General features: G+C 38.8%; 44 protein-coding genes (2 of these 44 running past the window's edge). 33 read left to right on the top strand and 11 right to left on the bottom strand.

Features of this window, described 5'->3' with window-relative positions; genetic code table 11:
• The 6 genes from R2S57_RS01080 to pgi all read right to left on the bottom strand — a co-directional run.
• Positions 1-2,244, bottom strand: partial view of a two-component regulator propeller domain-containing protein gene (locus tag R2S57_RS01080; RefSeq protein ID WP_316843270.1) — the 5' portion only. 642 nt of this gene lie to the left of the window's left edge; only the first 2,244 of its 2,886 coding nucleotides appear in the window; its start codon is at positions 2,242-2,244; the stop codon falls past the left edge of the window.
• Between the two features lie 227 nt (positions 2,245-2,471).
• Positions 2,472-2,924, bottom strand: a complete 453-nt coding sequence (locus R2S57_RS01085) for a ubiquinol-cytochrome c reductase iron-sulfur subunit (protein WP_316843271.1) — start codon at positions 2,922-2,924, stop codon at positions 2,472-2,474.
• Positions 2,925-2,963: 39 nt separating this feature from the next.
• Positions 2,964-3,911 carry a DUF5777 family beta-barrel protein gene (locus R2S57_RS01090; protein WP_316843272.1) on the bottom strand — a complete coding sequence of 316 codons (948 nt, stop codon included), beginning with the start codon at positions 3,909-3,911 and terminating at the stop codon, positions 2,964-2,966.
• A gap of 5 nt (positions 3,912-3,916) precedes the next feature.
• Positions 3,917-4,459 carry a YceI family protein gene (locus tag R2S57_RS01095; protein WP_316843273.1) on the bottom strand — a complete coding sequence of 181 codons (543 nt, stop codon included), beginning with the start codon at positions 4,457-4,459 and terminating at the stop codon, positions 3,917-3,919.
• Positions 4,460-4,527: 68 nt separating this feature from the next.
• The gene (locus tag R2S57_RS01100; protein ID WP_316843274.1) at positions 4,528-4,896 is read right to left on the bottom strand and encodes a hypothetical protein; all 369 of its coding nucleotides are present in this window, start codon (positions 4,894-4,896) and stop codon (positions 4,528-4,530) included.
• A gap of 816 nt (positions 4,897-5,712) precedes the next feature.
• Positions 5,713-7,359, bottom strand: a complete 1,647-nt coding sequence (pgi, locus tag R2S57_RS01105) for a glucose-6-phosphate isomerase (RefSeq protein ID WP_316843275.1) — start codon at positions 7,357-7,359, stop codon at positions 5,713-5,715.
• Between the two features lie 389 nt (positions 7,360-7,748).
• Here pgi and R2S57_RS01110 point away from each other — a divergent pair, with 389 nt between their 5' ends.
• Together R2S57_RS01110 and R2S57_RS01115 are read left to right on the top strand one after the other, a co-directional pair.
• Positions 7,749-8,252, top strand: coding sequence for a hypothetical protein (locus tag R2S57_RS01110; RefSeq protein ID WP_316843276.1), 504 nt, complete (start codon positions 7,749-7,751; stop codon positions 8,250-8,252).
• 149 nt (positions 8,253-8,401) lie between these two features.
• Positions 8,402-9,706 carry an amidohydrolase gene (locus R2S57_RS01115; RefSeq protein WP_316843277.1) on the top strand — a complete coding sequence of 435 codons (1,305 nt, stop codon included), beginning with the start codon at positions 8,402-8,404 and terminating at the stop codon, positions 9,704-9,706.
• Positions 9,707-9,723: 17 nt separating this feature from the next.
• Here R2S57_RS01115 and R2S57_RS01120 read toward each other — a convergent pair whose 3' ends face one another.
• A complete protein-coding gene (locus tag R2S57_RS01120; RefSeq protein ID WP_316843278.1) occupies positions 9,724-12,549 on the bottom strand; it encodes a TonB-dependent receptor in 2,826 nt (941 codons plus the stop codon).
• A gap of 13 nt (positions 12,550-12,562) precedes the next feature.
• Complete coding sequence (locus R2S57_RS01125) at positions 12,563-13,819, bottom strand: 6-bladed beta-propeller (RefSeq protein WP_316843279.1); 1,257 nt, start codon at positions 13,817-13,819, stop codon at positions 12,563-12,565.
• A 427-nt stretch (positions 13,820-14,246) separates the two neighbouring features.
• On the opposite strand from R2S57_RS01125, the gene prfB reads away from it, so the two are divergent.
• The 3 genes from prfB to R2S57_RS01140 all read left to right on the top strand — a co-directional run bounded on the left by prfB (position 14,247) and on the right by R2S57_RS01140 (position 17,280).
• Positions 14,247-15,321, top strand: a protein-coding gene (gene prfB / locus R2S57_RS01130; protein ID WP_316843280.1) for a peptide chain release factor 2 whose coding sequence is annotated in 2 segments (ribosomal slippage) — positions 14,247-14,306 and positions 14,308-15,321 — 1,074 coding nt in all. Because the reading frame shifts where the segments join, the coding sequence is not laid out codon by codon here.
• 46 nt (positions 15,322-15,367) lie between these two features.
• A complete protein-coding gene (locus tag R2S57_RS01135; RefSeq protein ID WP_316843281.1) occupies positions 15,368-16,246 on the top strand; it encodes an alpha/beta hydrolase in 879 nt (292 codons plus the stop codon).
• Positions 16,247-16,641: 395 nt separating this feature from the next.
• On the top strand, positions 16,642-17,280 hold the full coding sequence (locus tag R2S57_RS01140; RefSeq protein WP_316843282.1) for a DUF6266 family protein: 639 nt from the start codon (positions 16,642-16,644) through the stop codon (positions 17,278-17,280).
• A 64-nt stretch (positions 17,281-17,344) separates the two neighbouring features.
• Here the strand turns inward: R2S57_RS01140 and R2S57_RS01145 are convergent, their stop codons facing one another.
• Both R2S57_RS01145 and R2S57_RS01150 read right to left on the bottom strand, forming a co-directional pair.
• Positions 17,345-18,454 (bottom strand): glycoside hydrolase family 18 protein, encoded by a 1,110-nt coding sequence (locus tag R2S57_RS01145; RefSeq protein ID WP_316843283.1) that lies wholly within the window; start codon positions 18,452-18,454, stop codon positions 17,345-17,347.
• Between the two features lie 10 nt (positions 18,455-18,464).
• Complete coding sequence (locus tag R2S57_RS01150) at positions 18,465-19,334, bottom strand: transglutaminase-like domain-containing protein (protein ID WP_316843284.1); 870 nt, start codon at positions 19,332-19,334, stop codon at positions 18,465-18,467.
• Positions 19,335-19,378: 44 nt separating this feature from the next.
• Here R2S57_RS01150 and R2S57_RS01155 point away from each other — a divergent pair, with 44 nt between their 5' ends.
• The 7 genes from R2S57_RS01155 to R2S57_RS01185 all read left to right on the top strand — a co-directional run bounded on the left by R2S57_RS01155 (position 19,379) and on the right by R2S57_RS01185 (position 29,730).
• Positions 19,379-20,161, top strand: coding sequence for a class I SAM-dependent methyltransferase (locus R2S57_RS01155; protein ID WP_316843285.1), 783 nt, complete (start codon positions 19,379-19,381; stop codon positions 20,159-20,161).
• A gap of 4 nt (positions 20,162-20,165) precedes the next feature.
• Positions 20,166-20,837, top strand: coding sequence for a DUF1345 domain-containing protein (locus R2S57_RS01160; RefSeq protein ID WP_316843286.1), 672 nt, complete (start codon positions 20,166-20,168; stop codon positions 20,835-20,837).
• Between the two features lie 890 nt (positions 20,838-21,727).
• On the top strand, positions 21,728-22,096 hold the full coding sequence (locus R2S57_RS01165; RefSeq protein ID WP_316843287.1) for a BlaI/MecI/CopY family transcriptional regulator: 369 nt from the start codon (positions 21,728-21,730) through the stop codon (positions 22,094-22,096).
• Complete coding sequence (locus R2S57_RS01170; RefSeq protein ID WP_316843288.1) at positions 22,093-23,652, top strand: N-acetylmuramoyl-L-alanine amidase; 1,560 nt, start codon at positions 22,093-22,095, stop codon at positions 23,650-23,652. Before R2S57_RS01165 ends, R2S57_RS01170 begins: the two co-directional genes overlap by 4 nt.
• Positions 23,653-23,664: 12 nt before the next feature.
• On the top strand, positions 23,665-25,056 hold the full coding sequence (locus R2S57_RS01175) for a M56 family metallopeptidase (RefSeq protein ID WP_316843289.1): 1,392 nt from the start codon (positions 23,665-23,667) through the stop codon (positions 25,054-25,056).
• 16 nt (positions 25,057-25,072) lie between these two features.
• Positions 25,073-27,346 carry a M56 family metallopeptidase gene (locus tag R2S57_RS01180; protein WP_316843290.1) on the top strand — a complete coding sequence of 758 codons (2,274 nt, stop codon included), beginning with the start codon at positions 25,073-25,075 and terminating at the stop codon, positions 27,344-27,346.
• Between the two features lie 5 nt (positions 27,347-27,351).
• Entirely contained in the window at positions 27,352-29,730 is a 2,379-nt protein-coding gene (locus tag R2S57_RS01185; protein WP_316843291.1) for an outer membrane beta-barrel family protein, read from the top strand.
• Positions 29,731-30,441: 711 nt separating this feature from the next.
• Here R2S57_RS01185 and R2S57_RS01190 read toward each other — a convergent pair.
• Positions 30,442-31,572, bottom strand: a complete 1,131-nt coding sequence (locus R2S57_RS01190) for a BamA/TamA family outer membrane protein (protein WP_316843292.1) — start codon at positions 31,570-31,572, stop codon at positions 30,442-30,444.
• 548 nt (positions 31,573-32,120) lie between these two features.
• On the opposite strand from R2S57_RS01190, the gene R2S57_RS01195 reads away from it, so the two are divergent.
• The 21 genes from R2S57_RS01195 to R2S57_RS01295 all read left to right on the top strand — a co-directional run.
• Positions 32,121-33,101, top strand: a complete 981-nt coding sequence (locus tag R2S57_RS01195; protein WP_055903284.1) for a deoxyhypusine synthase family protein — start codon at positions 32,121-32,123, stop codon at positions 33,099-33,101.
• Positions 33,102-33,356: 255 nt separating this feature from the next.
• Positions 33,357-34,652, top strand: a complete 1,296-nt coding sequence (locus R2S57_RS01200; protein WP_316843293.1) for a c-type cytochrome — start codon at positions 33,357-33,359, stop codon at positions 34,650-34,652.
• A gap of 48 nt (positions 34,653-34,700) precedes the next feature.
• Positions 34,701-37,736 (top strand): TAT-variant-translocated molybdopterin oxidoreductase, encoded by a 3,036-nt coding sequence (locus tag R2S57_RS01205; protein WP_316843294.1) that lies wholly within the window; start codon positions 34,701-34,703, stop codon positions 37,734-37,736.
• A gap of 26 nt (positions 37,737-37,762) precedes the next feature.
• Complete coding sequence (gene nrfD / locus R2S57_RS01210; RefSeq protein WP_316843295.1) at positions 37,763-39,235, top strand: NrfD/PsrC family molybdoenzyme membrane anchor subunit; 1,473 nt, start codon at positions 37,763-37,765, stop codon at positions 39,233-39,235.
• A 2-nt stretch (positions 39,236-39,237) separates the two neighbouring features.
• Complete coding sequence (locus R2S57_RS01215; RefSeq protein WP_316843296.1) at positions 39,238-39,774, top strand: DUF3341 domain-containing protein; 537 nt, start codon at positions 39,238-39,240, stop codon at positions 39,772-39,774.
• Complete coding sequence (locus tag R2S57_RS01220) at positions 39,746-40,351, top strand: cytochrome c (protein ID WP_316843297.1); 606 nt, start codon at positions 39,746-39,748, stop codon at positions 40,349-40,351. Before R2S57_RS01215 ends, R2S57_RS01220 begins: the two co-directional genes overlap by 29 nt.
• A 16-nt stretch (positions 40,352-40,367) precedes the next feature.
• Positions 40,368-41,591 carry a quinol:cytochrome C oxidoreductase gene (locus tag R2S57_RS01225; RefSeq protein WP_316843298.1) on the top strand — a complete coding sequence of 408 codons (1,224 nt, stop codon included), beginning with the start codon at positions 40,368-40,370 and terminating at the stop codon, positions 41,589-41,591.
• A gap of 69 nt (positions 41,592-41,660) precedes the next feature.
• Entirely contained in the window at positions 41,661-42,890 is a 1,230-nt protein-coding gene (locus tag R2S57_RS01230) for a cytochrome c oxidase subunit II (protein WP_316843299.1), read from the top strand.
• 116 nt (positions 42,891-43,006) lie between these two features.
• Positions 43,007-44,794, top strand: a complete 1,788-nt coding sequence (locus R2S57_RS01235; RefSeq protein WP_316843300.1) for a cbb3-type cytochrome c oxidase subunit I — start codon at positions 43,007-43,009, stop codon at positions 44,792-44,794.
• 83 nt (positions 44,795-44,877) lie between these two features.
• Entirely contained in the window at positions 44,878-45,936 is a 1,059-nt protein-coding gene (locus tag R2S57_RS01240; protein ID WP_316843301.1) for a COX15/CtaA family protein, read from the top strand.
• A gap of 12 nt (positions 45,937-45,948) precedes the next feature.
• On the top strand, positions 45,949-46,857 hold the full coding sequence (cyoE, locus tag R2S57_RS01245) for a heme o synthase (protein ID WP_316843302.1): 909 nt from the start codon (positions 45,949-45,951) through the stop codon (positions 46,855-46,857).
• A 15-nt stretch (positions 46,858-46,872) separates the two neighbouring features.
• A complete protein-coding gene (locus tag R2S57_RS01250; RefSeq protein WP_316843303.1) occupies positions 46,873-47,439 on the top strand; it encodes a cytochrome c oxidase subunit 3 in 567 nt (188 codons plus the stop codon).
• Between the two features lie 31 nt (positions 47,440-47,470).
• Positions 47,471-48,178 carry a cytochrome c oxidase subunit 3 gene (locus R2S57_RS01255; protein WP_316843304.1) on the top strand — a complete coding sequence of 236 codons (708 nt, stop codon included), beginning with the start codon at positions 47,471-47,473 and terminating at the stop codon, positions 48,176-48,178.
• A 25-nt stretch (positions 48,179-48,203) separates the two neighbouring features.
• A complete protein-coding gene (locus R2S57_RS01260; protein WP_316843305.1) occupies positions 48,204-48,557 on the top strand; it encodes a cytochrome C oxidase subunit IV family protein in 354 nt (117 codons plus the stop codon).
• On the top strand, positions 48,557-49,252 hold the full coding sequence (locus R2S57_RS01265) for an SCO family protein (RefSeq protein ID WP_316843306.1): 696 nt from the start codon (positions 48,557-48,559) through the stop codon (positions 49,250-49,252). The genes R2S57_RS01260 and R2S57_RS01265 overlap by 1 nt, the downstream gene beginning before the upstream one ends.
• 87 nt (positions 49,253-49,339) lie before the next feature.
• Positions 49,340-49,882 (top strand): DUF420 domain-containing protein, encoded by a 543-nt coding sequence (locus R2S57_RS01270; RefSeq protein WP_316843307.1) that lies wholly within the window; start codon positions 49,340-49,342, stop codon positions 49,880-49,882.
• A 180-nt stretch (positions 49,883-50,062) separates the two neighbouring features.
• On the top strand, positions 50,063-50,662 hold the full coding sequence (locus R2S57_RS01275; protein ID WP_316843308.1) for an RNA polymerase sigma-70 factor: 600 nt from the start codon (positions 50,063-50,065) through the stop codon (positions 50,660-50,662).
• A gap of 61 nt (positions 50,663-50,723) precedes the next feature.
• On the top strand, positions 50,724-51,884 hold the full coding sequence (locus R2S57_RS01280; RefSeq protein WP_316843309.1) for a FecR family protein: 1,161 nt from the start codon (positions 50,724-50,726) through the stop codon (positions 51,882-51,884).
• 350 nt (positions 51,885-52,234) lie between these two features.
• On the top strand, positions 52,235-55,861 hold the full coding sequence (locus tag R2S57_RS01285) for a SusC/RagA family TonB-linked outer membrane protein (RefSeq protein ID WP_316843310.1): 3,627 nt from the start codon (positions 52,235-52,237) through the stop codon (positions 55,859-55,861).
• 11 nt (positions 55,862-55,872) lie between these two features.
• On the top strand, positions 55,873-57,345 hold the full coding sequence (locus tag R2S57_RS01290) for a RagB/SusD family nutrient uptake outer membrane protein (protein WP_316843311.1): 1,473 nt from the start codon (positions 55,873-55,875) through the stop codon (positions 57,343-57,345).
• A gap of 10 nt (positions 57,346-57,355) precedes the next feature.
• Positions 57,356-57,671, top strand: partial view of a substrate import-associated zinc metallohydrolase lipoprotein gene (locus tag R2S57_RS01295; protein ID WP_316843312.1) — the 5' end (the start) only. It continues 1,061 nt past the right edge of the window; only the first 316 of its 1,377 coding nucleotides appear in the window; its start codon is at positions 57,356-57,358; its stop codon lies off the right edge, out of view.

A 57,671-nucleotide genomic window follows, 5' to 3' on the forward strand; every position in this document is an offset into this window, starting at 1 on the left:
CTGAAGCCTCATCTGGTTGAACCACCAAAAAGTTGCAGCGGTTATGATAATGGCGATAGTTGTCCAAAACCATAACGCCCTGTAGAAAGGCGTTTTGATAAAAAAGACGAGTTTCAAGGTTTGTCTGCTAATTTGGTTGTTAATATCAACCGCCCTGATAAATATAGTATGGTTGCCACTGTTCAACTGGATATTCAGTGTATTCCCATCTAAGTTGCTCCAGCCATTTTTGCTGTTTACCGCGTATTGTATGGCCTTAAAATGGCCGCTAAGTTCTATTCCTGCAAACTGCAGTGTAATGTTGTTCTGGTTACTTTCTAAAGTATAGTTTTTAGCAATCGGTTTGCTTTCCTGATTGATTTTAACATCTGTTAATTCGGGAGAAATCTCAAATTTTGGATTTTGATAAGCTGCCGGGATGATAGAAATACCATTTTCGGTTGCTGCATAAACGGTATCGTTTTTTGCAATCAGATCATTAACCGTATTTGAGGATAAACCATCTGTTTTGGAGATGTTCGATATCTTATAATGAATTTGATTTCGATTGATGTTATAGGCTAAAATGGAAATTCCCTTTTTACTACCGATCCATATTTTGTTCCCATTTGCAAGCATACAGGTAATGTTTTCGGGCAAACTTGCCTCATCTTTGATAACCGAAATCACTTTGTCGTTTTTGAAAATAACCAAGCTGCCATTTGGTGAGCTCGCCCATAAGGTATTGTCATTAGCCTTGATTAAAACCGATAATTTTTCATTAAAATTCGGCAGGTTTAAAGGAATAAAGGTAGAGGTATTGGCATTTAGGTTGTATCTGTATAGTCCTTTAGAACCCAGGTTGTAAATCGTATTGTTGTCGGTTTTAACCAGACTCAATGCCCTGTTATATTCGCTGTTTAGCGAACGTGTTTTTTGCGTTTTTAGGTTCAATTCCAGCAATCCCGATATTGTGCCCAGTATAATCGTACTATCATTTAACAATGTAGCCGTTTTAAGCGATGCCGACATGTTTTTGTAGGTCAAAGCTATTTTGCTTTTGCCAAAATTGATGCTGTAGCCCATATCGCTGATCAATACCGTCTTATTTTTGATATTGATGATCTTTCTTATCCAAGCAGGATAATTATTACCAACGATTTCGAACTTTTGTTTTTGCCCATTTTTGATTTTTAAAACCTGCCCGTAATAGTTTCCTGCAAATAATTCATTTTTGTCGTTTATGGAGAGGCTTAAAAAATTGGGTTTAATATAATCTTCGGGTGTGATTATTTTTTTGATTTCATTTGTACTATAGTAGGCTAAGCCTTTATCTAAAGTGCCGATCCATATATTTTTGAATTGATCTACATAAGCACAGTTTGCATTTGCCTTGTAGGTTAATTTGTTGGCAAGTTTAAGGCTGTTTTTGTTATAAAAGTAAACGTTGCCTGTTGAGCTGGTAATGATCAGATAAGCTCCTGAGAGCTTGTACCAAAATATTTTTTCGGGTACAATAAGCGAATCCAATTTATACCTGAGCGGATTTAGGCCTATATCAGATACCTTGTAAACCTTATTCCCGGTAGTAAACTGAAAAAACTCGGTATAGTTAAAAAAACTGGTGCTAAAAACTAAAGGTGATCTAATTAGAATACTATCTACTAGTTTATTTTTTGATAAAAGATAGGTTCTGCTGTAAAAAGCATGTTTATCGTTGCTGATTGCACAAAAAGAACTTACTTCTTTATCTTTAACCAATAATTTGTTTTCTATGATGGGGTTATAGGTATAACTTGCTATTTTTTTGTTTTTAAAAGTAACAGCGCCATTACGGTTATAAAATTTAACCCCACCACTTTTTAATTTATGGAGTACAAATAATGTTTTGGAAAGGATGTTGAGGTATTTATGGTTTTTGATGGTGATGAAACAACCTTTAACATCATCAAAATAAGCTGGGGGCTGTACATAGCTATTTACCCAGATGGTACCATCATCATCGCATTGTATCTGTAACACATCATTAGAGGGCAATCCATTTTTCGCAGAGAAATTTTGGAAGTATTTGCCATCAAACCTCGAAACGCCATTATCTGTTGCGATCCATAAAAAGCCTTTATGATCTTCAACAATATCGTAAACATGGTTGCTCGGTAAACCTTCGTTGGTGGTAAACTGATTTAATTTTACAGGCAATTGGGCCTGTACGGTAACAAACAGGTTAAGGCACAGTAGAAGTATGAAGAGCGCTTTATTGATCACGGGATTATTTGGTTATATAAATGTAATCAAAAAAGTAGGAAGATAAATTCGAAGTCTCTAATGGCTTGTGTGTTGAGACACTTCAGAAGTCTGTGCGGTTATAAACCTGCTTTTGGGAATAATTCCGTGATTTCCGTGGCAAAAAAAATATAAAAGGAGACCAAACAAGGGAAAAATAAAAAAGCAGCACCCATCACGGTACTGCTTCACCCTTAAAAACAAAAATTTTAAGCTGTTGCGGTTAATGTATTTCCCGAAACCGTAAGCGGATAAACTTTTAATGCATTAGTGGTTCCACCATCATTAGGCTGGGCCAAAATGCTGCCTGAAGTGGTATATCTCGAACTATGCAAGCCACATTGAATGTAATTACTGGCCTGAATAAAGCTCAATGCCCCACCCTGATGTGGACAAACCGCCTGCGTAGCTGCAAAAGAGGTAGTCGCATTTCCAGCCGCAGTACGGATAAAAAGGATGCTGCTTACTACCATTGATGCCCCTACGGTTAACAATTGGGTGCTCAGATCTACACTTGCAGTTGTGCCAGAGGGAACACTACCACCACCTGGCTTGGTGGGCTCAGGCGAATCACTTTTTTTGCCACAGGCCGAAAAGCAGGCTCCTGTGCATACCAGGGCCATACCGAGGCCTAAAGATTTGATAAATTCGTTACGTTCCATAATAATTGTTTTGTTGGTTATGATTTGGTTGAATTTGATCTACTTTGCTTTCTTTTTATCAAAAGAAAATCTTCTTGCAATACTAAAACCCCAACGGTATTGCCCCTTTAACCAGGAAGTATTGGTATCGGTAATAAATTGTGATTCCTGTATGGCTGTGGCGTTGGTGAAATTAAGATGGAAAATGTGCCCACCAGTTTCAAACTCCAGTCCGGCACCCAGGGTATTGTAATATTGATTGCCTGAAGTATTTTCGAGATAAGCCTTTTTATCTTTATCCCTGAACGGAATGGTATAGTCGGCTACAAAAGCCATACGTTTAGTAATTTTAATACGCCCTCCAACCGATATGGCGAGCATATCGTTCTGGTCGCCAAAAACAGTAAAATTTCGGTGTACGTACGATGGCATCACCAAAACCGAGAAATTCGAATTAAATTTGCGGGCAATTACAGCTTGCACCACATAGCTCAAACGGTCTTGAAATTCGCCAAATGCATTAGCTGCGGCAGGGTCGGTTGAAGCTTTTGTTGCCGAAACAGTAGTGCTGCCAAATAAAGTTACCGCAACAGGTATTTTATCATCGGCGGTTTGTTCCAACAGGCGGTATTTTAAGTTTCCTTCGTAAAGTTGTGTAACTACCCCGGCTCCCTTTGCCCTAGATAAACCTACAGAAAGCCTGTCGCTGATCCCGTATTCAAAACCAATGCGAATATCTGTCGATTGGTCAAGTCCGAAAAAGTTTTTGGTACCTCCGGCACTGCCGGCAATATCACCAAAGCGGTGATCCACCCTGAAATCCAATTCGTTCTTATAAATGGTTTCGTTGGTTTGTATGTTAATGAGTTTGGTAGCTTTAAAGGTGGCCTTTACATTACCTTTTTCTACAGGCATCTGTAAGGCATTTTCTAGCGAATCCTGCCCAAAAGCCAGAGATGGCAAGCCAATTAGGAATAGGTATAAAAGAGATTTTAGATGATATTTCATAAGGTTTATTTTTTAGGTTGATAAATAGCAGTCATTTTTATGAGTATAGTTTCTGCAATCTGTTTGAAAACAATCGTTGGGACTTTGATATTATGATCGACAAGTTTTACATTGAAGGATGAGGTGGCCTTAGCTTCATCACCCGTAATTACCAGCGATCCTTTTGCCTGATATTCTTTGGTAACCCCATGGATCTGCAGATTTCCTTTTACAGTAATGGGGTAGGTGCCAGGTTTCGAAAAGTCGATTTGTTCCACAATTTTCCCTTTAAAATCTGACGTAGGATATTTATCGCTTTCGATATAATTCTCATTGAAATGTTCCTGCATCAATTTTTTCTTAAACTCGTAAGAAGTATTATTGATCTTGAAAATGATATCATTGGTTTTGGTATTGATGGCTGAAGCCCCTGATTTGCTTTGCGCATCGATATCTTCTACAGGTGTTGAAGAGAAAAATGAAGAAGTTACATTTTTGCTTACCCATATCTGCGCTTTTAGGCCTGTGCATAATAACAAGGCCATGAATGTGAAAAGTAGTTTTTGCATCGGTGAAATAATTTAAGTGATTAGATAAATGTTTTTTGCAGAGCTTAATCTTCTTCGGTTTGAAAGCATTATTCAGGCATACCTTTATCAAACCATGCTTGTAGCAATTCTCTTTCGCTTACGGTAAGCGTGCTGCCTTTAGGCATGGTTTTGGTCACTAAAATGCTGTTGGCCACACGTGCATCACTTTTTATAGAGGCCAAACCTGTAAATTCCCATATCACTTTAAGTGAACCGTTAGGACCGTGGCAATTGTTACATTTCGTTTGAAACAGCGCACCTGCAAAATTGGTGTAGGTTACGTTTGCAGTAGTTACTGGTGTAGGGCCGGTAGTGATCGGACTGTCAGGCTTTATTTCCTCCGCTTGTTTTTTGGAGCAGGCAAAAAGTAATGTGCCAAACATGGCCAGTAAAAAGATGGAATTTTGTTTTTTCATAGGTGTTTATTTAAAATGAGTATTGGAGGTAGATTTTTTCTTGATTAGCTCATTTGATGGCGTAGGTGTATTAGAATTTTGGGTGATAAGCAATGAATTGTATTTTGCTTTTGTTGATATGCACAACATGATTAGAAATGCGGCGAATAAAATCACAATAACCTGTTTTTTTGAGGTCATATCCGGATAGTTTTAGGGTTTATGTTCTGTTTATTTAAAAATCCTTGCTTATTTTATGTAGGCAGTACTTTTAAATAACTTTTCTCTCGAAATCTTAATCATTACGTAAGCTTTTCCTGATTGGTTGCTCGCTAATAAAAAAAACATAAATCATCCCGATATTAAATCGCGGCAAATTCATAAACCAATAGTTAAACCATCAGGTTGGTGCGGTACAGGTATTCAATACGATAGCGTAAGCAGCTATGTTTTTAGTTTATGGATTACAATTGAGCTATTGGAGTGGCTAATATGTGAGGGGAGACCTCCACTCTTTTCTTGATTTGATTCTTTCCTACTAAGGACTTTAGAATTTTCATTGTTTTTCATCTTTCAATATTTAAAATTATAGCATAACCATTGCCCTTCCATAAAGGCAATTAAACTGTGTAAATAAATGTGGGATGAATATTAGTAGGGATAAATACTGTTGTTAATGTACAGTTTTTTATGACAAGACAACGATAATTATCAGACAAAAGTAATAAAGCTGCCTTTGCGAATTGGCAGCTTTATTTGTAGGTATAGGTTAATTTTTATGCCAGAGATGGATTTAAACAAAAAAAGCGAGTATTAACTCGCTTTTTTAAGATGTTTTTATCTCCAGGCCTTATACTGGTTGATTAAACCATTTGTTGAACTATCATGGCTCGAAACTTTGTCATTGCCAGATAACTCTGGAAGAATCTTTTTGGCCAGTTGTTTGCCCAGTTCTACTCCCCATTGATCGAAACTGAAGATGTTCCAGATCACGCCCTGTACAAATATTTTGTGTTCATACATGGCTACCAAACTGCCTAAAGTATATGGTGTTACTTTTTTGAGTAATATGGAGTTTGTTGGACGGTTGCCTTCGAATACTTTAAATGGTGCAATCTTTTTGATCTCTGCATCAGATTTACCTTCTTTTTTCAATTCGGCAGTTACTTCTTCTTCCGTTTTACCGTTCATTAAAGCTTCTGTTTGTGCAAAGAAGTTAGATAGTAAAATGGGATGATGATCGCCCAGTGGGTTTAAGCTTTGCGCTGGCGCAATAAAATCGGCAGGAATAATCCTGGTGCCCTGGTGGATCAGTTGGTAAAAAGCATGCTGACCGTTTGTGCCTGGTTCGCCCCAGATAATCGGCCCGGTTTCGTAATCAACCTCGTTACCGTTCCTGTCTACATGTTTACCGTTACTTTCCATATCGCCCTGTTGGAAATACGCCGCGAAACGGTGCATATATTGGTCGTAAGGTAAAATAACCTGTGTTTCTGCATTGTAGAAATTAATATACCAAACGCCTAATAAACCTAAAATTACAGGTAGGTTGTTTTCAAATTCGGCTGTTTTAAAATGATTATCGGTTGCATGTGCACCGGCCAACAATTGTTTAAAATTGTCAAAACCGATACTTAATGAGATGGATAAACCGATGGCGCTCCATAACGAATAACGGCCGCCAACCCAATCCCAAAACTCGAACATATTTTCGGTATCAATACCGAAAGCAGAAACATCTTTGGCATTTGTTGATAGTGCGGCAAAATGTTTGGCAATATCACCTTCTTTTCCACCTTTTTCTAAAAACCACGAACGGGCAGAGTGCGCGTTGGTCATGGTTTCCTGTGTGGTAAATGTTTTTGAAGCCACTAAGAATAAAGTAGTTTCGGCATCTAAACCTGCTAATGTTTCGGCGATGTGGGTGCCATCAATATTAGAAACAAAGTGGATGTTTAAATGATTTTTATAGTGTTTTAAAGCTTCAGTAACCATTACCGGTCCTAAATCAGAGCCACCAATACCAATATTTACGATATCTGTAATGGCTTTGCCTGTATAACCTTTCCATTCGCCGCTGATAATGCTGTTGCTAAATTTTTCCATTTTAGCCAGTACCGCGTTAACTTCAGGCATCACATCTTTGCCATCCACCAAAATTGGCGTATTGCTGAGGTTACGCAAAGCAATGTGGAGTACCGAACGGTCTTCCGTTTCGTTAATCTTATCGCCGTTATACATCGATTTTATGGCTTCATCCAGTTTACACTCGCGCGCCAATTGGATTAACAGGGCCAAAGTTTCATCGCTGATTCGGTTTTTACTGTAGTCTAATAAAATATCCTCAAAAAAAACAGAAAACTTATTGAAACGATCTGCATCTTCAGCAAAAAGATCTTTAATGCTTTTTTGATTAATATCTATAAAATGATCGGCTAAATACTTGTAGGCCTCAGTTTCTGTGAAATTTACTTTAGGTAACATAATCTTTGTTTTTTTGTAAAAGTAATAAAGCAAAAATTTAAAACGGTCTTTTTAATGTTCAAAATCATTAAGGAGATATTATATTTTCTTTACGCGTATAAAATATACTAAAATTGACCGTTTGGTCTAGGGAAGCAAGTTATATATTATAAACATCCTTATGATAGGCGACCATTTTTTTCTTTTCTGACCATATAAGCAATATAAGGGCATGTGAGCTTTAATGAACTGATATGGCTGATATGGTGAAGTTTATTTGTTGACATTTAAAACCTAAGAATTGATGGAACTAAAGAACATAGAATTTTTAATGTCGGTTAAACCGCGTAACTTTAATAGAAGGATCTGTTATTTAGCCCTCTATTGTTTTAAACATTAATCCGAGCACTATGTTAGAAAACTTAAATGAAATGGTACGCGAAAACGTACAGGAAAGCGTGGTAAACAATGCTGCTATTCCGAACGAACACAATGAGGCAGTAATACAGGCTGCTTCAGGATCTATTTTCGACACCCTAAAAGATAAATTGTCATCAGGCAATATTGGCGCTTTAACCGATATTTTTAACGGAAACAAAGCCGAAGGTACCGAGGTGGCAACGCAGGCTTCGGGTAGTTTTATGGATAAACTAAGTGGACTGGGTATTAATGCCGATACTGCAAAATCTTTGGCCTCGAGTATCATCCCCGGGCTGATTGCCAAATTTACCCAAAAAACAAATGATCCGAACGACAGCTCCTTTAATTTGAAGGATGTATTGGGAAGTTTAGGAGGCGATGATGGCAAGTTTGACATGAGCGATGTTATCGGCATGTTTAACGGCGGGCAAAACGCACAGTCTGGCCAAACTGGTGAGGGTGGGATGATGGATAAACTGAAGGGGATGTTTTAATGATATTTTTAAGAAGATTTGTCAGCTTTAACAGCAAATTGGCCATTAAAGTTGACAAATCTAAAAATTACCAGTGCATAGCAGGGCACAATTTCATCTCTCCCTAAAATTGCTTAGCTTAGGGCAACTAAACCTAAACAGTTCATTTTATGAAGAAAACATACCTGCTTGGCCTTTCCTTATTGGCATTAAATGCATTTGCGCAAAAATCAGATTTAAGGCCATTGGTTTCAAAAAAAGCCGATGCCATCGAACAAAAAGTGATTACCTGGCGCCGCGATTTCCATGAACACCCCGAACTTGGCAATACAGAAGTAAGAACAGCAGGTATCATTGCAAAACACCTAACATCATTAGGTATAAAAGTAACCACAGGCGTAGCTAAAACTGGAGTTGTGGGGGTTTTAAAAGGCGGTAAGCCTGGGCCGGTGGTGGCTTTGCGTGCCGATATGGATGGCTTACCCGTTACCGAAAGGGTAGATGTGCCATTTGCATCAAAAGTAAAAACACAGTATAACGGACAGGAAGTTGGGGTAATGCATGCCTGCGGACACGATAGTCATGTGGCCATTTTAATGGGCGTGGCGGAAGTGTTGGCTTCTATGCAGAAAGATATTCAAGGGACCGTGAAATTTATATTTCAACCGGCTGAAGAGGGGGTACCTGAAGGAGACGAAGGTGGAGCGGCTTTAATGATCAAAGAAGGGGTGTTGGAGAATCCGAAAGTAGACGTAATTTTTGGACTGCACATCAATTCTCAAACCGAAGTTGGCGATGTCACTTATCGCCCTGGTGGTACCATGGCTGCTGTAAACGATATGAAGATTACCGTTACCGGCAGGCAGGCACATGGTGCTTACCCATGGAGCAGTATCGATCCGGTGGTGATTTCGGCACAGATTATCAATAACCTGCAAACCATTGTAAGCAGGAATTTGAATGTGACCGAAAATCCGGGAGTGGTGACCATTGGCGCCATTAACGGCGGCGTACGGTCGAACATTATCCCCGAAAAGGTAGAGATGCTGGGTACGGTACGTAACTTTAGCAAGGAAGATGAAGCCATGTTTATCGAAAGAATTAAAACCATCGTAACCAAAACAGCCGAAGCGGGTGGTGCAAAGGCCGAAGTTAAAATCCCTTATAGCAATCATTATCCGGTTACCTTTAACAACATTGCATTAACTGAAAAAATGCTGCCAAGTATGCAATCAACCGCAGGTAAGGATCACGTAAAATTAAAACCACCGGTTACCGGTGCGGAAGATTTCTCTTTCTTCCAGGAAAAAGTACCCGGCTTATTTGTGTTTTTAGGGGGAATGCCAAAAGGTAAAGACCCTTTAAAAGCCCCATCACACCATACACCAGATTTTTATCTTGATGAAAGTGGTTTCGTATTGGGGGTGAAGTTACTGGCTAACCTGACTTTAGATTATATGTCGATGAAGAAATAAGATGATGCTAAATCATCTTATTTCTTTACTGGCTTTTTGCCAAACTGCCTTGGAAAGTATGATACTGTTGCCATAAAATATTGCTGCAATACACTTTGCGTGCCTACGGTAAAACTATTGGCACCACCGTAATTGATAATGTTGGTGTTTTGATGCAATAAATCCATAGCTGAGAATTTAAACTCGATATTGTTCCCTTTCAAAAAGCGGTAAGTGGCATTTGCATTCCAGATGGTAAAGTTAATATTGGCCGCACTGTTCGATTTGCTCGAATTAAAACTGACATTGCTGCTTAGCGTAAATTTCTTGGTGATGTTGTAAATGCTGCTTAAGGTGCTGGCTAAATTTAACCCGCTATACTTGGTATCGAAAGCTTCTTGTTCCGATCGATAAGTATTAAATCCCTGTCCTATTTCGGTGGCAAATTTATCCTTATAGGTATAGTTTAAACTGAGCTTCGCGTTGGTATTAAAGGTGTTCGAAAAACTGAATACATCATTCAGGTAACTGGCATTCTTGGCTATATTGAACCCACCGTTTAGGCTGAGCTGCAGTTCTGAGGTTTTTAGTTTAAATGTTTTTCTTAAATAACCGCTTCCATTTAAATACTTGTTGCCATTGGCGTTGGTTAAATAAATGGTTCGCTTGTTTTGGCTATCGATAAAAATACTGTCAACAATACCATCCTCAATAATACCTGCCGAAACATTAAGGTTATAATTTAAGGTATTTTTGCTCTTCTGATCGGAATGGTTGAGGTTAAAATTAACAGACCTGTCTTTAGCTTCCCTCAATTTAATATTGCCTACCTGAATATTATATACGTTTGTACTATCGGTTAATGGGGCCAGTTGCTCCAGGGCCGGGATGTTGATATTGGTTTGAAAAGATAAAGACATTGATCTATAAAAATCGCCATATTGGTAATTGCTATAATTGATGTTAACTTCGGGTATAAAGGTATTGTAAGCCCGGTTAATATTCTGCCGCGCCTGGTCTGACCGGTTATCCTGAAAAATAAAACGGTGTTTTGCCGAAAGCTCAAACCTTAAATTTTTGTCAAACCTGTTTGATAAACTTTTACGAAAAGATTTAGTAAACGTTAAACCAGGGGTTTCATCCACCACATTTGTTTTGGTATTATTGCTTAAATAGCTGTTTGTAGCATAAACATTTCCCTTTAAATCTTCTACCCTGTTGTGTTCAGTATTGTTGTTCAATTCTAATTTGTTGCTTAAAGATAAGTCGAAGCCTGCAAGATTTTTATAACCGAACAACAGCTGTTTTAAATTGGGCAATTGTAACAATAAAGACTGATTGAAAGCTTCCCGTTGATTATCATATCTTCTATCGTAATCTGTATTGGAAGCCGGGTTTACAAATGACCTGAAGGTGGTTAAATTCGATCTTTGGTTATCATTATCATTTATCGATAAGTGATAATTTGCGGTAAGGCCACTAAAAATATGTTCCCTCCTGGTCATGTAATTGGGCGTTAAACCATACTCAATGCCAAGATTAAAGCCCTTGTTGTTGAAATTGTTCTGCGATTTACCATTATTGGTACTGGTGAGCATATTTTGGCCACTAAAAGCACTTCTCTCGGTATTGCTGTTTGTGCTGCCGTTATTTGAAGACATCGATTGATTGATGTTAAACCGATGGTTCTTATTCGCATATTCGAAACTCGAATTGAAGTTTTGACTGGTTGATGCCGAATTTTCAGCAGTGGTGTTGGTTTCGGATATTTTATCAGTGGCATTGATCGAAGTGGTGGTTTGTGCATCATATGCATTCTCAAAGTTTCTGTCCTGGATAAAATAATTGGCATTTAAGGCGCTTTTTTTATTGTATTCGGGCTTTTCGATAAAATTATAGGTAAAACTGACACCACCAATATTCGGTTGGTTTATACCCGATTGCCTAAAATCGGGCTGATACTCTACATTGGTATTCAATCCTTTAAACGTACTGTTGGCCGTGAGGGTTCTCATGTTACTGGCTGTTTTGTTGATATTATTGCTGGCCCCAATAATGCCCAGCTGCATTTTGGGCGAAAACATATTGAAACTCGCATCTGTTTCGTATTTTTTGGTGGTGCCGTAACCCACACCGATTTTGCCAAAGTAACCGATGTCTTTACCTTTTTTGAGTTTTAAATTTACGGTCAAAGTACTATCGAGCGGGTTTTTTTCATTCCTTTCCCGGTAAACCTGTACCTTATCTAAAGCATTTTTAGCAATGTTTTGGGTGGCCATTTTAAAATCGCCACCAAAGAACTGTTTCCCGTTTACCAGTAAACTTTTTACCTCTCGGCCATTAACGGTAATCTGCCCATCGCCCCATAAGGTTACATTGGGTATTTTACGCAACAAATCTTCTACAACGGCATTGCTATCTAATTTAAAAGCTGCGGCATTAAACTCCAGGGTATCGCCATTCATGGTGATTGGTGCTACTCTGATTTCTACATCCTGTAAGTTATTGTCTTTTGTGGCAATAATCAATGTTTTTAAATCAAGGGGAATTTTTCCATCGGCAATGGTGAAACTTTTGCGTAACAATTGGTAGCCAACATGACTGATCTCTACGTACATTTTAGCATTAAGGGGCAAGTTTTTAAAATTAAACTCACCATAATTATTGCTCAGTTGATAGCTCACCAAGGTACTATCGCCTTTAAATAGCGATACGGTTGCTGATTTTAAATTATAATTGTGTGTCGTGTCTCTAATTATACCCTTTACAGCTCCAATTTGTGTAGGATTGGCTTGTTGGGCTTTGGCATTATAAATACTGAACAAGAATAAAAGTAGGGTGAGATAGCGTTGAAGATGGCGCATTGAGCTGGTTAGATTAGTTTTGTTTAGGCTTGAGTTTGATCAGAACGGGATTACTCTTTTTGTTTTGCGTTTTAAAATAGGCTTCCAGGCTGGGTGGATATTTGGTGGTTTTGCCTTCACTCTGTTCTTTAAAGGTAAACATGGCCAAAGAAGAATAATTGGTGTAGAAATAGCCGTTTTCGTACAATTGGAAGCCGCGGTTAATGAAATCGTAAAAATCGCCATTGGCGTCTGTTACCGGTAAAAAATAGGAAAGGGCATCGGGTTCCAAATCCTGTACCGAGGTGAGTTCGCTTGTTTTGAAGTTGTAAATCAAGGCCTTTTTCATCGACCTATCCCAACCATAGCTGTGCAGTTTGAAATATAGGTTATCGCCAACCAGTAAAGTGTTGCTTATGGCATAAAATACCTTTGGGTTGTTCCTAAGATACTCACCTCTTTTTTTAACGTAAACCGGATTGGTGGTAAAATCGTTCGGGAGCGAATTGGCTGCCGGAAATATGATGTGGTAGGCAAGTGAAACGCTAGCAGGCCTGACTTTAAAAATATCGTAAGAATGGTAATTTAAGTAAAACACCTCGTTGGGGCTAGATTGATAAAAACGTGGCCCCGAACCCCAAAACTCATCGCTATCATACCGGCTTGTGTTATAAGGGAAATAACCTATAGAATCTTTATTTTTATTGATGATTCCCAGTTCATAATAGGTACTGTCTTTACCCTTCTTTTTTAAAAAATCAGGTCGGACAATGGTATTTGGATCTGCGAATTTTAAATCACGTGTGCTGTAGCGGTTGGGATAATCTTTCTCCATTATTTTTTTGACCAGCTTGCCTGCTAAATCGAAATAAAAAATGCGTGGTCCGGTAAAAACGACGATATAATTGGTGTTGTTTTCTTTTTCGATAAAAAAACTATAAAACTCTGTTTTGTTTTTATCATCCTTTTCGGGTTGCATGTTGTTCGCATTGATCTTTGTTTTGTACTTCCCGTCTTTTTCAAAAATTAGAATAGACTTGGTATCATAGTCGAAAATGATATATTTATCTTCTATAATTTTAAAATGATTAATGTTCCCAAAAAGACTTTCTTTAGTGGTTTCGAGGGGGATAAATTCTACTTCGCTAAAAATCTGTGAAACAGCAGCGCCATGTGCTGCCTGAGGATCGATACGTAGGGTGAGCATTTCAGTGCTATCTATTTTGCCTTGCTGCGCCCATGCTGCAGTACAGGAAAACAAATACGCTAAAACGAGAGCGCGCATTTTCATTGATATTGGTTAGAGGTTAATATTAGTATAAATCTATCCGATCGCGCTGTAATTATACCATCTGGTAATCACCTGATTTAATTTCCGCTGATCTGATTATTCTGCTGGGAAATTAATGAATTAAATGATTAGTTGATCATTAATTTTAATTTTTTTAACAAAAATTAACGGGAATAATGTTGGAATGGGATTGTCTAAATCGATTAATTGACTTTTGACTTCCGACTACTAGATCGGTTAACTGACATTGAGCGCTAAACCCTAAGCGTAAGACTGATTAATCGATTAACTCACTCCAAGCTCCCAGCTCCAAACTCCCAGCTAAGAAGGTTAATTGTTGAAATTGGTTAACTGATCGCCAAACCCGCAACGCTAAACTTCCGGGCGATCGCAAGGAAAAGCTTTCTTTATTACTATATTTGTGGCTATGACCAAAGAAAATATTCAGGATTTAAGGGACAGAGTAACGTCGCTGAGGAGGTATCTTTGACGTTGATGAGCTACTTTACGCTATTCGCGAAGAAGAAAAATTAACAATGGCGCCCGATTTCTGGGACGATCCAAAAAAAGCGGAAAAAATTCTTGCCGAAATCAGTGCTAAGAAAAAATGGACTGATGGCTTTAACCAAACCCATAATGCGGTTGAGGATGCGGTGGTAATGTTTGAGTTTTTTCAATCGGGAGATGCTTCCGAAAAAGAACTTCAAGACCAGTTCGAAATAAGCAAAACTGCTGTAGAGGAACTGGAGCTTAAAAACATGCTTCGCAGCAAGGAAGACCAGCTTTCTGCCGTATTACAGATTACCGCAGGAGCCGGTGGAACCGAAAGTTGCGATTGGGCCTACATGCTCATGCGCATGTATATGATGTGGGGCGAAAAAAACGGGTATAAAATTACCGAACAGGATAGTCAGGAAGGGGAGATTGCAGGGATAAAATCGGTAACGCTCCAATTTGACGGCGATTTTTCTTACGGTTATCTTAAAGGCGAAAATGGTGTACACCGCCTGGTGCGGATCTCACCATTCGACTCGAATGCCCGCAGGCATACTTCTTTTGCCTCGGTATATGTTTATCCCTTGGTTGATGATACCATACAGATTGACATTAACCCGGCCGATATAGAATTCGAGACTTTTAGGGCTGGTGGCGCTGGAGGACAGAATGTAAACAAGGTAGAAACTGCCGTGCGTTTATACCACAAACCATCAGGCATTATTATTAAAAACCAGGAGTCGCGATCGCAGTTACAGAACAAAGAAAATGCCATACGTTTATTAAAATCGCAATTATACGAAATTGAGGAACGCAAGCGTAATGAGGCCACCGCGCTGGTAGAGGGATCGAAAAAGAAAATAGAATGGGGTTCCCAGATCAGGAGTTATGTGCTGGATGACAGAAGGGTAAAAGATCACCGTACCAATTATCAAACCTCCAATCCAGACGCCGTTTTAAATGGCGATATCAACGATTTTTTGAAAGCGTATTTAATGGAGTTTTAAAATTTAAAATATGGTAAAGTCATCCATCATTATAATCCTGTTGCTTATGGGAATCAATTACACCCATGCACAAGAAATTGTGCCCCTATATATTGGCGAAATTCCAGGTGCTAAAGTTACACCTGCCGATTATGTAGAAAATACTGAAGTCCGTTCCAATGGAACCCTGAGTGTGACCAAAGTATCGGTGCCTACCTTTACAGTTTTCGAAGCGCCAAAAGATATCGCCACAGGTACAGCGGTAATCATTTGTCCGGGAGGTGGCTATGCCGCCTTAGCATTTAGTCATGAAGGAACGGATGTTGCCAAAAGGTTCAATGCCATTGGGGTTACGGCTTTCGTTTTAAAATACCGTTTGCCAAGTGATCAGATTATGGTGGATAAAACCTACGGGCCATTACAGGATGCACAACAGGCCATCTATCTGATCAGAAAGAACGCGAAAAAATATGGCATCAAAGCCAATAAAATCGGGATTATGGGTTTTTCGGCCGGTGGCCACTTTGCATCAACCCTCGTTACCCATTATAACGATCTTAAAATCGCTGATCCCGAAAAGATAGATTTAAAACCGAATTTCGCCGCATTAATTTACCCGGTAATCAGTTTCGAAGAATCAGTGCATACCGGTACCATGAAAAATTTATTGGGGCCAAATCCCCCCGATAGCCTAAAACATTATTTCTCGGCCAATAAAAACGTAACCAAAAAAACACCACCAACTTTTTTTGTACATGCTAAAGACGACAAAACCGTTCCTTACGAAAACAGTGTTTTAATGAACGATGCGCTAAAGCAGCACAAAGTAGATACCGATATTTACCTTTATGAGCAAGGCGGTCATGGTTTTGGTTTGATTAATAGTACTTCCGATGTAGATTGGTTTAACCTGCTGGCTGACTGGCTGAAGAAAGAGAAATTTTAATAGCTACGGTGGTGACTGGTTTTTACGCACAAAACGTATTGGTTGAAACAGTTACTTAGCATGTTAAATATAGCTTAGCCCATACCTGTAACCAGTATTAAGCTTTCAAAAATGATTAATCCCCGATCGCACGAAACGCGGTTGGGGATTTTTGTTTCCTGGCGCAAGGTTTCTGCATTACTCATTTCATAAAACAGATTAAAGGCTTAGACGGAGATTAGTCGGACATCGTTCGGACATCAGACGGAGATATGACAATTGCACCCGAACAAAATCCGTACAAGATCTGTATTTAATACTTTGTAACTGTTGTATTAGTTTAGGTTTATGCTTATATTAGTTTTAGTAAAAACATATTGTCCCTGATGTTTTTTGAGCATTAAATTTTTAAAAACATGGCAATATTAAATGATGGTATTAATGGTGGCTTTCGGGGTAAAGTTGGCAGTGTGGCTGGTTATTATTCAAACGGCAAATGGGTAATCAGATCTTTACCCAAAAAAAACAAACAGAGAAGTAAGGCTAGTGCAAATCAAGAACCATATAGACGCGGATTTACCGCTGTACAACATTTTTTAAGGCCATTACTGCCCGTTATTAGGGTAGGTTTCGGCATCGCCGCACGTTCTAAAAATATGTCGGCACATAATGCGGCAAAATCCTATCTCATGTTAAACGCGCTCAATGAAGATCAGCAACTTGATTATGCGAAGGTTTTATTAACTTATGGAGATCTTGCCGGAGCTGTACACGCCACTGTTAACAGCGACGATACCGGTCTGCATTTTACCTGGGCGAATAACGAAGAAGATTTAAACGCAGTTTACAACGATCAGGTGATGTTGGCCGTATATCATGAGGCGGATGGTTTTGCGCATTTTACACTCAGCGGCGCCCGACGGCAAGCTGGCTACGAACTAATGGAACTTCCTAAAAACAAACAGTTAAAGCCATACCATGCCTGGATCTCTTTTATTTCCGACGATCGGAAGCGTATAGCGATGAGTACTTATGTGGGTGTAATCAATCACTAAGCGCTGTAAAATGGCGAAAATGGAGTAAGGATTAGTGTAGTCTGTTGACCTTGGTTTAATAAGCTTAAATTCCTTTTATCGTTTTGTCAATCACATCCAATAGCCCATCGGTATAGGCATCATCTGTTAATTCCCAAAACATGATACCATTTAATTTCTGATCGATCACATATTGGGTTTTTAACGAAATAGATTTGGGGTCATCAAAAGTAGCGAGGTATTTGCTTTGTGGGTTATAATAATATGGAGCCTTGGCTACATCATCCCAGTAATAACTGTATCCGTTTTCGGTAGAGAACTGTTTTTTAAAGTTTTTGAAGGAAGTGCCGCTGATAAATTTGGTCGGTTGGTATAAACCCTGGTTGGCATCAGTGGTATTTCCGAAAACGCGGGCATAAAATGCAGCACCCAGCGCTATTTTATCTGCAGGTACACCCAAACCGATTAAAGCTTTAACCGCATAATCGCAAGATAATTCTTGCTGCGGGGTGCCATATAATGGCGAGTGGTGACCACTGGTGGTGGCATAACCGCTCACCAGATCATAACTCATTACATTTACCCGGTTTACCAAAGGCATCACTTTGTCCCATTCGAAACAAGAATCGATACAGTTTTTGGTGCCACCAGCCGCAAAACTGATTTCTGCTTTTTTGCCCAGCTTTTTACGGAGTTCTTTAATCAATAAAGTGAAATTATGTTTGTCGTCAACGGTGTAGCGATGTCCGGGGAAGCCCACTACCGCAGGGTATTCCCAATCCATATCGATACCATCCGCATGGAAAAAATCGAGTATTGCTTTGGTGGTTTTGGCAAATGTTTTCCGGCCCTCTGCCCGGCTAAATACCTCAGAACAGTCTTTGCAGCCACTCCAGCCGCCCATGGCAATCATCACCTTTAAATCGGGGTTGCGTTTTTTCAGATCCACCATCTTGGTGATCAATGCAGAATCTTTGGCCGATCTGATATTTAAACTGTCGCCCTTTAGGTGTCCAAAACTATAAATCAGGTGACTCAGTTTTTCGATCGGGAAGCTATCGATCACCGAATTTTGCCCGCTATAATAGGCAATAACATTAGGTTTTACCGTTTTTTGGGCTTTTAACTGCATGCTGAAAAATAGTATCAACACGGCAACAAGGTAGAATGGAACAGGGCGGAGGTTGTTATACACGGGATGGAGTTTAAGGCTTGTTTTCTGCAAGGATATCCTGCAGTTCGTTTAGTTCGGCAACTTTTTCTGTAGCTCCGGCGTTTTCATAAGCAGAAATCAGGTTTCTGATTACACGGCGGATAATGTCGGTATTGCTGCAAGGTCGGTAGTATTCGGGCAAAGCTTCTAAATTAAGCTGGCGCAGAAATTGGTCAACATCATGTTTGCCAAAGATATTGCCCCGGTTAAAAGCATTGATGTAGAAAAGTACCCCATACTCAGTTCCTTCCTGTTTACTATCGTCTATATAACCGAGAATAAAGTGCTGCGGTAAATTGATCCCATAAACAGGAAGATCTAACTTTTGCGCGAGGGTAGAATAGATAATGGCCAGCGAAATCTGGTTGCCCTTTTTACTATCTAAAACCTGGTTGAGGTAAGAGTTTTGTGGATCGTGGTGGTTTTTGGTGTTGCCACCAAAGCCGTATTGCTGATATAAAACGTGATTGATCAGTTTCACTTTTTCTACTGAGCTCATTTCATACTGAAGGCCAAGCCAGATATCTCTCTTGATCTCTTCAATCTGGTTGATTACTTTCTGTTCGTCTAAATCGGGATATTGATAACGGTTGATAATTAATGCACCCTGCAATAAATCGAAGGCGCCACTTAAATACCATAAATTTAAATCTTCCTTAACCGTTTTAAACTGAATCTGGTGAACAATACTCTCAATACGTTCCTGTAACAGGCCATCGAAAGACTGTTCCCAGGCATTTTCTAAAAAATGGACAACCTCACCGCCATATTCAAGCAGTTTTTTCTCTACATGTTGGTACACTTCCTGATCCGGATCGTCCAATAATTTTACTAAAGCACTTATCTCTGCGTTATTTTCCATAAAACATACATACGTTTGCGGTGTTTAATTACTTTTGCAATATTATGTTATTTCAATTTATTACCGATTACCTTAAACACCGTTTAACAGCAAAAAGCCGACATGGAACGCATTCGCCATTCGTGTACAAGCTAGCTGATGAGGTAATTTACGATTTTACCGACAAATCTGAATACAAAAACATAGAAGAACAGCGAAAAAAACTTTTTAATGACGATTCTATAATCACCGTTACAGACCTTGGAGCGGGTTCTCATCTCAATAAAAACCGTACAAAGAAGGTCAGTCAGATTGCCAAAAATGCATTAAAAAGTCCGCGCCTGGCCCAGCTGATTTACCGTTTGGCGAAACATACGCAACCTAAAAGTGCGATCGAATTGGGTACCTGCCTTGGTATTACCACCGCTTATCTGGCTAAAACAGATCCTGAAGCAGAAATTATTACCATAGAAGGCTGTCCGCAAACAGCCGAAGTGGCGAGGAAGAACTTTGAGGAACTGGATTTGAATAATATTGAACTTCATGTAGGCAATTTCGACCTCATTTTGCCAGATATTATTGCCAAACAGCCCAGTTTGGATTTCGTTTATATTGATGGCAACCACCGTAAAGACGCTACCCTGAATTATTTTAAATGGTGCCTGCCAAAAGTTAATGAAGACACCTTATTAATTTTTGACGATATTTATTGGAGCGAAGGCATGAAAGAAGCCTGGGCCGAAATTAAAAACCATCCCGATGTTACCGTAACGGTAGATCTGTTTTGGATCGGTTTGGTTTATTTTAAAAAAGGACAGGCAAAAGAACACTTCAAGCTTAAATTCTAAAATAATGGAAGTAGAACCGAAATTAGAAGGTATACAGAAACGATCAGCATTATTTATCCTGTTGATCAGCCTGTTTTCGGGGATTGCAGTTTATTTAGTTTCACTTTTTATCGAAATGAGTGTGCTCACGCACATCATGTTGGGATGGGATGTATTCTGTTTAATCCTGATTACCCTCCATTGGTATATGTTTTTCCATACTTCTGCTGCCGAAACACACCTCAAAGCTAAAATGCAGGATGAAACCCGTGGCGAAATTTTTGCCATTGTAGTGGTTTCCACTTTTGCTGGTTTGCTGGCTGTAATTTTGTTGCTGATTAATAAAGATATCGAACCTTTAGATTTAGTAGTGGCCATTGCGGGGATGTTTTTATCCTGGTTTTTGGTGCATACTACGTTTAGCATGCGTTATGCACATCTTTATTATGGCGATAATAAAAAAAGCGATAAGGATAAAAAAGGTTCAGGACTGGAATTCCCCGGTGATGATGAACCAGATTTTATCGATTTTGCCTATTTCTCCTTTGTGCTCGGCATGACCTTCCAGGTTTCTGATGTAGAAATTTCAGACCGGAAGATCAGAAGACTTTCCCTTTTGCACAGTTTAATTGCCTTTATCTTTAATACCGTAATTGTGGCATTAACCATCAATGCGTTGGCGGGTTTAAGTAAATAACAAATCGTCATCTGATGTTGGTCTGGATTTTCAATCCGGACCTGAATAATATTTTACAAGATTACAAATCCCGACTAACAACGAATAAATTGGATGCCAGTTTTTTTTGGAAATTAGCATGTCAACTCTTTTGGCGGTTTCCAGTCCCGCTCCCGCTTCTGCCGATGAAGAATCGGCATTTCGCTTCGATCGGGTTTAGAAACAGCGGATAAATGCATTTGGCTCCAATCTATTGTTGGTCTGGATTTCAATCCGGACCTGAATAATATTTTACAAGGATTACAAATTCTTAGCTCTGGAGTCGGTTAATCACCAAACGTTCCTAGGGAACGAAACGCCAATTGTGCAATTGGCTACCCATGAGTCGTCCCTCTGGGACGGTCTGTGGGTAAATCGTCCCAGAGGGACGCTTCATGGGTAGAAAAAAAAGTCGTTTTTTTCGTTCCATAGGAACGTTTCGTGTTTTATGGGCCAATGGTAACAAGCTCTTGTTCAATAAAACCCATGAGTCTTCCCTCTGGGACGGTCTGTGGGTAAATCGTCCCAGAGGGACGCTTCCTAGGTAGAAAAAAAAGTCGTTTTTTTCGTTCCATAGGAACGTTTCGTGTTTTACGGACCAATGGTAACAAGCTCTTGTTCAATAAACCCCCGCCTGTACGGGCAGGTGACAGCAGCGGTAGCCCTGTCCTGATTTTTCATCGGGATCATGAGGGCTAAAGCGAATGGCAGGACTATTTTAGCCAAGGGTTACAGTCCTTTCGTTTCCAAATAAAAAATCAACACTGATTTTATTTAATTGTAAATCAGCGTTTTAATATTTTAAACTGATTTTTCAGTAATATAACTTGTTTTATAGTTGTAAAACTGAAAAGTAAGTTATAGATTTGGGTATGGAAGAATTAACCAAAGCAGAAGAACGCATTATGCAGGTTTTATGGAAACTGCAAAAGGCATTTGTGAAAGATATTATCGACGAGCTGGAAGAAGAACCTAAACCACCTTACAATACCATCTCCTCCATTGTGAGGCTTTTAGAAAAAAAAGGTTATGTGAACTATAAAGCCTATGGGAAAACCTACGAGTATTTTCCGGCCATTACCAAAGATGAATATGCCAAAACAACTTTCTCCAAACTGTTTTCTGGCTATTTTGATAATTCTCCAACCAGCCTTTTATCGTTCATGGTAAAAGAAGAAAAACTAAGTGAAAAGGATATAGAAGAAATTAAAAAGATCATTAATCAAGATGCAACACCATGATTTTAATCTATTTGTTAAAGGTTTCGGCCTGCACGCTGATCTTCTTTGCGGCTTATCAGTTGCTACTGGCTAAACTCACGTTTTTCAACCTAAACCGTGCTTATTTATTGCTGATGTTGGTGCTGAGTTTCAGTATTCCGGCCGTAACCATCGAAAATCGGTACGAGGTTGTCGTCGCAGCTCAAGAAATTCCATCGAAAATAGTTTATAGTAATGATGGCGTTATAGAACAGGATGGTTTGGAAGGAGGCAATGTGGTAAATAATACCATTCATTGGAATGAAGTATTCATGTATGGCTATTGTTTGATTTTAGCCGCCCTTGTTATCAGGATGCTTCTGATGATGGCGAATATCCGGATGCAACTGCGTAAACATACCATAAATCAGGATGGGGCTGTGATTCTGGTGGATGGAAAATCGACGATTAAAAACTGTTCTTTTTTTAACCGGATTATTATTGACTCCTCTTTGGAGCGAGCAAAAAGACAGCTGGTGATCAAACACGAATCGGTACACGTAAAGCAGTTGCATGCCTTCGACAAACTTTTGGTGAATCTGATCACCGCAATTCTTTGGTTTAACCCGGTGATCTATTTCTGGCGGAATGCCATCGATCATAACCACGAGTTTCTGGCCGATCGCGAAACAGCTAAAGTTGCCGATAAAAAGGAATATGCTTCTTTGCTTTTAAACCTGGCTATGCCAGCTCAAAATTTAGTCGTTAACAGTTTTAGTAAACTCCCACTAAAAAATAGAATCATGATGTTGTACAAAGAACCCAATGTAAAGTTGCAAAAACTTGCCTATTTAGCTATAATTCCTGTTTTGTTGATCTGCTGTATGGCTTTTGTAAACCGAGAAGAAATTATTGTGGCGAAAAAAGCTCCTGTAAATCAGGCTTCTGCCGATGCGCCTAAAAAGCCAAATGTATATGCCATGAATTACTTAAACGGTAATATTAATGTTAATCCAAATGCTAGGCCAGCTTTTAAAGAAGTAGAACCTACATTGATTATTGATGCCGGCCATGGCGGAAAGGACGGTGCTATAAGTGCTTTAGACGGACAAAAAGAAAAGGACCTGAACTTAAGGGCTGTAAATATTTTGAAAATAGAGGCCGCGAAAAGGGGGATAAAAGTAATATTAACACGAAATACAGATGAATACATCTCACTGAGAGACCGTTTGCCAAAACAGGAGGCTACCGCATTTATATCCATCCACCATAATGCAACACTTGCCAATGCAGCTGCACCATTCGGGGGCATTGAAGTATATGTATCTAAACTGAACGGAAATATTAGAAGTGCTGAAGACCTTGGCGCGGGAATTTTAGGTCAATTGAAACAGTTAAAGGGGCTTGAGGTAAAAGATTCGTTGAAAGATGCAAACCTGTTATTGCTCCGTGAATCTAAAATACCTGCTGTTTTAATTGAGCTTGGAAACATCTCGAACCGTAAAACGCTCGATTATATCAATCAGGAAAAAAATATCCGCAGGATCAGCAACCTGATTTTAGATGGATTTGTCGCTTTTTCTAAACGTGGTTGCTAAATAATTACAATTATGGAATGGTTAACCTATCTGCTCAAAGTTACTGCCTGTACGGTATTGTTCCTCGGATTTTATCTGCTGGTTTTAAGAAAACTGACCTTCTTTAAAATCAACCGCTTTTACTTGCTGGCTGCGCTGTTGCTGAGTTTTGTTATCCCCGTTTTACAGATTTCGATAACACAGGAAACAATTGCCATTCCGTCGGTACAGGCAAAAGAAACAGGTAATCCTATGCCACAGGTTTTAAACCTACAGCAACACCGTGCTTTGACAGAGGTGAGTGCAACAGTTATTCAATGGCAGGATGTTTTATGGTATGGTTACCTATTTATTGTTGTTGTTTTGACCAGCTTTGCGCTGTCTAAACTATACCACATCGTAAAATATTTAGATAGGGCTGATAAAATCTGGAATGGATTGAAAATCATTTATAAAACAGATGGTTTTACCAACTGCTCATTTTTCAATTATATTTTTATTAACCGGAGCGACTTTTCTGATGAAGAGGAGCAGATCATCGTCGCGCATGAGGCGGGGCATGCCTCACAATACCATTCGTTTGATAAAATTCTTTTGCTTTTTCTTAAAGCAATATTGTGGTTCAATCCGGTCGTGTATCTTTTTGAGAAAGCATTAGAAGAGCAGCATGAGTATGAGGTTGATGAATATGTTGCGAATCAACTGCCTGTTCAGGCTTATGCAAATATGCTATTGAATATGGCGGTTAAGGCGGGTAAACAGGAAAAACTCTTGGTAAACAGTTTCGCTAAAAACCCTATAAAAGCAAGAATTAAAATGTTGTTCAATCATAAATCCAACAAAATGAAAAAGATTATTTATTTAACTATTGTTCCTGTTTTAGCAGTGTTGCTGTGGAGTTTCTCTTTTAAATATGAAATACCTGTACAGGTTACAGCGAAAGCAGATAAGTTACTTTTGGTAGAAGATGCGAATATTGGTAAAAACCCAATAGAAGTTATTAATGGGAAGGAATATGCTTCAAGTATGAGTCCCAAAAGTGTAAAATCATCAGGCCTTTCTAAGGATAAGGTAACACTAAGTGCCGTACCAAACAAAATCGAATATGCAAACCAACAAGAGATCGAAAATGTCAGAAAACAAAAAGGACTGTTGGATGATGACATTTTTGTAAGGCAAGCCAAGAAAGATAATAACGGAAAATCCTATGAGCTTATTAGAATAAAACTGACTACTTGCTCTGGAAGCGTTGATATTCCTGTTGGTGGAAAAATTTTGTTTATCGTGGACAGTAAGAAATACAATGAGGATGAATTTAAAAAACTAGATGTGGAGAAAATAAGAAAATATAAAAGTTTGTCTATAAATAATGGTGAAGAAGTGATGAAAGAGCACTATGATGCTGTTATTCGACTAAATAATTGATCATTATAACCTTCGTATGGAACTATTAAGCTACTTATTAAAAGTGACCGCTTGTACGGTGCTGTTCTTCGGGTTTTATCTGCTGGTTTTAAGAAAGCTGACCTTCTTTAAAATCAACCGCTTTTACTTGCTGGCTACACTGTTGCTGAGTTTTATGATCCCAGCTTTGCAGTTTGACGTGAAACGCGAGCTGCCCCTGTTGGAAACAGAGCTTGAGGGTATGCCCGATTTAAAACCGGTTAACCCTGCGCCCGTGCAACTTATTCAGCCCATTGTGGTTGAATACCAGTCAGAGGTAACAGCTAAAACCGATTGGATTGGCTTAATACCTTATGCTTATGGCGGTATCGCTTTGCTTTTATTGTTCACATGCCTTTGGCGCTTGTTCGTTTTGCTTAAACATACAGGGAGTTACACCAAAAATGGTAACGGTTTGAAGCTGATCGATAAAGCAAAAGGTTTTACCAACTGTTCCTTTTTTAACTATGTTTTCATAAACGGAAATGCTTTAAGCAGTACAGATCTGGCGGTTTTGCTCAAACATGAAGAAGTACATGCGAAGCAATACCATTCTATCGATAAAATACTGCTGATGATTGCTAAAGCTGTTTTATGGTTTAACCCGATTGTTTACCTGTACGATAAAGCTTTAGAACAGGTGCATGAATACGAAGCTGATGAAATTACTTCAGCCAGCTTTGGTCATCAGGCTTATGCCAATCTCTTATTACAGCTGGCGATCAGCAAAAGTGATATGCCACTGATCCACAATTTTGTGAAGAGCCCGATTAAAGACCGGATTAAAATGTTGTTCCACGCTAAATCTAAGAACATGAAAAAATTAACGTACCTATTGGCCATCCCTGTTGTGCTAGGACTGGTTTGGCTATTTGCTGTTCAGGTGGTGTATGCGCAAGCCCAAAATGCTGGTAAAACCGAAGATCAATCTTCAGGGGCTTCAATGAATAAACCGATTAAGGGTAAGGTGCTTAAAATGAAGAAGCTGATCACGGGAAACGGCTTCGAACTATTCTCAGATGGGAAAACTTATTCGGTTGATGCAAACGGCTTTAAAGAAAAGGTTAAAGTTGGTGATGAGCTTATTGCTTACGTATCAGGCAACATGATCAGTTTTAAAAAGACGGATAAAGATGGTAAGGTAATCGAAAGTTCTGACGGACCTATCTATATTCCAACAAAAGTTACCACAGCCAATGGTACATTAATTTATGAGCGGAAAATAGAAAATTATGCCTTTTTGTATGAAGCCAATAAAGCGCGTTCTGCTTCCTCTAAAATTAAATCTATACAAAAAGATGTGAATGGTAAGATTGAAAAGATCGTTCTGAATGATGGTCTTTTTACCATCAACTTAAACCTTGCCGCTCAAAATATAAGAAACAGCGACTTTAAAGTGGGTGATCGGGTATTGGTAAAGTTTATTGGCGAAAAATTGGTATCGAAGAGTACGTATACTACCGATAAATTGATTGTATTGTATTCTGAACCTAAAAAATACCTGATCAAAAATGAAGCGCTTTATAACCGGTTTTATTTTAACGATGGGAAACAGAAAGTGGCTGCGGTAAAAAATGAACCAGTAAAGGTTTCCGGACCGGTAGAACCTAAAATTATCTCCTTTTCTAAGTTAACTGGCGATGTACAGCATAAAATTTCTTATATGGAAAATGCTGTTATTGATATTAGTAACAACAGACTAGAAGCTATGTATGTCGAGTTGGATAAACTTAATGGTAAAATGATTGCAAAAAATGCATCTCTTAAAGATCTAAAAGAAAATATTACATTAAAATCAAGCTTAATTATATTTGACCTAAAAAAAGGTGGTTATAATTTTAATGTTGGCAAGGGTTTAACCCAAACAAATAATGGTATTGAAAAATTGATTAATTCCATTGCTCATGATGATATTGCCGACAATCCGAGTAGTAGCATTAAACGCTCAAATAAACATGATGCTGAACTTCAGAAAATAAGAGATTCTTTATCAAAAGCAGACAATAAGGTAAAAGCAGATGTAGCTTATAGCGCCCGGGATTCTGTAAAGATGAGCAGTGACAAATCAATCGTTACACTTTATGGGAAAGTAAAATTAGACTATAAAAATTTTACCATATCAGCCGATGAAGCTACCTACAACAAGAACACGGAAAAAATAACGGCTAAAAACCTGAGCTTTCGTAATAAAGTAACCGGAATAACGATGGCTGGTTCTTATGGTGAGTTCGATATTAATGGTAAAGCCGAAGTTTGGCAGGGCAATAAATAGTTTGGATGATAAGAACATTAAGCTTTCTTGTTTTATTTTTTATCATCATCAATTGCAACGCTCAATTCAAACTTTCGGGGAAGGTAACCGATCAGGGGTATAAAACTTTGCCATCTGTTACCGTTAAATTATCTGGCCCTCAAAATCGAATAAATTATACGCAAACAGATAGCTTGGGGAATTACCATTTCAACAATTTACAGGCTGGAAAATATACCCTTACTTATTCCATACTCAATTATAAAGCGGAGAACAAGCTGTTGAGCTTAACTGCCGATACCATAATCAATATTGAGCTGCAGGGGAGTCTAAATAACCTCGCAGATGTGCAGATCCATGCTAGAAAAGTTCTAATCGAGAAAAAGATCGATCGTACGGTTTTTAATGTAGAGAACAGTATTGCTGCTATCGGAACAGATGCATTGGAACTGCTGTCGAAAGTGCCTGGTGTGCGGGTGCTGAACGATCAGGTTTCGTTGGTGGGCAAAGGTGGCGTTAATGTGATGATCAACGATAAATTGGTGCCTTTATCAGCAGATGAGCTGTCGAACTATTTAAAATCGATCTCGTCGGATAATATTGCCAAGATTGAAGTGATTACCAATCCGCCGGCAAAATACGATGCACAGGGAAATAATGGCCTCATCAATATCGTACTCAAAAAAGTTGTTGCCGAAGGATTTAAAGGCTCCCTGAACACTTCTTTTACACAGGCCAGCCATCCAACAGCAGCTGCAGGCGGAAATTTAAGTTACCGGAAAAATAAGCTAACACTTTCTTCAAACTTTAACATCCGGAAAGGATCGCTTGTGCTCTTTGAACAAAGTGATGTTTTTTATCCCAACCAAACCTGGAATATTGTAAATAAGGATAGGAATTTTAGAACGGTACCCAGCGGACAGATCGGAATGGATTATCAGGTCTCGCCAAAAACGATCTTGGGTTTGTCGTACAAAGGTGGACTGACTAATTTTCATTCGGAAGAAAATATTAAGACCACTGTTTATAACAAAACAGGAAACTTAGATTCGGTACTGAATTCGGATGCCCATGCCAAAATCAGGTCCCATTATCATTCGGCCAATATTTATCTAAAACAAACTTTAGATACCAGTGGGAAACAGTTGACGGTTAACGGCGATTGGTTTAAATATGGAGATGATAAAGACCGGTTTTTTAACAATACCAGTTATTTTCAAAATGGAATGGTGATCCCCAATTCTTTTGCCGAATATCTCTCTACAAGCAAACAAAATATAGATTTATATACCTTAAAAGCTGATGTAGATCTGCCCTATAAAACCTTTAAGTTATCTTTTGGCACAAAGCTGAGTTTTATCCATAACCAGAGTGATCTTGCTTTTTACAATGTACACAATACGGTTTACGAATTAGACCCAGCGCAAAGCAATCTTTTTAATTACCAGGAAAATACACAGGCCCTCTTCGTTAATTATAATAAAAGTTTGAAACGCTGGGATTTTCAGGCCGGACTGCGGGGAGAGTACACACAGATGAATGGCGTATCGGTTAACGAACAAAACCGGAGCGAATATTTCAGGCTTTTTCCTACGCTTTACCTCAGTTACCGTGCAAATGGTAAAAGTACTTTTGCTTTAAATTATGGCCGTCGGATCAACCGACCTGCTTACCGCAAATTAAATCCTTTCCGATGGTACAGTAACCAATATGCTTATACCGAAGGAAATCCTTTTTTACAGCCATCGTATAACGATAACATCGAGATCTCGCACATCTTAAATAATATCTTCACCACTACGTTATCTTTTAATCATACTACAAACGGCTTTAATGATGTTAATTTTATTGATGTAAATAACAATATCCAGGCGGCTAAGCCTGTAAACTTTATTACAGGATACCATTATCAGTTCAGCAATGCCGTTACGCTTACTGTTTTGAAATGGTGGGAGAGTATCAATCAGGCTGATGTTTATTATACCGTATCCCATTCGGGCATCACGCAAACTCAAAGTAACCTGAACGGATTTGGGGCTTATTTTTCTACCTTAAATCAGTTTGTTTTTAACCCCTCGAAAACCATTTTAGGTGAGGCCAGTTTTTGGTATCAATTCCCCTCGGTTGATGGGTTAAACCTAAATAAAAATCAATACAACCTCGATCTGGGCATCAAAACGCTATTGCATAATAAAAAAATGCAACTGGCCCTTACCGCTACCGATGTTTTAAAAACAAACCGATATCGGTTTAATAGTTTGGTAAACAATATCAGGCAAGAATATAATAACTATTACGATAGCCAACAGCTGCGGATTACTTTCCGCTATAATTTTGGCAATGAAAAAATTAAACAACAAGATAGGAAGCCTGGAAATGAAGAAGAGCGGAAGCGAAACAATTAAATGATGGAAGATGTAATATGGATGATGGAAGAGGGGTTACCTGTTAATATATCAGATGATTTTGTGTTCTGTGCTAATACATTCTAAATTTAAAAGAAATGGGAGTAGATGAAGGATTAAAAATCCTTAGTTCAGAGGACGGGATTGCAAATCCCGTCCAGCGGATGATGATGGAAGATGTGATATGGAGGATGGAATAGGGGTTACCTGTTCATATATCAAATGGTTTAGGTGAAAAGGTGCGGATAATTTCTAAATTTAGCGGAAATGGAATTAGATAAAAGGATTACAAATCCTTAGTTCAGAAGACGGGATTGCAAATCCCGACCAGCGGAATGATGTAAGATGTGATATGGATGATGGAAGTATATAATACGTTTCTGAATTTATCTGATCGTCCTGCTGAACTTGTTTCAGCATCTATTTTATCAAGGAGATTCTTCACTGCGTTCAGAATGACAAACCTAATAGGAAATTCGTAAGGGATGCTTTGTGTTTCTTCGATAATGATTATTTGTAATGATCTGTGGCTAATGTCTTTCGATTCCATCGGATGCCTATCGGATCAAGATGACACATTGAAGGGGTGATATATTAAGGTGTTTTCCGTGCTTTCTGTGTTTCCGTGGCAATAATTTGATCTGAATGAATCTGTGGGAAAGATTATTCACTGCGTTCAGAATGACAAACTAAAGATGCCTTTTCCACCCCCTAAAACGCTTCGGCTAAACTGATGTAAAACCCTGCCTGGCGTTTTTCATTTGGTAATTTTTCGCCTATTCCATAATCCAGGCGAACACTTAAACCTTTGGCCGGATCAAAAAAGTAGCGCCCACCAACACCAAAGTTCGGTTTTAAACCATCGCCATTAAACTGGCCGTTGCCAAATACTTTACCCGTACCTGCAAAAGCCACAATGCCAAAACGGTTCATAAAACGGTAACGGAGTTCGGCCTGTGCAGCCATTAGGTTTTCATCGCGGTAGCGGCCACTGTAGTAACCACGCATCATCTGGTCGTTGCCCAATTGCTGTAAGAGGTAAAATGGTGTATTGTTACTCTGTATGGTGTAAAAAATGCCCTGCACGCCTAAAACCACTTTTGGTGCCAAACTAAAGAAACCACGAAGATCAAGCTTAATCTGCGATCCGTTAAAACTTTCGCCACCAAAAAAATCAGGTGCGTATTGATAGGTTGCCCTGCCAAAGAAACCTTTTGTTGGGTAATTATTGCTATTTCGGGTATCATAACTTTGCGATGCCCCGATCCAGGCTACAGAGCCACCGTCTTTATCTAAAATGCCTGGGTTGGTGGTAAAAATACCTCCAGCTTCCTTGTCGATAAAGTGGTAATTTTCAAAACCTAGTGATACGCCAGTATAAGCTTTTGGTAAAGTATTCATTTCGGCATCGAAAAGTGTTTTAAACACTTTTTGGTCTAATTTGTCTTCATCTGTTTTTTTAGCGTCGTTACCAATACCATAAAAATTAAAAGGCTGGTTTTTAAAACGGATATCGCCAATAAAATGATATTTGTTCCCTTTGGTCCAGGCATCACCTTTGAGCATAAAATTTGCGGTCTTTTTTGTAGAGTAGGTGGTATTCAAAGCGAAATTGGAACTGCGGTTCAGCGTATCCTTACGGTCTATATAAAATGAGTAAATGGCACCAACACCAAATTCGAAACCTGTTTCCTGGCTATAGCCAAAAGCAGGCAAGGGTAAAAAACTGGCTTTACGGGTAGTATCCTTTTCGTTTGAGAGCATTTTTTTGATCAGTTTCATCTGTGCAAACGAACTTCCTGAAATGAGCGCGAGTAAAATAATCAGATAATATTTTTTCATTACAGCAAAGAAAAGGAAATTTAGTTATAGTTCATTTGTTCAATAGTCATTTGTTCATTGGTCAATGGTTCATTAGTTCAATAGTCATTCGTTCATTGGTGCCTGCCAACTGCCAATTGCAAACTGTTTTGTTGGTTAATTGGTTAATTGTTTAAATCGGTTAACTGGCTCTAGATGCCAAACTCCCAACTCGGATGTTCATTAGTTCAATAGTCATTCGTTCATTGGTGCCTGCCAATTGCAAACTGTCAACTGTATAAGGTTTTGGAAAGCAGGGACAGCGAGGTACGAGCCGCGGACTTGTAGCAGAAAGCCGGACTGACATTAAAAAGAGCGATGGCATTGCTTTCCAAAAAAAGATCCTTCGACTACGCTCAGGATGACAATTGCGTGATAAATCAACCTTATGATTTTAGTCGACTTTGCACTAGAGACTATGGACTTCGGAATAATTTTACGCTAAACGCCCGGTCCCAGGCGCTAAACGCTTTTACGTTTTCACCTTTCGGCCTAAATACCTATTTTTGCCGCAAACAATACAAAACGAAATGAGCAATACTAGAGGACCAATATCTCAGTTTATGGAGCGTAATTACCTCCATTTTAATGCTGCGGCAATGATGGATGCGGCTAAAGGATACGAAACGCATTTAGATGAAGGTGGTAAAATGATGATCACACTTGCTGGTGCAATGAGTACTGCAGAATTGGGAATTTCACTTGCAGAGATGATCCGCCAGGATAAAGTGGCTATTATTTCTTGTACCGGTGCCAACCTGGAGGAAGATATTATGAACCTGGTTGCGCACTCACATTATAAACGCGTTCCAAATTACCGCGATTTAAGTCCGCAGGATGAGTGGGACCTTTTAGAAAACCATTACAACCGCGTTACCGATACCTGTATCCCTGAAGAAGAGGCTTTCCGCCGTTTGCAAAAACACATCCAAAAAATCTGGATGGATGCTGAAGCAGCCGGTGAGCGTTACTTCCCGCATGAGTTTATGTACAAAATGCTGTTGAGCGGCGATTTAGAGCAATACTATGAGATAGATCCTAAAAACTCATGGATGCTTGCTGCGGCTGAGAAGAATTTGCCAATCGTGGTTCCGGGATGGGAAGATTCTACCATGGGTAATATCTTCGCGTCGTATGTAATGAAAAAAGAACTTACCGCAACTACTGTAAAAGGTGGAATTGAATATATGGGCTGGTTGGCCGATTGGTATATTGCAAACAGTGGTGGTAAAGGAATCGGTTTCTTCCAGATTGGTGGAGGTATTGCCGGCGATTTTCCGATCTGTGTAGTGCCGATGTTGTATCAGGATATGGAAATGGAGAACATTCCTTTCTGGAGTTATTTCTGCCAAATCTCAGATTCGACCACTTCTTACGGTTCGTATTCTGGTGCGGTACCAAACGAAAAGATTACCTGGGGTAAACTGGATATCAATACACCCAAATTTATCGTAGAAAGTGATGCAACAATCGTTGCGCCGCTAATGTTTGCCTGGATATTAAAACAATAATCGTAACATTTTAATAAACCAAATTGGTTTCTGGTATGCCCATTTGAGATTTCGTATCAAAAATGGGCATTTTTATGGCCTGAGTGGCTTGAAACGACATTTGTTTAGAATGATTATAAATTGTATTTCCAGTCACTATTATGTCATGGGATTTATTAATAAGTTATACTTTTGTTCAAGTTTTGATGGGGCTACCTGGGCTCAAGCATCAATTTCACAACAAAAAGTAAATTAAATAAGTATAAAGTGTTCATTATGAGAGATATCTCGATGATTTTAAAAAGCGTTTGGAAGTCGTTATTCGTATTTTCAGCAATTTCCGTAATAGCGGTTTCTACCGTAAATGCGCAGGATGCTAAAGAAGGAAGGACGCTTTTCAAAGCAAAATGTTCTTCGTGCCATGCGTTAGATCACAAAGTTATTGGTCCGGCATTAGAAGGAGTAAGCGATCGTCACCCTGAAGCGTTCCTATTGAAATGGATTCCGAACAACGCAGCAATGATTGCTGCCGGAGATCCTGCAGCTGTTAAGTTATTTAACGATAACGGTAAAGTAGCAATGACTACCTTCCCTGAGTTAGATGATGCGAAAGTAAAAGATATCTTAGCTTACATTAAAGAAGGTGAGCCTAAAGCAACTCCTGCAGAAGGTGGAGCTGTTGCCGCAAAAGATGAGTCTACTTCAGGTTTATCAATTGCAGGTATCGTAGCTATCGTTGTATTGGCGGTTGTGATCTTGGTGATCTTAGGTCGTGCTTCTAAGTTGTTAGAGCGTTTGATCCTGCAGAAACAAGGTATCGAGATTGAAGAAGAAGTGCCATTAAAAGTTGGTGTGCGCAAGATGTTCAAAAACAAGAAATTTGTGATGTTCTTTATCTTGTGTTTAATCATTGCTTTAGGCTCCTGGGGTTGGATGGGCATGTGGAATACTGGTGTTCATACCGGTTATCAACCCGTACAGCCGATTAAATTCTCGCACGAGTTGCACGCTGGTATCAATCAGATTGATTGTCAGTATTGCCACAACGGAGCATTTAAATCTAAAAACGCCACTATTCCATCATTAAATGTTTGTATGAACTGCCATAAAGCTGTTCAGGCAAGAGATAAATATGATGGTGAGATTTCTCCGGAGATCAAAAAAATCTATAGTGCTTTAGGTTACGATCCTGAAACGCAGAAATACGACGAAAGTAAATCAAAACCAATGGAGTGGGTACGTGTACACAATCTTCCTGATTTTGCTTACTTCAACCACTCTCAACACGTAGTTGTTGCAGAAGATGCCATTCGTAAAGCAAAAGGATTACAACCAAATGAGCCTGTATGTTTCGCTTGTCACGGTCCGGTTAATACCATGGAAGAAATTTATCAATATTCTCCGTTAACCATGAAATGGTGTATTAACTGCCATAAAGAAACAGATATTTCTGGTCAGAAAAACAATGCTTTCTACGCTAAGGTTATCGAAGCGCACGAGAAAATTAAAAAAGGCGAGAAAATCACACCAGCGTTATTGGGTGGTTTAGAGTGTGGTAAATGCCACTATTAATAGATTAGAGTTTAGTAAGAACGTTCGATAAACAGTAATATAGCTTAAATGGAAAGCAATAAAAAATACTGGAAAGGCTTAGAGGAGTATAACAATACACCCGATTTTGTTAAGAATAACAAAAACGAATTCGCCGAGCCACTTCCAATAGAAGATGTTTTAAATGAAGCAGGGTTAAGTACCGTTACCCCACGCCGCGACTTTTTAAAGGCGTTAGGTTTTGGTTTAGGTGCCGTTACATTAGCTGCCTGCCAAAGTACACCGTTAAAAAAATCTATCCCTTATTTGGTAAAACCTGAAGAAGTTACTCCAGGTATTCCTAACTATTATACATCTAGCTTTAACGGCCAGAGTATTTTGGTTAAAACAAGGGAAGGTCGCCCAATTAAAATTGAACCAAACCCAAATGCGGGTCAGTTTAACTGCGGTACCGATGCCAGAGCGCAAGCTTCAGTTTTAGATTTATATGATGTATCTAAACTAAAAGCGCCTGCTATGGTAAAAGGCGGACAAGCGGAAGAAACCACCTGGGCAAAAATCGACAGCTTTGTAAAAGGCGAGTTGGCAAAAGCACAGGCCGGTGGAAAGAAAATCCGTATTGTTGCATCAACAGTAAACAGCCCGTCGACTAATGCCGTTATTGCACAGTTTGTGACCAAATATCCTGCTGCTAAACTGGTTCAGTATGATGCGGTTTCTTATACTGGTATTATCCAGGCCAATCAAAACAGTTTCGGTAAAGCCGTTTTACCAAAATACAACTTTGATAAGGCTGATTTAATTGTAAGTTTCAGTGCCGATTTCTTAGGTACCTGGATTAGTGGTGAGGAATTTACTTCTCAATATACTGCTAACCGTAACTACAAATCGTTAGAAAATAAAAAAATGAGCCGCCACATTCAGTTCGAAAGTGGAATGAGCTTAACAGGTACCAATGCCGATACCCGTGTTCCGGTTAAATTATCGGAAGAAGGACCTGCATTAATTGCTTTATACAATGCAATTACCGGTGGTGCTTTACCTGGTGGAACATTGGGTAACAACACCACTGCCGATAAAGTAATTAAACTGGTAGCTAAAGAATTATTGCAAGCTAAAGGTAAAGGCCTTGTAGTTTGTGGTTCGAACGATGTTTCTACTCAGATTTTGGTGAATGCCATTAACGCCGCTATCGGAAGTTATGGTACTACCATCGATTTAGATAATCCTTGCTATTTATATGCTGGTAACGATGCCGAATTTAACGGTTTAGTTGCTGAAATGAGCCGTGGCGAAGTTGGTGCTGTTTTATTCTTAAACAGTAATCCGGTTTACGATGCTGCAAATGCAAAAGCATTTACGGATGCATTGGCTAAGGTTCCTGCAAAAATTTCATTCTCTGATCGTGCTGATGAAACTGCAACACTTTGTGATGCCATTGCCATTAACCATAACTATTTAGAATCGTGGGGTGATGCAAATGCATACGAAGGATATTATTCTATCGTTCAGCCAACCATCAACCCTGTTTTCAATAGCCGTCAGGCTGAAGAGAGTTTATTAACATGGGCTGATGCTCCGGTTAAAGACTACTATCAGTTTGTACGCAGCAACTGGGAAGCTAAAATGTTACCAGCTGTAGGTTTGAAATGGGAAGAAGTGTTGGATAAAGGTGTAGTTACTGCAACAGCTAAAACGGCTGGCGCATATAGCTTTACCTTATCTTTAGGTGCTGTGGCTACTTCAATTGCAAACAGCAGCAAAGCACTAACAAAAGATGTAGAATTACAGGTTTACGAAAACATCCCGATGCGTGATGGTAAAAATGCAAACAATGCATTCTTACAGGAGTTACCTGATCCGGTTTCGAAAGTAACCTGGGATAACTTTGTTGCTCTTGCACCTAAATACGCTGAGAAATTAAAAGTTAAAGAATTCGATGTTGTTACGGTTAAAGGTAGCAACGGATATTCAGTAGATCTTCCGGTATTGATCCAGCCAGGACAAGCACAAGGAACTGCATCTATCGCATTGGGTTATGGCCGTACCAAAGTTGGTAAAGCCGGTAACGATGTGGGTAAAAATGCCTTCCCTTTTGTTTCTTTTGCAAATGGAACTTTCCAATATGCCACTACAGTAACGATTACCCCAACAGGTGCTACTTACGAATTGGCACAAACACAAACTCACCACTCTTTCGAAGGCCGTAACGTAATCCGTGAAGCTACTTTTAAAGAATACCTTAAAGATCCAGCTGCTGGAACGGGTAAAGGTGAAGGACATAAAGATTACGATCTTTGGGATCAATACGAAAAACCAGGTAACAACTGGGTAATGGCAATCGATTTGAATGCTTGTACAGGTTGTGGTTCTTGTATTGTTGCCTGTAACGTAGAAAATAACATTCCTGTTGTAGGTCGTGATGAGGTTCGCCGTCGTCGTGAGATGCACTGGATCCGTATCGATCGTTACTATAGCTATGAAACACCAACAGGTGATGTAACCAGAGAAAAAGAAATTGCTAAGTTAGAAGATTTAGATCACGTTTCTGTGGTTCACCAGCCAATGTTGTGCCAACACTGTGATCACGCACCTTGCGAAACGGTTTGTCCGGTATTGGCAACTGTTCACTCAAGTGATGGTTTAAACCACATGGCTTATAACCGTTGCGTAGGTACACGTTACTGTGCAAATAACTGTCCGTACAAAGTACGTCGTTTCAACTGGTTCAACTACTGGAACGATTCACGTTTCGATAACTATTTAAATAACGAGTTTACCCAATTGGTTTTAAACCCTGATGTAACTACACGTTCGAGAGGGGTAATGGAAAAATGCTCAATGTGTATCCAACGTATACAAGGTGGCAAATTACAGGCTAAAATGGAGAAACGCCCATTGAAAGATGGCGATATTAAAATGGCTTGTCAGGAAGCTTGTTCAGCAAATGCAATTGTATTTGGTGATGCAAACGATCCAAATTCAGAGGTTTCAAAAGCATTACGTTCTGAGCGTATCTACTACGTATTAGAAGAAATCAATGTGAAACCGGGTATCGGATACATGACAAAAATTAGAAATACAGATACAACAGTACAAGCGTAAGCTTTAGTATAAAGAAAATACAAATTATGTCAGGACATAACGAATCAATACTTAGAGAACCATTAATTACCGGAGATAACATCACGTATGCAAAAATTACGGATGATATTTTAGGCCCGGTAGAGAACAAGCCGAATAAGGCTTGGTGGATTGGTTTCACCTTTGCTTCATTAGGTGCTTTACTTTGGGTGGTAGCGGTAAGCTATACCTTCTGGAACGGTATCGGATCATGGGGATTAAATAAAACAGTAGGTTGGGCATGGGATATCACCGGTTTCGTATGGTGGGTAGGTATCGGTCACGCTGGAACACTAATTTCAGCAGTACTTTTACTTTTCCGTCAGAACTGGCGTAACTCGATCAACCGTTCTGCAGAGGCCATGACGATCTTTGCGGTAATTTGTGCGGCAACTTATGTTGTATCGCACATGGGCCGTCCTTGGTTAGCCTATTGGGTTTTACCTTTACCGAATCAGTTCGGATCAATCTGGGTAAACTTTAACTCACCATTGGTATGGGATATGTTTGCAATCTCGACTTATTTCTCTGTATCATTATTATTCTGGTACACAGGTTTATTACCAGATATTGCAACCATCCGCGACCGTGCAGTAGGTACACGCAGAAAAATCTATTCTATCTTCTCTTTCGGGTGGAGTGGAAGTGTTAAAACATGGCAACGTTTCGAAGCGGTGTCGTTAATCTTAGCAGGTATTTCTACACCACTGGTACTTTCGGTACACACAATTGTATCCATGGACTTTGCAACATCGGTAATCCCGGGATGGCACACCACCATCTTCCCTCCATACTTCGTGGCAGGGGCGATCTTCTCAGGTTTTGCGATGGTATTAACCTTATTATTGGTTGCACGTAAAGTATTGGGTTTAGAAAACTACATCACCATGTTCCACATCGAGTCGATGAATAAAATCATCATCTTAACCGGATCAATCGTAGGTGTGGCTTATTTAACTGAGTTCTTCATCGCCTGGTATTCGGGTTCAGAATACGAGCAGTATGCATTTATCAACAGATCAACCGGTCCTTACTGGTGGGCATATTGGATGATGATGACCTGTAACGTAATCTCACCACAGTTATTATGGTTCAAAAAAATCCGTTTAAGCATCCGTGCTACCTGGATCTTATCAATCGTAGTAAACGTGGGTATGTGGTTCGAGCGTTTCGTAATTATCGTTACTTCATTACACCGTGATTATATTCCATCAAGTTGGGCAATGTTTTATCCAACATGGGTTGATGTGAGTGTATTCGTAGGTTCAATCGGTTTGTTCTTTACTTTATTCTTATTGTTCTTAAGGGTATTGCCATCAATCGCTATCGCAGAGGTTAAATTATTATTAAAAACTGCAAGTGAGCAAGCGAAAATGAAACAGATTAAAGAAGGACATGAGAATAAAGAATACGTTGCTGAATACGTAGAGTCTTTAGAGAAATTTGATAGTGTTAAACAAGAAGATTACGCAAAAATATAACAATGAGTGATATCAAATATATTTTAGGCAGCTTTGGCGATCCTGACGAAATGATGCATGGCATCGATAAACTTCAGGAGAATAACATCAGTATCCATGATGTATATACCCCAATGCCTATACACGGAATAGAAGCCAAATTAGGAATTAAAAGATCTAGAATCGATATCGCAGCATTTTGCTTTGGTATTACCGGTACTTGCTGTGCATTCGCTTTGATTTATTTCTGCGCAGTAATCGATTGGAGAGTAAACATCGGTGGTAAACCATCATTTGCATTGCCGGATTTTATTCCGATAATGTTCGAGCTTACAGTATTATTCTGTGCTTTCGGTATGGTGTTAACTTATTATGCATCTACACACTTATTTCCAGGAAGAGCACCACGCGTGATGGATTTAAGAGCTACAGATGACCGCTTTGTGATTGCAGTTGATGCAAAAGACAATGTAGAACATACTGTAATTGATGGATTATTAAAAGATGCAGGTGCTTTAGAAATAAAGTATAATGAAAGGAAGTACATTAGCTATGAATAAGAATAAATTTGTTTACACGGCGTTTTTAGCTATCGCTTTTGCAGCTACCTTTTCAGCTTGTAAAGATAAACGCAGTACTGGCTTAGAATATGCCAGAAACATGTATGATCCGATTGCTTACAATCCGGATCAGCCAAATAAGAATTTTAAAGATGGTAAAACTGCACAGTTGCCACCTGCACATACTAAACCGGTAGGTTTTAAAGAGTATGATGAGTTTCCCAATACAAAAGAAGGATACGAAGCTGCAGGCGTGAGCATGGTGAACCCTTTACCAGTTGATACTGTTAATTTGGCCCAGGGACAACATTTGTTCAAAGTTTTCTGTAGCCCTTGCCACGGAGAAAAAGGCGATGGACAAGGACACCTGGTTAAAATTGAGAAATTTAATGGTGTACCTTCTTACTTCTCAGGAAGTTCGTCGAGAGGTGGAGATATGAAAGCACTTACTGCTGGTAAAATCTACCACACCATTACATACGGTGTAAATAATATGGGCTCGCATGCTTCACAAATCTCGCCAACAGACCGTTGGAAAGTGGTGATGTATGTTCAGGAATTACAAAAACAACAATAAGTAAAGCAGAATATAAATGGGAACTCACAATATTAATTTTAGTGAACAGTTTGAGTTTACAGGAAAAGTAAAAACATTAAGCATAGTTGGTATCGCTTTAGGTGCCGCAGCTATTCTTTATGGTTTCTTAGCTGGTGATAAAGTGATGCACGAGCGTACTTTTGCCAACCTGTTGCTTATGGCATATTACTTTGCATGCGTTTGTATGTCTGGTACATTTTTCCTCGCTGTTCAATATGTAGCTCAAGCAGGTTGGTCTGCATCAATTTTACGTGTACCACAAGCGATGGCAAAAACATTGCCTATAGCAGCTGTCATACTTGTTGTCGTAATTTCAGCAGGTTTGTACACGCACAACTTATATCACCACTGGCACGCTGATGGATTAACGGATCCGAATAGCCCCAATTACGATTCACTAATTGCTGGTAAATCAGTGTTCTTGAATGTACCTTTCTTTTTAGGGCGTCAGGTCGTGTTTTTAGGTGTTTATAGTATCTTTTCGATCATGTTCGTTAAGTTTTCTTATAACGAAGATTTAGCAGGTGGTTTAAATTCTTACAGAAAGAGCTTTAAAAATGCTTGTATCTTCCTGGTAATTTACGGTTTTACTACGCCAATTTTTGCCTTCGATACCATCATGTCGTTAGAAGCACACTGGTTCTCAACCATGTTCGGTTGGTACAACTTCGCAGCAATGTGGGTAAGCAGTTTAGCTACTATCGCTATCATCATTATCTTATTAAGAAGAGCGGGTTATATGCAATGGGTTAACAACAGCCACTTGCACAACTTAGGTCAGTTTATCTTTGGTTTCTCTATCTTCTGGACTTATGTATGGTTTGCTCAATTCTTATTGATCTACTATGCAAACATGCCAGAAGAGACTGTATATTTCTACAAACGTTTCGAATATTACAAGTTCTGGTTTTTCTTAAACCTAGCGATGAACTTCTTAGCGCCAGTATTATTGTTAATGGACAGAGATAACAAAAGAACAGACGCAAAATTATTATTCGTTGCTATCGTGGTATTGTTAGGTCACTGGGTAGATTACTACCAAATGATTATGCCAGGTGCGGTAGAAGACGGTCATAATGGTTTTGGAATTGTTGAAATTGGTACTGCAATAGGTTTTGTAGGATTGTTTACCTTTACGGTGTTAACATCGTTGAGCAAAAAACCTTTAATTGCAAAGAATCACCCATTATTACAAGAAAGTTTGCATCATCAACTATAGTGGTGATAAGATAGAGCAAATATTTAATTATTATTATAATTAGCAGTACAGCGTACTACTTTTAAGAAAATGAGTTTAAGAAAGTTTATAACGAATAAAACGACCGCAGCTTTAGCAGTATTGATTACTGTTTTTGCAAACACTAGCGTATTTGCGCAAGATGCAGCAGGTGCTGCCGCGGCACCGAAAGTTGATATGGGCGAGGTTTATAAATCGGTAATATTTTATATTCTGGTTTTCCTTGCCGTATGCTTATTCATTGCGATTATTGGTAAAGCAATAAGAGTTTACGAATTAAGCCGCGAAGCCCAAGGTAAACCTGCAGGTATTAACTGGAACAGAATACACGCGAGTTTATTCGCCCTGTTTTTAGTGTTGGGTTTATATGGTGTATATTGGGAATACACGGTGCATGGCGCCATGTTGCTTCCAGCTGCAGCATCAGAACACGGAAAGAAAATTGATGAGATGTTTAACTTAACATTAATCATCACTACAATCGTATTTGTGGCAACACACATCTTGTTATTCGGATTTTCTTATATCTACAAATACTCTGCTAAAAGAAAAGCTTATTATTACCCACACAACAATACCATCGAAAAAATCTGGACAATCGTTCCGGCTTTGGTATTAACCGTATTGGTATTGATGGGTTTCTTAACCTGGAGATCAATCTTCTTCAAGGTTGAAGATCCAAACCACAAGCCATTGCAGATTGAAGTAACTTCAGAGCAGTTTAAATGGTCTATCCGTTATCCTGGAGCTGATGGTGTAGTGGGTAACAAAAACTACAAATTAACTACTGCTACCAATCCATTGGGTATTGATTTTAAAGATCTGAATTCCCGTGATGATGAGATGGCTGATGAAATGGTTCTTCCTGTAGGAAAACCAGTGAAGCTGATCTTAACCAGTAAAGATGTAATTCACAGTTTTTATATGCCTCACTTTAGGGTGCAATTAAATACTGTACCGGGTATGAGGACTATTTTTGAGTTTACGCCTACTAAAACTACTGCTGAAATGCAGCAAGAAACCAACGATCCTAACTTTAAGTACCTTTTCTTATGTGCTAAAATTTGTGGAGCCGGTCACTACAACATGCAAAAAGTGGTACGTGTAGTTTCTGAAGCTGAGTACAAAACTTGGATTGCTGAGCAGAAAACATACTTAAATGATGATTTAAGAAAACAATTTAATTTGCCAGTGGCACCTGCGCCTGTAAAATCAGTAGCAGATTCAGCAGCTAAAGATTCAACAGCTGCGAAAACTAACCAAATGGCTTTAAATAAATAATATTAAGCAGGAGCGAACGAATTATGTCAACAATAGCATTACACGACGAACACAATCACGATCACGCTGATCATGGGCATCATAAAGAGACTTTGATTTCAAAGTACATCTTTAGTATGGATCATAAAATGATTGCCAAGCAATTTTTAATTACCGGTATTATTATGGCGGTAATAGCAATGGGCTTATCCATTTTATTCCGTATCCAATTGGCCTGGCCAAACCAGAATTTCCCTTTCTTAGAAACATTTTTAGGTAAATGGGCTGAAGGTGGCCGTATCAAGGCCGATTTTTATCTGGCACTGGTAACCATTCACGGTACCATCATGGTATTTTTTGTATTAACAGCAGGATTAAGTGGTACTTTTAGTAACTTACTGATCCCACTTCAGATTGGTGCAAGAGATATGGCCTCGCCATTCTTGAACATGCTTTCATACTGGTTTTTCTTTACTGCCTGTGTGGTCATGATGTCATCATTCTTTATCCAAACAGGACCTGCATCTGGCGGTTGGACGGTTTATCCGCCATTATCGGTAGTTGCTAAAGCGATGCCAGGATCAGGATTGGGTATGACTTTATGGTTAATCAGTATGGTACTTTTCGTAGCTTCATCTTTAATGGGTGGTATCAACTATGTAAGTACAATCTTAAACATGCGTACTAAAGGTATGGACCTTTGGAAAATGCCATTAACCATCTGGGCTTTCTTTTTGACTGCTATTTTAGGTATCTTATCTTTCCCTGTTCTTGTAGCTGGGGTAGTTTTAATGGTATTCGACCGTAGTTTTGGAACAAGTTTCTATTTATCAGATATCGTAATGGGTACTGATATTTTGCCAAACGAAGGTGGTTCTCCAATTTTATGGCAACACTTATTCTGGTTCTTAGGTCACCCTGAGGTATACATCGTAATTATGCCGGCATTGGGTATCTCGTCTGAGGTAATCTCTGTAAACTCACGTAAACCAATCTTTGGTTACCATGCAATGGTTTATTCATTAATCGGTATTACAGTATTATCATTCATCGTGTGGGGTCACCACATGTTTGTAACGGGTATGAATCCGTTATTGGGTGGTGTATTTATGATCACTACATTAATCATCGCTGTACCATCGGCAGTAAAAACCTTTAACTATTTAGCTACATTATGGCGTGGTAACATCCGTTTCACTCCGGCAATGTTATTTGCTATCGGTTTGGTTTCGTTCTTTATCTCTGGTGGTTTAACCGGTATCTTCTTAGGAAATGCATCTTTGGATATTAACTTACACGATACTTATTTTGTTGTTGCCCACTTCCACTTAGTAATGGGATCTGCGGCAATCTTTGGTATGCTTGCAGGTGTGTACCATTGGTTCCCTAAAATGTTCGGTAGAATGATGAATGCTAAATTAGGTTATTTACACTTCTGGTTAACTTTCATCGCAGCTTACCTGGTGTTCTTCCCGCTTCACTTCTTAGGTTTAGATGGTGTACCGCGTCGTTACTATGCATTTACAGAGTTCGAATTCATGAAGAAATGGTTAACAGTTAACATATTTGTAACATGGGCAGCTATTATGGCAGCACTTGCGCAGGTAGCGTTCTTGTTTAACTTCTTCTATTCGATCTTTAAAGGAAAAGTATCTCCTCAAAATCCTTGGGAAGCAAATACATTAGAATGGACTGCACCTGTTGAACACTTGCACGGTAACTGGCCAGGAGAAATCCCTACAGTTTACAGATGGCCATACGATTATAGCAAACCTGGACATGATGAAGATTTTATTCCTCAAACTGTTCCTTTCTCTCAAACCATGAGCTCTAACTTGCCTCACGATTTTGAAGGAAATGCGGAAGCAGAGAAAATACAACAAGATTGGGAATTGGCTAATCCTGTTGCAGAAAACAAGGGCTAGTTTATAAGCTTAAATACAATTTTAAAAGGGGTATCTGATTAAGTTTCTGCTTATCCGGATACCCTTTTCATCTTAATAGATATATGGTCAGCAGATCAGAACAACGTTTCATTAACATCAATCTTATAACCATTGTAGTTACGCTATTGGTTATACTTGCCGGCGGTATTGTACGCAGTACAGGATCGGGCATGGGCTGTCCGGATTGGCCAAAATGTTTCGACCGTTATATTCCGCCAACTGATGTATCTCAACTTCCGGCCAATTATAAGGAGAAATATGTAGCTGGTAGATTGAAGAAAAATGAGAAGTTTGCCAAGTATCTGGAAAGTATGGGCAAAGTAGCCCTGGCAGATAGTATCAGGCATGATAAAAGTATCACGGTACCCGAAGAATTTAATCCGGCAAATACCTGGACAGAATATGCTAATCGTTTAGTAGGTGTACTTGCAGGTATATTTATGCTGTTAACAGCCATTTATTCGTTTGTGTACAAAAAAACGGCAAAACGGATTGTTGTATTAAGCATTTTAAATGTTTTGGTAATTGGTTTGCAGGGTTGGTTGGGTGCTTTTGTGGTATCAACAAATTTAACCCAGTGGGTGGTAACTGCGCATATGCTGATTGCATTGCTCATTTTGGTCATTTCAATTTATACTTATAATTATGCCAAGCAGCTAAATAAGGCGCCTTCTGTTATTATGTACAGAATCTTATGGCTAAAAGGGTTTTTGTTCTTTACGCTTGTGATCAATATTGTTCAGATTGTTTTAGGTACCGATGTAAGAGAAGCTGTAGATGTGATTGCAAAATCGCTGGCTTATGACAGTAAAGGTACCTGGATTTCGAAAGTAGGAGAAGTATTCTCTTATCACCGCGATTTGGCTATTCTCGTTGTGATTGCGAACGCAGTGGTATATAAAATGGTGATCGACCGTTTTAGTGGCAAAGCGGCTCCATTATTAACAGCCAGGTTTATATTGATTACGCTTCTCGTACAATTATTAAGTGGTTTTGCATTGGCATACATTGCTTTTCCAGCGGCAGCACAAGCATTGCATATTTTGTTCTCTACGCTGTTATTTAGTTTACAGTTTTATCTGTACCTGTTGGTTTACCGGACAAGTACCTATAAACAATAATATTTAAGAAAATTGAAACAATATCTTTCAGATTTTTCTAAACTTATCAAATTCAGGCTATCGTTTACGGTGGTGTTTTCGGCATCGATCTCCTTTTTGATCGGTCAGAAGATGCAGGTGGGCAGAGGTTATATCCCTAGTATAGATTGGGGAAACTGGTTGATTTTAATTGCAGGCGGATTTTTAGTTACTGCGGCTGCAAACTGTTTTAACGAGATTATCGAGAAAGACCTGGATAAGTTAATGTCGAGAACCAAAGACCGGCCTATGCCAGCAGGTAGAATGACTACCGGGCAAGGATTGATTTTAGGGGTTTTTATGGCATTTTTGGGTACCTGGTTACTGGGGAAATTAAATCTTGAAACAGGTTTACTTTCTGTATTTTCAATTCTGTTGTATGCCTTTGCATATACACCATTGAAGCGGAAATCGCCAATTGCAGTTTTTGTAGGGGCTATTCCGGGGGCTTTGCCACCACTTATCGGTTATTTAGCGGCCTTTGGTAGCTTAAAAGCAGAACAGTTCCATGAAATTGATTATTACATTGCAGGAATTCTATTTTTAATTCAGTTTGTATGGCAGTTTCCGCACTTCTGGGCCATTGCCTGGGTGCTGGACGATGATTATAAAAAAGCGGGTTTTAGATTGCTGCCAACCAAGAAAAGAGATAAAACATCTGCGCTGCTTACTTTTTTAAGTACGCTGGTTTTAATCCCGGTAAGTTTATTACCAACCATTTATGGTTTTGGTGGTTATTACATTGCAGGTTTATCTTTAATTGCTGGCGTGATATTTAGCTGGTTGGCTTTTAAACTTTTAATGAACAAAGAAATGACCGATGCAAAAAAGGTAATGTTCTGTTCATTTTTTTACATCCCGGCGGTACAGTTGGGTTTATTATTAAATTTTATAGCAAAATAATTTATGGTGCTAACAATGGAAAAGATGCAGGATACGTTCGACCCTAAGCCAAGAAAGTTTATTGTCTGGTTATTTGTCGTATCATCTACAATTATGTTTGGAGGCTTTACCAGTTATTATCTGGTATTTGCCGCCTCAAAAGGTAAAGGACACGGTTTGGTGTTGCCTGATGCCTTTATTTACTCTAGTCTGGTGATTATTGCCAGTAGTATCACTTTAGTGCTAGCTTCGAGGGCTTTAAAGAAATTAAACTTTAGCTTACAGCGCAATATGCTCTGGATTACGATGATATTAGCCATTGCATTCGGTGTAATGCAGTTTAATGCCTGGGGAAGTATGGTGCGAACCGGTGCTACCCTTGTAGGAAATAACGCCGCAATATCATTTATCTATGTGGTTTCGGGTATGCACCTTTTGCACATTATTTGTGGTGTTGGCCTTATTATTAATGCTTTAGCAGGAAGTTATAAAAGCCTCCCTGTTGCCAAAGTCCAGTATAGAATGGAAATTGCTTCTATTTTTTGGCATTTTATAGATATATTATGGATATATCTGTATGTTTTTTTACTTTTGAACCGTTAAATTTGTTAACAAACTATTATACTATTTCCAAATGAATGCAGTATCACAATTAGATCAAGTTAAAACCGGACCATGGAATGGTGGTCGTTCTCCGTGGTCGGTAGAATATGGTAAAATCATGATGTGGTTTTTCCTTTTGTCAGATGCTTTTACCTTTTCATCTTTATTGATCTACTACGGCGCTCAGCGTTTTTCTAAAATCACATGGCCCGATCCAGATTTGGTTTTCCAATCAATCCCTGGATTAAAAGAAAGCGGAGCACCGTTGGTTTTTGTGGGTATCATGACCTTTATATTAATTCTTAGTTCGGTAACTATGGTTATGGCTGTTGAAGCCGGTCACCGCCGTGCAAAAAAAGAAGTAATCGGATGGATGATTGCAACCATTGTTGGTGGGTTTATGTTCCTGGGCTGTCAGGCTTTAGAGTGGACACACTTATTCCACGAAGGTTTTGGATGGGGGAAAATTCCGCCAATGGAAACATTGCATCATTTGTTTACTGGTGAGGTATCTTTAGTATCGGCTCAACAGTTTTCTAACCTATTTTTCACCATTACCGGTTTCCACGGTTTCCACGTATTTACTGGTGTTTTAATTAATATTATCATATTGGTAATGACCATTAATGGAAGCTTTGAAAAAAGAGGACATTATTTAATGGTAGAAAAAGTAGGTTTATACTGGCACTTTGTTGATTTAGTTTGGGTGTTTGTATTTACATTCTTCTATTTGGTTTAATTTATCATATTATAAAAATATTTTTATGTCAGAGCACGCACATACAACAGAAGGTCACGAGCATGGCGAACATGCAGGAATGAATAAAGCTAAAATCTGGAAAGTAGCAGGTATTTTATCGCTAATTACGGGTATCGAATTTATCATTGCACTTTGGTTAATTCCAGGTGGCCACATTCCTCAGCATGTTGGTAACTATATCTACATTGCTTTAACTTTAGTAAAAGCATTTTATATCGTAGCATACTTTATGCACTTGAAGTTTGAGAAATTGGGCCTACAGCTTGCATTAACGGTATCATTTATTTTCATTATTTACTTTATTGTTTTAATGCTGATAGAAGGTGGGTTTTTAAACATCCACATGATGAACCATTAATGAAAAGAAGTCCTATCAAAAAGGTAATAATCCTGGTAAGCATTTTAGCTATACCGGGATTTTTGTTTTTTTACTTATTGCCGCACTTTGCAAAAAACAGGTATAAGAGTTTGCCCATCTTTGGTGAAAAGGTTGTTGCTACTACTTTCCATAGTGTAAAAGGAAAGAAAATTCCGGATACCATTTACCATGAGGTTCCTGATTTCAAACTGGTAAACCAGCAAAATGATACCATCACCTGGAAATCGTTAACCAATAAGATTGTGGTGCTGAATCTGTTTTATACGGGTGCCAATAACCAGCAAACCAGTAAATACATCAAACAATTATCTGATGGTTATGAGCAAAAACCTTTGGTTAAGTTTTTAAGCCTTTCTGTTGATCCGGCAGATCAGCATAAGATTAAAGATTTTGCAGCTAAATTTAAAGCAAAAGAGGGCAAATGGGACTTTTTAGCTGGCGATACCGCACAAACCTATCCATTAATTAAACAGGGCTTATTGCTTGATGCCATAGCAGATGATGCAAATGGAAAGACCAGTTTTATTTTTAGCAACAAGATTGTCCTGATCGATAATTTACACCGTATACGCGGTATTTATGATGCTGATGATGCCGGAGCTAACGCGAAGTTGGAAGATGAAATAAAGGTACTCATCGCAGAGTATTTGAGGAATGTTAAGGACGGGAGGTAGTTGGTTAGCGGTTAGGGGTTAGCGGTTAGCGTTTGAAGTCCGAAGTTGATACAAAATAATTATAATAAAAAAGAGAATTAAAAACTCATGGAAAATAGCCCGATTGAGAAAAAATATAGCAAGTGGATCATTATCCTTTCCATCTTCATCCCAGTAGCCGTAGCCTTTTTATTTGTGGTAAAGCTAAAAGATTTAGGTATTGATGCACCAACCTTGCCTTTTTTACCCCCAATATATGCCACCATTAATGGTATTACGGCCGTATTGTTGGTGGTTGCGGTTTGGGCCATCAAAAATGGAAAGATACAGTTACATCAAAATTTAATGAAAACAGCCATTGGCTGTTCACTATTATTTTTGGTGATGTACATTGCCTACCACATGACTACACCTTCGACGAAATTTGGTGGAGAGGGTGCCATCAAGTATGTATATTTCTTTATTTTATTAACCCACATTTTACTTTCCATTGCCATCATCCCTTTGGTGTTGGTTACTTATGTAAGGGCTTTAGCTCAGCGTTTCGATCGCCATAGAAAGATTGCCAGAATCACTTTTCCATTGTGGTTATATGTGGCAATTACAGGTGTGGTGGTTTATCTCATGATTTCGCCTTATTATCAATACTAAAGATATATTAATCGCAAAATGTGAAAAGCCTTACTCAAAAATGTGAGGCTTTTTTAGTTATAGTCATTTTGCCTACAGAAGATATTTGCTTTAACCCATTTTTTTTTTCACTTTTATGTATATTATATCACACAAAGAGATTCATGAAATTTGTATGTGAATATACAAGTCGAGTAATTTATGGCGCTAGAAAGGACAGAAGATGAACGTAAGCTTATAGAAAAAATCGTAGGGGGAGATGAACACGCTTTTTCTGTTCTTTTCTTCAAATATCTTCCTGTACTTCAAATTTTCGCAACTAAATTCACTAAATCTGATAATGCTGCTGAAGAAATTATTCAGGATGCTTTTTTAAGGGTGTGGTTAAATCGAGATAAATTGGCTGATGTTGATAATGTAAAAGCCTATCTCTATAAATATGTGTCTAATGAATGTCTAAGCTTTCTTCGTAAGAAGTTAAAAGAGAGCAGAGTTGTAGATGCTTTTACAGCTAAACAGCAAAATAGTGATAATAACACACTAGAAACCATCAATCTAAATGAGGTAACTAAAATCATCGCCGTTGCGGTAGATAAATTACCAGATCAACGCAAAAATATATACCAGTTGAGCAGACGTGATGGTAAAAGTATTCCTGAGATTGCAGAAATACTTAATATTTCTCCCAATACCGTTAAAAATGCACTTGTAATTGCTTTAAAATCTATACGTATTCACCTCGATCAGCATGGAATTGTGTTCTTTTTTCCTATCATTTGGTTCTTTTTAAAAATAAAATAAAAAAAAGTTAAAACACAATAGTCCTAATTTTGTTTTGCGGCTTCTTAGTATCAGAATCTTTATGGAAGTACGCATCAATTATCTTTTACAACAGTTTACAGCAGGGCAACTCAACCAGGCAGAAAAGCAAGAGCTTTTGGCTTTGGCAGAGGGCAATTCTTCACTCGTTAGCGATGAAATCGTGCAAATGATCATCGCCGAAGAGGGAAATGCTGATGTGGTAATCGACAAAAAGTGGAATCCGATCCTAAATAAAATCCTTGCTGTAGATAAACCAACCCGTACACCTCGTAGAATTTTGATGAGTAGGTTACGTTGGGCTGCAGCCGCTGTGGTATTTGTGGTATTTTCTTTTACCAGCTATATTTCTTTAACCAAAAAAAAGGAACATGTTTTTGCTACTGATGTGCTCCCGGGTAAAAATAAGGCAGTTTTAACCCTGGCAAACGGTAAGAAAATATCCCTTTCCGACGCCATGAACGGAGATATTGCCAAAGAAGCTGGATTATCCATTACCAAAACAGCAAATGGCCAACTGGTATATAATGTAGCTGAATCAAAAAATATTGATGACACGCGATTAAATACGATCTCTACGCCTAATGGCGGCGAGTGGCAAATCCGTTTACCTGATGGGTCTACAGTTTGGCTTAATGCGGCTTCTTCTATTCAATATTCTTTAAATATAGGAACGGCAAAACAGCGTATTGTGAAATTAGATGGTGAAGCTTATTTTGAAGTGGCCAAAAATGCAGCACATCCTTTTATTGTAGAAACAGATAACCAATCTGTTGAGGTATTGGGTACACACTTCAATATTAACAGCTATCACGATGAAATCGTAACCAAAACCACCCTGTTAGAGGGAAGTGTGCGCGTTTTACACCATAGCAGTAACCAGAGCGAAATCCTTAAACCTGGAGAGCAGTCTATTGTATCCGCCTCTGGTATTAATATAAAAGGTGTTGACGTGGATGAAGCCATTGCGTGGAAAAATGGGTATTTCATGTTTAACAATGAAAAACAAGAAAGCATTTTGCGCAAGGTGGCCCGTTGGTACAATGTAGAGATCGAATATGCTGATCCAGCGGCAAAAGAAGTAATGTATTACGGAACGGTAAGCCGTTTCGAAAAAATATCGAAAGTACTGACCAAGTTTGAGCAAACTGGTGAAGTACGTTTTGATATTAAAGGCAATAAATTAATTGTCTACAAAGAATAAACGAGAACAGATGAAGGCCCAACTAACCTTTATCTCAAAAAATAAAACAACTTAATCAACCTTAACCTAACCCTAACAAATTATGAATATACCTCGACAAAACTCCTGACGATTCAAAAAGTTGAATCCATAAAAAAGGAGTGTTTGCAAACACCCCCTTTATTATCTGTTTAGCTATTCCGTAAGCCGGAATCGATTAAAATCAATTATTTCTTGGATAACCCGCGAAACGCATTTTGGCGTCCAAACTTCATTGCGCTTCGCAAAAAAAAACAGACTATTAAATGTACAAAATTTATATTGGAATTTTATGTACGCATCGACGCTACATACCTAAATTGCTATTGATTATGAAGTTAGTTACGGTCATACTGCTTGCCTCGCTCATGCAGGTAAGTGCAGCTTCATTCGGCCAGCTGGTTACATTAAAGGAAAGAAATGTAACGTTAGAAAAAATGTTTAAGCAAATCAGGTTGCAATCAGGTTATGATGTGTTGTTGTCGACAAACAGAATCAGCAGTACAACCACCTTTAATGCCAATTTTAGCAATTCGACCATTGATGAAGTAATGGCGAAAATCATCGCTGGAAAAGATTTGACATACACCATTGAAGATAAAACCATTTTAATCAAACCTACAGAGAAATCAATGCTGGATAAAGTGCTTGGGTACTTTGTAGCCGTGAAAGTATCGGGTAAGGTAAGAGATAAAAACGGAGGTATTTTACCAGGGGTGAGTGTCCGCGAAAAAGGTGTCGCGAACGCCGTGTCAACAAATGGTGCTGGCGAGTATCTGATCTCTGTGAAAGAAAATGCAACGCTTGTGTTCAGCTATATTGGATATAAAACTTTAGAAGTTGAAGTTGGTTCCAAAACATTGGTGAACGTTACACTTGAGGAAGACGCCGCACAATTAAAAGAAGTTAACGTCGTATCTACGGGTTACCAGCAATTAGACCGGAAATTATTTACAGGGTCTGCCACATTGGTTAAAGCTGAAGATTCTCAGCGTAATGGGGTGCCTGATATTAGCCGTATGTTAGAAGGCCAGGTTGCCGGTGTATCGGTGCAAAATGTTTCAGGTACTTTTGGTGCTGCTCCGAAAATCAGGGTTCGTGGTGCTACTTCAATTTCTGGTGATAACAAACCATTATGGGTAGTAGATGGTATTATTCTGGAAGATCTGGTTAACGTATCAAATGATGCGCTTTCAACAGGTGATGCAAATACCCTGGTTGGTTCATCTGTTGCAGGTTTAAACCCTGATGATATTGAAAGCTTTAACATTTTGAAGGATGCGGCCGCTACAGCGATGTATGGTGCACGTGCAATGAACGGAGTAATTGTGGTGACTACCAAAAAAGGTAAAAATACTGAAGGTACACCAAGAGTGAGTTATACAGGTAACTTTACGACCTATTTAAAACCGTCATATAGTGATTTCGATATCTTGAATTCTGCTGATCAGATGTCGGTGTTATTGGAGCTCGAAAATAAGGGCTATTTCCAACATACTACGGCTTCGAGAGGATCAGAGGGCGGTGTTTTCTACAAAATGTATAATTCATTGTATGATTACAATCCCACAACAGATTCGTTCGGATTGAGAAATGATATTGCTAGCCGCAATAACTTCTTACAACGATATGCCAACGCAAATACAGACTGGTTTGATGTTTTGTTTAAGAATTCATTGCTTCAGGAACATTCGTTAAGCGTTAACTCAGGTACCGAGAAATTTCAATCGTACGCTTCAACTTCTTATTTGCATGATAACGGACAAACAGTTGGTAACAGTGTAGATCGTTTTACCGGAAACTACAGGGCCAATTTCAAAATGAGCAGTAAATTTAGTGCAGAAATTTTGATGAACGGTTCGGTCCGTGACCAACGTGCACCAGGAACATTAGAGCGTACATCTGACCCTGTTTATGGTAAATTCTCCCGTGATTTTGACATCAATCCCTATTCGTATGCGTTAAATACAAGCCGTACAATGACTGCCTTTGATGAAAACGGAAACCGGGAATTTTTTACCAGAAACTTCTCTCCATTTAACATCCTTCACGAAATTGAGAATAACTATTTAACATTAGGTAATATCGATTTCAAGGTTCAGGGTGGTATCAAATACAAAATTATTCCAAGTTTAACCTACTCAGTTGATGGTGCATATCGTTTTGCAAAAACCGAACGCCAGCATTATATCCTTGAAAATGCAAATATGGTATTGGCTTACCGCAATACCTCTGATGCAACAACAATTGGTAGTAACAAATTTTTGTATACCGATCCAGCGAATCCTTATGGTTTACCTGAGAGTGTATTACCTGAAGGTGGGTTTTATAACACCAATACGGATAACTTAAAAAGTTATTACTTCAGACAGAATTTAGAGTACGACAAAACCTTTGCAACCGATCATAAAGTAAATGTATTCGGTTCAATGGAGGTTCGTTATGCAGACCGTCAGGCTGAAAACTTCGATGGTGTAGGTTACCAATATGAGAACGGCGGAATTGTGAATCCTGCTTATAAATATTTTAAATGGGGTCAAGAATCTGGCTTTCCGTATTTTGGTATGAGCACAGGAGCTGATCGTTTTGCTGCATTTGCAATGAGAGCGGCATATGCTTACAAAGAAAAATATAGTTTCAATGCAACTGGCCGTTACGATGGTTCGAATAAAATGGGCAGTAGCAGAACCGCAAGATGGTTACCTACATGGAACATCTCTGGTGCATGGAATATCGATCAGGAAAGTTTTTGGCCTAAAAGCGATATCCTAAGCTCTGCACGTGTAAGAGCAACTTATGGTTTAACCGCAAATATTGGAAATGCAAATAACTCTGCTGCAATTTATTACAACAGAATTACGAGAAGACCATACGATAACGAGAAAGAAACAGCAACTTTTATCTCAGGCTTGGAAAATTCGGAACTCACCTGGGAAAAAACCAAAGAACTCAACTTAGGTGCTGATTTAACTTTCATCAAAGATCGAATTAACTTAACCGTTGATGTTTACAAAAAGAATATTTTCGATTTAATTGGCGACATCAAAACCTCAGGTATTGGTGGTCAGTTTAATAAAGTGGCCAACTATGCAGATATGACCTCAAAAGGTCTTGAGTTTACGCTTGCCGGAAACGCAATTAACAATACTGATTTTAGATGGAGAACACAGTTTAACTTTGCTTTCAATAAAAATGAAATCACTAACCTTGAAGTAAACCCCAGTATTTTTAATTTGGTTTCGGCGGATGGTGGCGCTTTAGTAAACCACGCACAAAGAGGTTTGTATTCAATCCAGTTTGATGGTTTGGATCACGACAGAGGTTTCCCTTATTACATCGACGAATCGGGCAGAAGAAGCACTTATGTAAATTTGCAAAGTACGGATATTGGTTATCTTAAATATGAGGGGCCTATTGATCCGATATTCAACGGTGGTTTTTACAACCAGTTTAGATATAAAAATTTCAGCTTATCTGCGCTACTTACCTTCGCCGCAGGTAATTATGTACGTTTAGATGCTACCTATCAGGCTTCTTACTCCGATATTTATTCAATGTCTAAAGATATGCTGAACAGATGGGTGATGCCTGGAGATGAGAAATTTACCAATATCCCTGCATTGTTAGATCCTTTTGATGCCTCACAAACGATCAAAGATGCAGACGGATCTACGGTATCGGCCCGTTACCCATATAACCTATATAATTTCTCTACGGAGAGGGTAGCAAAAGGTGATTATATTCGTTTCAAACAAATTTCTCTGGGTTACGATGTGCCTAAAAGGATAACTTCCAAATTGCATATGGCCAATGCTACAATTTCTTTGATTGGTAATAACATAGCGCTTTTATACTCAGATAAAAATCTAAACGGACAAGATCCGGAATTCTTTGGAAGTGGTGGTGTTGCATTACCAATCCCTAAACAATATACATTATCACTAAAAGTTGGATTCTAAAAATTAAAGTTATGAAATTGAATAAAATACAATTTTTATTATTCGGACTTGGACTTATGCTAACTGCACAATCGTGTAATAAGTATTTAGATACCGAACCAGATAATAGAACACAGATAAATACAATTGATAAGGTAGCTCAATTGGTTACCACTGCATACCCTAGGTATGACTATTATTATTTTACAGAAGGTTATTCAGATAATACAGAAGATAAGGGTAGTGGTGTTGGAAGTTTAGATGATGTTACCGCAAGACCCTACAATTGGCAGGATGTGATAGGTGATGGTACAGGTTCTACCACTTCCTATTGGAATGGATGTTACGAAGGAATTGCAGCGGCAAACCAGGCATTAGATGCTATTGCGAAAACCAATTTAGGTTCGGGAGTATTACCGTATAAAGGAGAGGCACTGGTTGCCCGTGCTTATGCGCACTTTATGTTGGTTACTTTCTTTGCAAAGCCTTATGTTATCGGTGGTGCAAATGATTCTCCTGGAATTCCTTATGTTACCACTCCAGAAACAAAAGTAATTGTGCAGTATGATAGAGGAACCGTTGCTGCAACCTATGCCAAAATCGAAAAAGATCTAATTGAAGGTATGGCATTGTTATCTAGTTCAGCGTATTCTGTTCCCAAATATCATTTTACACCCGCAGCAGCTCATGCATTTGCTGCCCGCTTCTACTTATTTAAAGGTGAATGGCAAAAAGTAGTAACTGAAGCTACAGCATCAGTTCCAGCAGGCGACTTTTTTAACAATCTACGTCCTTTGAATACTGTTTACAGTACTTATGGGGCAGAAGATTTTAAAGCGGCTTTTACTCGTTCAGATCAGAAATCATCACTTTTGTTAACGGAGCAGTATTCTGGATGGCAAAGACAAAGCTCGCCAAGATATGGTTACGGTATTAACCTGGTGAGAATGTTCTCCGCTCAAGGTAACTTTACTGGTAAATCAAGGGCAGATAAAATTTTATCTTATGGTGCACCAAATTATACAACCTATAAATTTAACGAATACTTCTTCCGCACAAGTCCGGGTGCAGATATTGGTTTCCCATATCTTATTGCGCCTTTACTTACCGTTGATGAGGCTTTAATGAATAGAGCAGAAGCTTACGTACAGTTAAATCAAATTGATAATGCTTTAAAAGACTGCAATACTTTTTTAAGTACTAAAATTAATAATTATAGTTCGGCAACTGATGCTGCAACGGTAGCAAAGCTTCAAAGCTTTTATACGATTACTGATCCAAAAGAAGCTGTAATCAAGCTTATTCTGGAGAGTAAAAAAGCTGAGTTTTTACAGGAGGGTTTAAGGTGGTTAGATATTATCAGAACAGGACTTACTGTTAAGCATAATGTTTATGATTCTTTTGGCGTTGAAACTTTCGTTGAATTAAAACCAGGCGACCTTCGCCGTGTGTTCCAAATCCCGCAAGAAGCACTTCTATCGGGCGTACCATTAAATCCTAGATAATTCGAATGTTATGAAAAAAAATATTTTTAAGATTTTCGCCGCGTTATTCTTCATAGCAGTGATCGTATCATGCCGTAAAGAAGATCCATTAAATGTGGATTTTAGTAAACTAAACATAGATAACCCAGTTGCAAATACTCCGTTAGATACTTGGTTAACCACAACATTTTTAAACGAGTACAATATTGATGTAATTTATCGTTACAACCGTTTTTATCATGGTGATGATAGAGACGTTGCCGCGGTAAAGGTTGATAAAGTTCAACCACAGATGCAAACGGTTTTGGAGGGCTTTTTATTGCCATACAGGAAAGTTGCTGGTGTAA

Origin of the sequence: Pedobacter psychrodurus (genome assembly GCF_032678585.1) — a bacterium.
Classification (GTDB): domain Bacteria; phylum Bacteroidota; class Bacteroidia; order Sphingobacteriales; family Sphingobacteriaceae; genus Pedobacter; species Pedobacter psychrodurus_A.

Excerpts from the sequence above, each read along its gene's own strand:
- R2S57_RS01085 (WP_316843271.1), bottom strand. The coding sequence starts at position 2,924 with ATGGAACGTAACGAATTTATCAAATCTTTAGGCCTCGGTATGGCCCTG.
- R2S57_RS01090 (WP_316843272.1), bottom strand. The coding sequence starts at position 3,911 with ATGAAATATCATCTAAAATCTCTTTTATACCTATTCCTAATTGGCTTG.
- R2S57_RS01095 (WP_316843273.1), bottom strand. The coding sequence starts at position 4,459 with ATGCAAAAACTACTTTTCACATTCATGGCCTTGTTATTATGCACAGGC.
- R2S57_RS01100 (WP_316843274.1), bottom strand. The coding sequence starts at position 4,896 with ATGAAAAAACAAAATTCCATCTTTTTACTGGCCATGTTTGGCACATTA.
- pgi (WP_316843275.1), bottom strand. The coding sequence starts at position 7,359 with ATGTTACCTAAAGTAAATTTCACAGAAACTGAGGCCTACAAGTATTTA.
- R2S57_RS01110 (WP_316843276.1), top strand. The coding sequence starts at position 7,749 with ATGTTAGAAAACTTAAATGAAATGGTACGCGAAAACGTACAGGAAAGC.
- R2S57_RS01115 (WP_316843277.1), top strand. The coding sequence starts at position 8,402 with ATGAAGAAAACATACCTGCTTGGCCTTTCCTTATTGGCATTAAATGCA.
- R2S57_RS01120 (WP_316843278.1), bottom strand. The coding sequence starts at position 12,549 with ATGCGCCATCTTCAACGCTATCTCACCCTACTTTTATTCTTGTTCAGT.
- R2S57_RS01125 (WP_316843279.1), bottom strand. The coding sequence starts at position 13,819 with ATGAAAATGCGCGCTCTCGTTTTAGCGTATTTGTTTTCCTGTACTGCA.
- R2S57_RS01135 (WP_316843281.1), top strand. The coding sequence starts at position 15,368 with ATGGGAATCAATTACACCCATGCACAAGAAATTGTGCCCCTATATATT.
- R2S57_RS01140 (WP_316843282.1), top strand. The coding sequence starts at position 16,642 with ATGGCAATATTAAATGATGGTATTAATGGTGGCTTTCGGGGTAAAGTT.
- R2S57_RS01150 (WP_316843284.1), bottom strand. The coding sequence starts at position 19,334 with ATGGAAAATAACGCAGAGATAAGTGCTTTAGTAAAATTATTGGACGAT.
- R2S57_RS01155 (WP_316843285.1), top strand. The coding sequence starts at position 19,379 with ATGTTATTTCAATTTATTACCGATTACCTTAAACACCGTTTAACAGCA.
- R2S57_RS01160 (WP_316843286.1), top strand. The coding sequence starts at position 20,166 with ATGGAAGTAGAACCGAAATTAGAAGGTATACAGAAACGATCAGCATTA.
- R2S57_RS01165 (WP_316843287.1), top strand. The coding sequence starts at position 21,728 with ATGGAAGAATTAACCAAAGCAGAAGAACGCATTATGCAGGTTTTATGG.
- R2S57_RS01170 (WP_316843288.1), top strand. The coding sequence starts at position 22,093 with ATGATTTTAATCTATTTGTTAAAGGTTTCGGCCTGCACGCTGATCTTC.
- R2S57_RS01175 (WP_316843289.1), top strand. The coding sequence starts at position 23,665 with ATGGAATGGTTAACCTATCTGCTCAAAGTTACTGCCTGTACGGTATTG.
- R2S57_RS01180 (WP_316843290.1), top strand. The coding sequence starts at position 25,073 with ATGGAACTATTAAGCTACTTATTAAAAGTGACCGCTTGTACGGTGCTG.
- R2S57_RS01185 (WP_316843291.1), top strand. The coding sequence starts at position 27,352 with ATGATAAGAACATTAAGCTTTCTTGTTTTATTTTTTATCATCATCAAT.
- R2S57_RS01190 (WP_316843292.1), bottom strand. The coding sequence starts at position 31,572 with ATGAAAAAATATTATCTGATTATTTTACTCGCGCTCATTTCAGGAAGT.
- R2S57_RS01195 (WP_055903284.1), top strand. The coding sequence starts at position 32,121 with ATGAGCAATACTAGAGGACCAATATCTCAGTTTATGGAGCGTAATTAC.
- R2S57_RS01200 (WP_316843293.1), top strand. The coding sequence starts at position 33,357 with ATGAGAGATATCTCGATGATTTTAAAAAGCGTTTGGAAGTCGTTATTC.
- R2S57_RS01205 (WP_316843294.1), top strand. The coding sequence starts at position 34,701 with ATGGAAAGCAATAAAAAATACTGGAAAGGCTTAGAGGAGTATAACAAT.
- nrfD (WP_316843295.1), top strand. The coding sequence starts at position 37,763 with ATGTCAGGACATAACGAATCAATACTTAGAGAACCATTAATTACCGGA.
- R2S57_RS01215 (WP_316843296.1), top strand. The coding sequence starts at position 39,238 with ATGAGTGATATCAAATATATTTTAGGCAGCTTTGGCGATCCTGACGAA.
- R2S57_RS01220 (WP_316843297.1), top strand. The coding sequence starts at position 39,746 with ATGAAAGGAAGTACATTAGCTATGAATAAGAATAAATTTGTTTACACG.
- R2S57_RS01225 (WP_316843298.1), top strand. The coding sequence starts at position 40,368 with ATGGGAACTCACAATATTAATTTTAGTGAACAGTTTGAGTTTACAGGA.
- R2S57_RS01230 (WP_316843299.1), top strand. The coding sequence starts at position 41,661 with ATGAGTTTAAGAAAGTTTATAACGAATAAAACGACCGCAGCTTTAGCA.
- R2S57_RS01235 (WP_316843300.1), top strand. The coding sequence starts at position 43,007 with ATGGATCATAAAATGATTGCCAAGCAATTTTTAATTACCGGTATTATT.
- R2S57_RS01240 (WP_316843301.1), top strand. The coding sequence starts at position 44,878 with ATGGTCAGCAGATCAGAACAACGTTTCATTAACATCAATCTTATAACC.
- R2S57_RS01250 (WP_316843303.1), top strand. The coding sequence starts at position 46,873 with ATGGAAAAGATGCAGGATACGTTCGACCCTAAGCCAAGAAAGTTTATT.
- R2S57_RS01255 (WP_316843304.1), top strand. The coding sequence starts at position 47,471 with ATGAATGCAGTATCACAATTAGATCAAGTTAAAACCGGACCATGGAAT.
- R2S57_RS01260 (WP_316843305.1), top strand. The coding sequence starts at position 48,204 with ATGTCAGAGCACGCACATACAACAGAAGGTCACGAGCATGGCGAACAT.
- R2S57_RS01265 (WP_316843306.1), top strand. The coding sequence starts at position 48,557 with ATGAAAAGAAGTCCTATCAAAAAGGTAATAATCCTGGTAAGCATTTTA.
- R2S57_RS01270 (WP_316843307.1), top strand. The coding sequence starts at position 49,340 with ATGGAAAATAGCCCGATTGAGAAAAAATATAGCAAGTGGATCATTATC.
- R2S57_RS01275 (WP_316843308.1), top strand. The coding sequence starts at position 50,063 with ATGGCGCTAGAAAGGACAGAAGATGAACGTAAGCTTATAGAAAAAATC.
- R2S57_RS01280 (WP_316843309.1), top strand. The coding sequence starts at position 50,724 with ATGGAAGTACGCATCAATTATCTTTTACAACAGTTTACAGCAGGGCAA.
- R2S57_RS01285 (WP_316843310.1), top strand. The coding sequence starts at position 52,235 with ATGAAGTTAGTTACGGTCATACTGCTTGCCTCGCTCATGCAGGTAAGT.
- R2S57_RS01290 (WP_316843311.1), top strand. The coding sequence starts at position 55,873 with ATGAAATTGAATAAAATACAATTTTTATTATTCGGACTTGGACTTATG.